Below are 57,494 nucleotides of genomic sequence, written 5' to 3' on the forward strand. Positions count from 1 at the left end.
TGCTGCTGCCGCAGGACGGCGTGGTGGACGGCACGGCCGCGGGCGACGCGATGGGCCCAGGCTACACCGACGCGCAGGGCGACCAGATCGACGACGCGGCCAGCCCGAACGACGTGATCGACGCGGGTGGCGGCAATGACACGGTCGATGCCGGCCAGGGCGACGACACGGTGACGGGCGGCGCGGGCGATGACGGGATCACGGGCAATGCCGGTGATGACAGTGTCGAAGGCGGTTCCGGCAATGACACCTTGTCAGGCGATACCGGCAATGACTTCCTGACGGGGAATATCGGCAACGATGTTCTGGATGGCGGGGCGGACAATGACACGCTGTTCGGCGGTCAGGACAACGACCGGTTGACGGGCGGCACGGGCGATGACTCGCTGCAGGGCAACCCGGGGGATGACACGCTGTCGGGCGGCGAGGGCAATGACACGCTGTCGGGCGGCGAGAACAACGACACCCTGAATGGCGAGGGCGGCAATGACAGCCTGCTGGGCGGGGATGGCCGCGATCTGGCCGATGGCGGGGAGGGTGATGATGTCATCAATACCCGCTCCACGCAGGCGACGCCCGATGTGGCCGGCGGGGCGTCTGACAGCGATCCGAACGACGACCGTGACACGATCTTTGGCGGGGGCGGGAATGACACCATCCTTGCCGGGGATGATGCGGACAGCATCTTTGGCGGGGATGGCAATGACTCGATCGACGGCGGGGTCGACAACGACACCATCGACGGCGGGGCGGATGACGATGTCATTCTGGGTGACGAGGGTCGGGATTCGATCCTTGGCGGGCTGGGCAACGACCTGCTGTTCGGCGGTGTTGCGGGGCCGACCGGAGAGATCGTCAATGCGGGCGGGGTTGATCCGCTGCCGTCGAACAATGCCGACACGCTGGACGGCGGGGCGGGCGATGACACGATCTTCGGCTATGACGACAATGACTCGCTTGTCGGCGGGGATGGGTCGGACGTGCTGGACGGCGGCATCGACGACGACACGCTGTCGGGCGGGGCTGACAATGACACGCTGTCGGGTGGTCAGGGCCGCGACTCGCTGATCGGCGGGGAAGGGGCGGATGTGCTGATCGGCGGGGCCGATGCGGACCGGTTCGTGGTCAGCGGTGCCGACACCATCACCGACTTCAACACGACCGAAGGCATCCAGGGCACGCCGGGGGCATCGAACCTCGACAACGACTTCGTCGATCTGTCGGGCTTCTATAACGATACGACACTGGCTGCCTGGAATGCGGTTGCCGGCAACCCGAAATACGACAACCCGCTGGAATGGATGAAGGCGGACCAGGCGGATGGCGAGCTGCAATCTGCCGGTGGCCTGCGGATCCAGAACGGCGGGGTGGCGGTGGCCGCCGACCAGTTCAGCATCGAGAATACGGGGATCATCTGCTTTGTCCGCGGCACGCGGGTCACCACGGCAGATGGCGAACGGGGGATCGAGGAGCTGGTGGCGGGCGATCTGGTCAAGACGCGGGACCATGGCTATCAGCCCATCCGCTGGATCGGGTCGACCGTGGTTCCGGCAACGGGCCGTCTGGCACCCATCGTCTTCGAGGTGGGGGCGATCGGCAATGCGCGGCGGCTGAAGGTCAGCCCGCAGCACCGCATGTTGCTGGGCGGCTGGCAGGCGGAACTGCTGTTCGACGAGCCGGAGGTTCTGGTGGCGGCGAAGATGATGGTCAACGACACGACCATCCGGCCCGAAGAGGGCGGCGAGGTGGAATATTTCCACATGCTCTTCGACGCGCACGAGATCGTCTATGCCGAGGGCGCGGCGTCGGAATCCTTCCATCCCGGACATCAGGGCTGGGGCGCGCTGGCCGAGGAGGCACGGGAGGAGATCCTGACGCTCTTCCCGATGCTGGAGGGGCAGCGGTTCGAAGCCTATGGCCCGAGCGCGCGGCGCAGCCTGACGGCGGCCGAGGCACGGGTGGTGATGGAGCTGATCCGGACCGATACCGGATCGGTGGAGGCCGCCGAATAACCGGCGCAACCGGTGACAGGGCAAAGCGGCGGCCGAAAGGTCGCCGCTTTTTGCTTGGGGTGGCGGGATTCGGGTTGGTACGGCCCGGTGATAACCAATGCGCGAGTGCCGTTTCCCGATGCAATCCAAGGTCGATTTCCGGCTGTCGCGGGCGTGAATGGCGGATGGGGCCCTGTGTGCCGCGAAAACGGTGGAGTCAGGCATACGTCAGTGCGAGTTCGCGTCCGGTGCCTGAGCCGCGTCGTGAAGTCGCGTTCGCGCCGTCAGGCCGGCATCGGCGAAAACGCCGGATGGGGAATGCGTCTTTTTGCATGGGCCGCCCATGCCTTTGCGACATCGCACCTGCGGGGGGCGTGAAATTGGATTAACCAATGGGCAGGCGTGTGGGTGCGGATCATATCCGGTCCTTCGCTCCGGTCGGCAAGGTGGCGGTTCCTGCGGGACTGTTGGCGGCGGGTCGGGGCAAGGAATGGCCCGATGCGCGGTGTGTATCTGTGTGAGTGACCTGTCCCATGTGGCCATCCCCGCGATGCCCCCATCCTGCGCTTTGCGGCAGCGGCCTGTCGGCCCTGTGTGGCGCGGCCTGCGTGGACAGTTTGTGCGGTGACGGTTCCGGCCTGTGCGGCCAGCAGGAGAGGCCGCTGCAGGGAGTGGGCCTTGTGAGTGGTACGAGTGAGAGGGCGCTTACGGCAGGGGGGCCCGGGATGAGTATGCACGGTGCGGCGCGGTCTTTCTGGCCAGACCGCGCCCGCCACGCCTGCCGTAGCATCCGAAATACAGTCCGGTCGGCCCGTTCCGGTGTCCGACCCATTCATTCCGCCCTGCGGGGGCGGCAACAACCGCAAGCGGCTTGGGGCTTCTTGCAGGCAACACCACGGGGAAGAGCAGAATGTCCAATATCCAGTTTCCGGCCGCATTTGACGGCATGGCGATCGTAGGCTCCGCACAGGCGGGCGGCGCCCTGATTTCCGTCCGGGCGGGGGTGTAAGACCATGGCGACGATCACCATCACCGGCAGCACCTCCGGCTCCGTCTACGTCCAGAACGGCGACATCGTCATCATCGATCCCAGCGCCTATGGCACCTACACGCTCTATGCGCCGGCGGGGTCCGTCTATGATGTCTTCATCAACCAGAACCTGCCGAACTCCATCACCTTCTTCACCGCGCTGAACACCACCGCCAATGCGCATTTCGCGCCGGGCGTGTCGGCCTACAACCTCGATTGGGGCGGGGTGTCGGGCTATGGCGGGACCGAGGTCGTCCAGACCGGGGACGGGTTCCGCATCACGAATGGCGGCGGCTATTCGATGGGCGCGCAGAGCGACACGCTGATCCTTGGCCAGAACAACTATGTCGACAACCAGATCTGGATGGGCGACGGGCAGGATACGCTGGTCATCGGGGCGAACAGCACCGTACGCGGGCAGATCAACACGCAGGGCGGCAATGGCGACGTGATCCGCATCGGGTCGGGAAGCACCGTCGACAGCATCAACCTTGGCGCGTCGGCGGATCTGGCGATCGGGTCGAATGTCACGGTCAACGGCTATATCTACACGGGCACCAGCGCGACCGCCGGCGACCGGGTCACGCTGGGCGACAACACGACTGTGCGGCATTACATCGACCTGAACGCGGGCAACGACACGCTGGATATCGGGGACGGATCGACCGTCGTCTATTCCATCACCGCCGACGAGGGCGAGGATGTGCTGACGATCGGCGACTCGGTCCGGATCACGGATTACATCGATCTGGGCGCGGGCAATGACGTGCTGACCATCGGGGATAACGTGACCGTCGATGACGGCCATTATGGCGAGATCTATGGCGGGGCCGGCAATGACAGCATCACCATCGGGGATGAGGCTGACCTTGGCGCCTATGCCTGGGTCTATGCCGGCACGGGCAATGATACGCTGAACCTCGGGGTCTACAATTTCGCCAATGCGGGCGAATTCAACGGCGAGGGCGGGACGGATACGCTGAACCTGACCGAAGGGTTCGGGGTGTCGGCGCAGGAAATCCGCGACATCCTGAGCGCGCGCGGATGGCGCGACGCGGATGGCGATGGTGTCTACGAGGTCGCGGGGAGCAGCTTCAGGATCGGGAACAGCTGGTTTCACAGCTGGGAGCGGGTGGCGGTCGCGGCCAGTCCCGACGGTGTCGTCAACGGCACGACGGGGGCGGATGTCATCGGGATCGGCTATGTGGACGCGCAGGGCGATCAGGTCGACGGGACCGATGGCCTTGACGATGTGATCATCGCCGGAGCGGGAAGCGATCTGGTCGATGGCGGTCTGGGCAATGACACGGTCTTTGGCGGATCGGGCAACGATACGGTGTCGGGCGGTGACGGCGATGATGTGATCCGCGGCGACGGGATGGAGCCGGGCGGACAGGTCCGCTTGCCGCTGGTCACGCTGACCAATACCGACAACCTGCAGGACAGCCACCAGACCGAGGCTTTCGCCAGCCGCGCGGTGGAGCTGGTCCGGCTGGCCGATGGCCGGTTGGTGATGGTCACGTCGGAAAACTGCACATCGACCGATGGAATCGCGCTTTACGAGATCGACGGGAACCCGGCATCGGCTACCTTTGGGCGGATCATCAATCCGGTCGGGTCGGGACTGACCAATCCCGATGGCGGCGCGGCGGCCGATCTGACGGGCAAGATCAGCCAGTTGCAGTTTTCGGCCGCCGGTGCGGGATTTGACAATATCCAGAGCATGGAAGCCGTCACCCTGCCGACGGGCGAGACCTATGTCTTCACGGCGGATGTTTCGACCGCGACCATCGGCATCGCGCGGATCTGGCCGAACGGGGCGCTGACCGAGGGGCCGTCGCTGACCGATACGGTGCGTCTGGATGCGGTGCAGAGCCTGTCGGTGGTCAATGTCGGCGGGCAGCCGATCCTGCTGGCCTATGCGGGCGGCTGTTCGGACGGGTTGCTGAGCTATGCGATCAACCCCGCGACCGGCGCGCTGACGCTGCTGGACCGCGAGGTGGATGGCAACGGGCTGGGCGAGAATTTCCTTGCGGGCGGTTCGGGCGAGGCACCGTCCTTCGTCGAAGGCTTCACCAACAGCGCGGGGCAGAGCTTCGTTCTGGTCGCTGGAAATGACGGGTGGCAGAACGGCATCTCGCTTTGGACGATCGACGCGGCGGGGCAGTTCACCTTCCAGAATGCGCGGGGGGATGATCAGAACGGGGCGGGCGAGACGGACCCGCAGGGCAACAGGCTGGGGCGCGATCTGGTCGATCCGGTCTGCTCGCAGACGGGTCTGGACGACACGGCGGCGGCGGTCTGGGCGGAAATCGGGGGCAGGACCTATGTCTTTGTCGGCGGGAATGATGACGATGTGTCGATCTTCCGCGTCGATCCGGATGCCCGCAACGATGGCACCTTCGATCTGACGCTGGTCGGCCATGTGGACAACGTGCTGTGCGACATCAGCGCGCTGATGTTCATCCCGTCGGGTGACAGCGGTACGCTGGTCATCGGGGGCGAGCAGAGCGAGCTGCGCTATTTCGCGGTTGCGGTGAACGCGGTGACGGGCGTGGTGACGCTGGATGTGGCGGGCAGCCGCATCGTGGATGACGCGCATGAACCGGGGGCGGAGCTTTGGGATTCCGAAGATCTGGCCTATCTGGACGGGGTTCTCGTCTCGGCCTCGGACAATGATCACGGGGTGGCGGTCCTGACGGCCAGCCCCGGCTTTGCGGCGGGCTCCGGCATGGTCGAGGGCGCGGCGGGGGATGATGCGCTGTCTGGCGGGGCGGGCAATGACCTGCTGATCGGCGGCGGGGGGCGTGACACGCTGACCGGTGGCGAGGGTGCCGATACGCTGGAAGGTGGCGCGGGGGATGACGACCTGCTGCTCGGGGCGGGGGATGTGGCGCTTGGCGGCGGCGGGGATGACGAATTCCGCTTTGACCGGTCGGTCGGCGGCACTGCGGGCATTACCGTCGTGGGCGGCGAGACGGCGGAAGAGGCCGTGGTCGACGCGACCAACAATCCGGCGGGCCGGATCGGTGATGTGCTGGACCTGCGCGATATCGGTCCGGTGACGGTCAGCTATACCAATGGCGATCCGGCGACCGAGTCGGGCGTTGCGACCTATGTGAACGATGCGGGCCAGACGGTGGTGATCACCTTCTCGGAGATCGAGACGGTGCTGACCAGCGGCGACGGTGTGGTCGATGGCACGGCGGGTGGCGACCTGATGGGGCCGGGCTTTGCCGATCTGCAGGGTGACCAGATTGACGGGACCGACGGCGATGATGATGTCATCGCATCGGGCGCTGGTGACGATACGGTCGATGCGGGTCTTGGTGACGACCTTGTGCGCGCTGGCGACGGCGACGATGCTGTCTTTGGCAATCCGGGCAATGACAGTCTGCTGGGCGAGGATGGCAGCGACAGTCTGGATGGCGGCGTGGGCGATGACAGTCTGGACGGCGGCGCGGGAGCGGACAGCCTGTCTGGCGGAGAGGGGGCCGATACCCTGTCCGGTGGCGATGCCGACGACTGGATGTCGGGCGGCGAGGGCAATGATCTGGCCTTTGGCGGCGAGGGCGCGGATGTCATCGACGGCGATGCAGGCGACGATGAAATGCGCGGCGACGGCGGCGATGACGTGATCCGGGGCGGCGCGGGGGACGACCTGCTGCTTGGCGGTGAGGGCGGCGACACGATGGAAGGCGGCGAGGGTTCCGACATCCTGTCCGGCGAGGAGGGATCGGATCAGCTGATCCTTGGCGAGGGCGACGATCTGGCTTTTGGCGGGGCGGGTGACGACTCGGCGCTGGCCGAGGCGGGCAATGACACCGTCTTTGGCGGCGAGGGGGCGGATTTCGTATCCGGCGGCGCGGGCGATGACGTGATCGACACGCGCAGCGCGACGGAAACGGCCGACACGTTCTCGGTCGACTTCGGCGGGCCGGATGCCGACCAGTTCGACGACGCCGATCTGGCCTTCGGGGATGATGGCGACGACCTGATCCTGACCGGCGATGACGCCGATCAGGTGTTCGGCGGTGCGGGGCAGGACACGATCTATTCCGGCTTCGACGGCGATCTCGTGCTGGGCGAAGGGGGGGACGACATCATCGTGGCAGGCGAGGGCGCGGACATCGTCGATGGCGGGGATGGGGCGGACCTGATCTATGGCGGGGTCGGCCCGGGCGAGGTGGAGTTCGGCGCGGATGACGCGGTCGACATCGCCCCCGGCAATGATGCCGACTTCCTTGCAGGCGGGGCGGGCAACGACACGATCTTCGGTGGTGACGATGCCGACTTCCTGTCCGGTGGCGAAGGCGACGACCTGCTGTTCGGCGGTCTGGATGCCGATACGATCGAGGGCGGAACGGGTGACGACATCGCCACCGGCGGGGCGGGCGCGGATGTGTTCATCTTTGTCGCGGGCGGGAATCTGACGGTCATCGACTTCGAGGACGGCGATATGCTCCAGCTGGGCGGGTTCTTCTCGGACCTTGCCGAACTGCTGGTGGATTTCGGTGATGACGGGGTCATCAACCAGTCGGTCGGCGACTTCTCGGACAATGTGGCGATGGACGGCAGCCTGACACTGATCGGCGCCACCGAAGCGATGCTGACGGTCGACACGACGGGCTTGTTCTGATCAGGCCATCGTGTAACCTTGCGCAAGTGCAGGTGGTTTTTGGTGTGCGAGTGAACGGAATGCGTGCGCTCCTGAGCAGCGAGCGTGGGGGGATCATGCCCCTCACCCTCTTTCTTGCGACGGCGATCATTCTGGCCGGAGCCTTTGCCATCAACAATGTCAGGGCAGAGCAGAAACGGTCTGTCATGCAGTCGGTGCTGGATATCTGCACGCTGAACGCGGCGTCGCAGCGGCAGAGCGTGGCACCCGATGTGGTGTTCTATGACTGTCTGGACAAGCACCGCTTCGAGGGGACGATCACCAGTTTCCGCGCCGTGACGGGACGCCGGAAAAGCGTGACGGCCACGGCTGAAGCGACGATGGATGCGTTCTTCCTGCAGGACCGCGAGACCTATACGCTTGTCGCGGCCTCGGAGGCGGCGGAAGAGCGGACGAACCTTGAAATCGTGCTTGCGCTGGACGTTTCGGCGTCGCTGCTGACCACCACCGCGAACGGTCTGCTGCCGATCAACGAATTGAAGGCCGCCGCCAACCAGTTCGTCGAGACGATGCTGGCCGAGGATACGGGTGCCAATATCAGGATCACGCTGGTGCCCTATAATTCCGCGGTCAATCTGGGGGCCGATCTGGCAGGGCGGTTCAACCTGAACGGCGGACCCGGAAACCTGATGAACGGGACCACGCGGATCGGGCCGGATGTGACGCAGATGCGCTGTCCGCTGTTGCCCGGATCGGTCTACAACAGGTTGGACCTGTCCCCGACAGAGCCGCTGGGAATGCACCCCTTTGTCGACATGCTGGGTGGTACGCGGCAGATCATCACGCATCTGGCCTATACGGACGCCAGTTTCGCGGCCGCGACATTGCAGGAGAATCTGTGCAGCTTCTTCCGCCTTGCCCCGTCGCCCGCCACGGACAATGTGGTGCGGCTGCCGGATCAGGTCTATCCCGACGGGGCGGGGGTGGTTCCCCCCGTGCCCACGACACCCCAGGAGCGCATCGCGCTTTTGCAGGGGCGGATTTCGGGACTGCGGACCACGGGCGAAACGTCGATCAATCAGGGGATGCGCTGGGCGCTGGCCTTTCTGGACCCTGCGATGCGTCCGGTTTTCGACGCCTATCGCAGCGCGAACCGGATGCCTGAAACGACGGCGGGTTTTCCGATGGATTACACCGATCCGTCCGCGATCAAGGTTGTCGTGCTGATGTCGGACGGCACCAACCGGAGCGAGTCGCGGATGCGCCCCGAATATCTGGCCGGACCGTCGCCCTTCTGGATGGGCAATGACGGCAACATCTCGTGGCACAATCCGGCGCGGGTGGGCAACCAGTACTGGGTGCCGCATCTGCCCGCGCCGACCGGATCGCCCGCAGGTACGGGAGCGGGGCAGTGGCGGGCCGTACCGTGGCAGAATGCCACCAATACCGGCACCCCTGCGCGGCGGATGGATTATACCGAGGTGTGGCGGCGGATGAAGCTGACCTATGTCGCGTGGCATTTCCACGCGCGGTCGCTGACGCAGGTTCCGACGACCAACACGGCGGCGAACACGACGCGGGTCAATGCCTATATTGCGGCGCTGGCCGAATACATGCCGCCGGAAATCGGTATCTCGGCGTCGACCAAGGATACCGAATTGCAGACCGCCTGCAATCTGGCGCGGGCCCGCGGTATCTATGTCTATACCATCCTGTTCAACACGGGGACGACGACATCCGAGACGCTGCGTACCTGTGCCAGATCGGAGAGTTTCGCCTATCCGGCAACGCCGGAAGATATCGCGGCGGCGTTTTCGCAGATCGCGCTGCATATCTCGACCTTGCAGCTGACCGAATGAGCCTGCGCCGCGTGATCAGACAGTTCTGCCTTGGCCGGCAGGGCGCGGCCTCGCTGGAATTCGTGGTGACGTTTCCCATCCTGTTCGTGATGTCGGTGCTGTCGATCAACCTGTCCTTCACGATGGTGCAGGCGACGCTGCTTGAGCGGGCGCTTGATCTGACGGTGCGGGATTTGCGGCTGGGCAATATCACCAATCCGGCCATGGCAGAGCTTGAGCAGGCGATCTGCGACCGGATGGTCATTCTGGGCAATTGCCGCGGGTCGCTGACGCTGGAATTCACGCTGGTCGATCCTGTGACCTTTTCGGTGCCGCCCCGGATGGGCCCCTGCTCGGTGCGCGACGCAGAGGCCGAACTGGCGCGCGCAGGCCAGAGCTATGCCACGGGGGGGCAGAACGAACTGATGCTGGTGCGGGCCTGTGTGGAAGTGGAGAACATCATCGTCCGGTCGGGCAACATGCAGCTTTACGCGCGATCCGCCTATGTCGTCGAACCGGAATGACATGATGCGGGACAGGGGATTGCGGGCGGCGGTCCGGCGGTTTTTGCGTGACAGCGGCGCCAGTGCGACGGCGGAGATGGTGATCGCGGTCGCGACGCTGAACATGATGATGGGGGCGTTCTTCCTGTTCTGGAAGGCCTTTGGCGCCCATGCTCTGGCGGACCGGACTGCCTTTACCGTCAACGATCTGGTGACGCGGCAGAGGGGAGTGGAATTGCAGCGCCCGCTGCTGGACGGGCTGGAGCGGATGGCGGAGTTCATGCTGGATGCGGATCAGGACATCTCGGTCCGGTTCACGCAGGTGACCTTTCGCAAGGAACGGCCGACCGACCCCTCTGCCAAGATCATGATCGACTGGAGTTATTCGCCCTGTGGCGAGTTGCCGGCCGCGGTTGCGGGGGACGGGTTCGACGTCGCCTCGCTGCCCGTCATGGCCGAGAACGCGACGATGATCATTACCGATATCGAGGTGCCGTTCTGGTCGCCCATGCCCATGATCCCGTCAATGACGTTCGAGCGGCGGGCGGTGTCGGTCTACCGGTTCGAGCCGCGGTTCAATCTGGCCGGAGCGGGCGGGAGCAGTTGTTCCGATTGAGACCACCCGTCGAGAGCGGTTTGCGGTGGTCCGGCAGAAGGTTTGGGGAAAGTGGCAGCCCGTAGGGGAGTCGAACCCCTCTTCCCAGGTTGAAAACCTGGTGTCCTAACCGATAGACGAACGGGCCGCGGTCAGTGCGGCGGTGTCTAATGGGGCCACGGGTGACTCGCAAGAGGGAAAATGCGCCTCAGGCGCGGGCGGCGTCCTCGAGGCGCAGTTGCACCTTGGTCTGGCCGTTCCAGTGGTTCAGTTCCAGCCGTCCTGCAAGGTGGAAGCGGGCGTGCCCGCCTTCGGACAAAGCGGGGCCGAGGGGGGTGTCGAAGGCGCCGAAGGCGACGGCTTCGAGCTTGGGGCCCAGCCCGTCGCCGAAGGTCAGGCGCAGGTGGGATTCGCCCATGCGGCGGGCGCTGACGGCCATGGCGGCAAAGGCGAAGCGGGGGGCGGGGGCCGAGGCGCCGAAGGGGCCGGCCTCTTCCAGCTTTTCCACCAGCGCGCGGTCGGCGGCGGCGGGCATCAGAAGGCCGTCCAGCTTCAGGTCGGCGGGGCCGGTCGTGCCCGCGCCCTGACGGGCGAGCAGGTCGGAGAGGCGGTCCATGGCGGCGGCGAGTTTGGCTTCCTCGACCGTCAGGCCCGCGGCCATGCGGTGGCCGCCGCCCTTGAGCAGCAGCCCTTCGGCGGCGAGGCGGTGGACGGAGGCGCCAAGGTCGACGCCCGAGACGGAGCGGCCCGATCCCTTGCCGATGCCGCCGTCGAGGCCGATCACCACGGCGGGGCGGTTGGTCGCTTCCTTGAGCCGCGAGGCGACGATGCCGACGACGCCGGGATGCCAGCCTTCCCCCGCCGCCCAGACGAGGGGGGCGTCCAGACCGCGCGATTCCGCCTGTGCAAGTGCCTGATCGCGCACGCGCATTTCGATGTCGCGGCGTTCTGTGTTCAGCTCGTCCAAACGGGCGGCGAGGGCCTTTGCCTCGGCCTCGTCCTCGCAGCACAGGAGGCGCGCGCCGAGGTCGGCGGCACCGATGCGGCCGCCTGCGTTGACGCGGGGGCCAAGGAGGAAGCCGAGGCTGTAGCAGGTGGGGGCGGTGTCCATGCGGGCGATGTCGGCAAGGGCGCGCAGGCCGATGCGTTCGCGGCGCGCCATGACCTTGAGCCCCTGCCGCACGAGGGCGCGGTTGACGCCTGTCAGGGGGGCGACATCGGCCACGGTGGCAAGCGCCACGAGGTCGAGAAGCGCCATGAGATCAGGGCCTTGCACCCCTTCGCCGCGGAGTTGGCGGTTGGCTTCGACCAGCAGCAGGAAGACGACCGAGGCGGCGCAGAGATGGCCGAGGGAGCCATCCTCGTCCTGCCGGTTGGGGTTCACCACGGCGAGGGCAGGGGGCAGCGTCTCGGCCCCGAGGTGGTGGTCGAGGACCACAACGTCGGTGCCTTTTTTTACAGCGGAATCAATGGGTTTGTGCGAGAGTGTGCCGCAGTCCACGCAGATGATGAGGTCGTTCTGTTCGGCCAGCGCCTGCATGGCGGGGACGTTTGGGCCGTAGCCTTCGTCGATGCGGTCGGGGATATAGAGGGTGGCGTCGCGGCCCATGGCGCGGAGCCAGACGATGAGGAGGGCGGCGGAGGAGCCGCCGTCGACGTCGTAATCGGCAAAGATTGCGATTTTCTGGCGGGCGCGGACGGCGTCGAGGAAGCGGGCGGCGGCGCGGCCCATGTCTTTCAGCGTGAGCGGGTCGGGCAGCAGGTCGCGCAGGGCGGGCGCGAGGTAAGCCATTGCATCGGCAGGGGAAACGCCGCGTTTGACCAGCGTCAGGCAGAGTGCGAGGGGCAGGCGGGTGGATTGGGCCATGGCTTCGGCCAGACGGTCCTCGTCCGCGGTCGGGCCGATCCAGCGGCGGCCTGTGAGCGAGGTTTCGACGGAGAGGAAGGCGCGGGTGGTCATGGGGATTGGAGTGCCGCAAAGCGGGGTGCGGCGCAAGGGGAGCCGTGCCGCAGGCTGTGCAGGCGGCTGTGCCGCAAAGTGTCAGCACGCAGCGCACGGTGGGGGTGGGGGTGCAGAGGACCGACGCGAAACTGTCCGGTGGACAGTTTCGCCGGTCCGATCGCGGCTGAGGCAACGAAGCCGCGAGGGGTTGTCCACCCGCTCTGCCGGTCTGGGCACGGGAAGCGCCCGCCCCGGTGGGGGCGCTTGTCGCCCCCACCGCCCGGGGGGCGGGGGCGGCCCGTGCGGGGGCGCACGGGCGGGACAGGTGGACGCTTGGTCGCGGCGCGTGCGGCGATGGCCGCACGCTTTGGAGACGGTGCAGCAGGCCGTCTCGCCCTTACTTCAGCGGGCTGCGATAGGTCATGCGGCGGACGGAGCCGGTCTTGGAGCGCATCAGGATCGTCTCGGTCGTCACGGCGGTCGGTTCGCGCTTGATCCCCGAGAGGAGCGAGCCGGTCGTCACGCCGGTGGCGGCGAAGATGACGTCGCTGCGGACCAGATCGTCGCGCGTATAGACGCGGTCGAAATTGGTGATGCCGGCCTTGCGGGCGCGGGCGCGTTCGTCATCGTTGCGGAACAGCAGCTTGCCGAAGAACTGCCCGCCCATGCATTTCAGCGCCGCCGCCGCCAGCACGCCTTCGGGCGCGCCGCCGGAGCCCATATACATGTCGATCCCCGTCACCTCGGGTTCGGCGCAATGCATGACGCCTGCCACGTCGCCATCGGTGATGAGCCGGATCGCCGCGCCGGTGGAACGGATTTCCTTGATCAGCTCTTCATGGCGGGGGCGTTCGAGGACGCAGACGGTGATGTTCTCGGTCGAGCAGCCCTTGGCGGCGGCCAGCGCCGAGACGCGTTCTGAGGGCGTCATGGTCATTGTCACTGTGCCCGGCTTGTAGCCCGGGCCGATGGCGAGTTTTTCCATGTAGACGTCGGGGGCATGCAGGAGCGTGCCGCGCGGGGCCATGGCGATGACGGTGAGCGCGTTGGGCATGTCCTTGGCCGTCAGGGTGGTGCCTTCGAGCGGGTCGAGCGCGATGTCCACCGCGGGGCCGTTGCCGGTGCCGACCTCCTCGCCGATGAAGAGCATCGGGGCCTCGTCCCGCTCGCCTTCACCGATCACCACGACGCCCGCGATGTCGAGGAGGTTCAGTTGGTCGCGCATCGCATTGACGGCGGCCTGATCTGCGGCCTTTTCGTCCCCGCGACCGATCAGCCGCGCAGAGGCCAGAGCCGCCGCCTCGGACACGCGGGCGAGACCCAGAGAGAGCAGACGGTCCTGGAATTCGTCCTTGTCGGCCATGCGGGGCACTCCTTCGGCTGGCGGTTCGGGCCTGCCTTAGCGAAGGGGGCAGGGCGGGGCAAGCGTGGTGGCGCTAACGGGGTGTCGGGGGTTTTCTGACGGGGGGGCGATTGACCATGCCGCGCAAGGTCGGGTTCCGGCCCGTGCCCGAAGCACGGGCCGCGCGCGCCCCGCCCCCCGGGGGCGCGCGCATCCGCGCACTCCCCGGCGGGACGCGCGCGGCCCTACCGGCGGAGGGTCGAAACGTGCCACTGGCACCTTTCGACCCTCCTTGCACTTTCGGATCATGCCACTGCCCGGGTTGAGAGGGAGGTCCCGGGTCAGGCCCGGGACGGGGCTTGCGTCAGACTTCCTCGATCCGGATCGCCACGGGATTGCCCACCACCACACCCGTCGCGGCGAAGGTGGAGAGCGCATGTGCGATGTCGGCGGGGGCGGCCTTGTGGGTGACGATAAGGACGATGGCCTTGTCATCCGCCTCGTCCGGCTGGTTGATCTGGCGCATCTGGTCGATGGAGATGCCCGCCTCGCCGATGCAGGTGGCGACCTTGGCCAAGGCACCCGGTTTGTCGAGCAGCGTCATCCGCAGGTAATAGGGCGCAGGCGTCGCGGATTTCGCGGCGACGGGTTCGACAAGGCTGGTGGCGGGGCGACCGAAGGTCGACAGGCGGAAACCGCGGGCGAGGTCGATCACGTCCGCCATCACCGCGCTGGCGGTCGGGCCTTCGCCCGCGCCGGGGCCGCGCAGGACGATCTGGCCCACGCTGTCGCCTTCGAGGACGACCATGTTGGTGCCGCCCTGCAATTGCCCAAGCGGGCTTTCGGCGGGGACGAGGCAGGGGGTCATGCGCTGTTCCAGCCCGCGGCCCGTCATCTGGGCCACGCCCAGAAGCTTGATGTGATAGCCCATGTCGTCGGCCATGCGGATGTCCTCGATGGACACGTTGCCGATGCCTTCGAGTTCCACCCTGTCAAAGCTGACCTTCGTGCCGAAGGCGATGGCGGCGAGGAGCGAGAGCTTGTGGCCCGCGTCGATGCCGCCCACGTCGAGGTTGGGGTCGGCCTCGAGATATCCCAGCTGGCGGGCCTCTTCGAACACGGTTTCATAGGGGAGGCCCGCGTTCTGCATCCGCGTGAGGATGTAGTTGCACGTGCCGTTCATGACGCCCATGACGCGGCGCATCTGGTTGGCGGCGAGCCCTTCGGTCAGGGCCTTGATGACGGGGATGCCGCCCGCGACGGCGGCCTCGAAGCGGATGACGCGGCCGGCGGCTTCGGCCGTTTCGGCGAGGATCTGGCCGTGATGGGCGAGAAGGGCCTTGTTCGCGGTGACGACGTCCTTGCCGGTGGCGAGGGCGGCTTCGGTGGCCAGTTTGGCGGGGCCTTCGTGGCCGCCCATGACTTCGACGAAGACATCCACGTCGTCGCGTTTGGCCAGTGCGACGGGGTCGGTTTCCCAGGCGTAGCCCGACAGGTCCGCGTCACGGTTTCTGGACCGGTCGCGGGCCGAGACGGCGGTGATGGTGACGGGGCGCCCGGCGCGGGCGGCGATCAGGTCGGCGTGTTTCTGGACGATCTTGACGACGCCGATGCCCACGGTTCCCAGACCGGCAAGACCGAGGCGGAGGGGGGCGGCGGGCATGGGAGACTCCATCATGGATCGAACCCCGCCCTGTTAGCCTGTCGCGGCGGGCTGTGCAACGCGCGGGGCAGGATTGGCGATGTCGCCCGTCTTACGGGGTGGTGGCGGCGCGGCTGCGGAGCGCGTCGCCGCGCGATTGCAGGGCGGCGGCGGCCTCGGCGTTCAGGGTGGGGCTGGTGGTGGCGAGGATCTCTTCCACCGGCAGGAGCGGGGGGGCGGGGGCGGTGGCATCGCTGTGGATGAAGCCGGGATCGGCGCATCCGGCGAGAAGGGGCAGGCAGAGAAGGGCGAGGATCAGGCGCATGCGGGCCTCTGGCGCGGTTTGGCCGATCCTAGCCGCGCCGGAGGGGGAAAGGAAAGGGGCGGCCCTTGCGGTACCGCCCCCTCTTTGTCCTGTGACCGGTGTGCCGCGCTTCAGTGGGCGGGGCGGATGAAGGTGCCGTTCCGGAGTTCGGTCATGGCCTGCCGGATCTCGGCATCGGTGTTCATCACGATGGGGCCGTGCCATGCGACGGGTTCCTGGATCGGCGCGCCGGAGATCAGGAGGAACCGGATGCCGTCGGGGCCTGCGGTCACCGTCACCTCGTCGCCCGTGCCGAACTGGACCAGCGTGCGGTCGCCGGACATGTCGCGGATGTTGACCTCTTGGCCGCGCACCTCTTTTTCCAGCAGCACGCCCTGGGGGGCGCTGGCGTCGCGGAAGGTGCCCTTGCCTTCGAAGACATAGGCGAAGGCGCGGCGGTAGGTGTCGATCCTGAAGGTCTTGCGGCGGTTCGGGGGGACGTAGATGTCGAGATACTGGGGATCGGCGGCGATGCCGTCGACGGGGCCGGTCTTGCCCCAGAAGCTGCCGACGATCACCTTCACGATGGTGCCGTCGTCATCCATGATCTCGGGGATGTCCTTGCCCTTGACGTCCTGATAGCGCGGCGCGGTCATCTTGAGGGACGACGGCAGGTTCGCCCAGAGCTGGAAGCCGTGCATCTGGCCCTTGGCGTTGCCGCGCGGCATTTCCTGATGGAGGATGCCGGAGCCTGCGGTCATCCATTGCACGTCGCCGCCCTTGAGCAGGCCATGATTGCCGAGGCTGTCGCCATGTTCGACGGCACCTGCGAGGACGTAGGTGATGGTTTCGATCCCGCGATGGGGATGCCAGGGGAAGCCGCGCATGTAGTCGCGCGGGTCTTCGTTGCGGAAATCGTCGAAGAGCAGGAAGGGGTCCATCCGTTCGGGATCGCCGAAGCCGAAGGCGCGGTGCAGGTGGACGCCCGCCCCTTCATAGGTGGGCTGGGCGCGGTTTTCGTGGATGACGGGACGGATGGACATGGGGACACTCCGGTGTTCGCGTTGACCGGAAGGTAGGGGCGCGGGGCGTGGCGGGCAATCCCGCCCGCTTGCAGGCCCTTCGTGCCGTGGCGCACAGAGGGCGGGTCAGCAGTTGGTGTTCAGGCAGAGCGTGGGCAGGAAGCGGGGACGCATCGCCACGGTTTCCTCCAGCCGCGTGACGGGCAGGATGTCGGTGAGCGGGGCATAGGGCACCGTCACCTCGACCAGCACGACATTCGAGCCCACCGCCATCATCGGCAGTTCCGCGACCACCGCCCCCAGCCCGTCGGGTGTGAGCGCGCCGACCGAATTGCCCGGGGAATAGGACCAGAGCACCTGAAGCCCCGTCGCACCGGTCGGCCCGTCCGAGATGCGGCGGATGCTGGAGAAGCGCAGGTCCGCGTCGGTGTCGGTGATATATTCGAGGATACGCTCCAGCCCGTCGAGGAAGGCGGGGGTGGCGGGGATCATCTCGCGCGAGAGCATGTCGGAGATGGCATAGCTGGCTTTCTGCACCTCGTTCTGGGTGCGGAAGGCATCCCAGAAGGTGAAGAAGCCCGTCATGCCCAGCACCATGACCGGCAGGATGATGATGGATTCCACCAGAAGCGTACCGGACCGGTCGCGGCGGAAGCGGCGCAGCAGGGCGCGGGGAAACCGGGGGCGGGGCATCAGCTCGGCTCGTTCACATAGACGGAGGAGACGGCCAGCGCGTAGCCGCCCATCGCGTCGAATTCGATGGGCAGGGCGTAGCCGGAGGTGGGGAACATCGCATCCACCGCGATGCAGACGCGGATCAGCATCAGATCGTTCTGCTGGCCGGGGACGATGTCCGTTACCGGCTGGATGATCGAGGTGTCGCGCGTCACGCAGGGCGTGCCGGGCGGGGGCAGGTCAAAGGTGGTGCGGTTGATCCGCAGGATGTCGACGGCGGTGTTGATGTAGCAGTTCTCGATCAGGAAGGTCCGGTCGCAGACGTCGCGGCGCAGCGTTTCGGCGGTGGGATTGGCATAGAGCCCCAGCCGCAGGTCGCGGATCACCATGTCGGTGGCGCGGTCGATGCTGACCCAGCGCACCATCATCAGGCCGCTTTCGAGGGCGGCGATGAAGACGGTGAAGAGCAGCGGCACGAGGATCGCGAATTCGACGGTTGCCGTGCCGTCGTCGCGGCGCAGGAAGCGCCGGAGGAGGTTCGGGAGCGGGGCCATCAGTTGATCAGCCTCAGTTGCGTGATGTTGGTGGCGATTGCCTGGAAGGCGGCGTTGAGCGCGGTGGTCGAGGTGCTTTCGAAGAAGTGCCCCGTGGAGGAGGCGCAGTTGCTGACCGTGTTGATGCCGCGCGTCGGGGCCGAGAAGGCCACGCCGTAGATCAGCACGCCCTGCGATTTGGTGGCCGTGCAGATCTGTTGCAGTTCGGCGTCCATGTCCGGCGTGCTGGTATTCGTGCCGCGACGGGTGCGGAAGGCGTTGATCTGGTTGGTGTAGATCGTCGCCTCGGACAGCGTGCCGGCAAGCGGGCGGGCGTAGAGATGCCAGGCCACCCAGCTGACGTTGAGGTTCTGCCAGACTTCCTGCCAGCTTAGCCGCGTGCCCTGTGTCGAGGTGGTGCCGCCCCACGAGGTGGATCGCCATTCGCCCTGCAGGCCGTTGCGGGACCGCCCGTCGGGGTCGCGGTGGGGAACCCAGAACTGGTTGCTGCCTGCGGCCGAGGGGCGGCCCGTGACGTGCTGGATGGAATAGTTGCCGTCCGTGCCGCGGAAGATGGGCGAGGGGCCGGTGCGGTAGTCGTCGTTCAGGCGGACATCGCCGAAATTCTCGCCGTCGGTCATCAGCACGATGATCTTGAGCGCGTCGCGGCGGGAATAGTCGAAGGGGCGGTCGCGGAAGGCTGCGGGGACGGTTCCGGCGGTGACGAAGTCGTTGACGATGCTGCGCGCCTCGGGGTCGAGGAGGGCGCCGCCCCATTTGAGGCCCGCGTTGATCGAGGTCGCGCCGATGGCGGTGAGGGCGTTGATGTAGCCGTGCAGCGCCGTGATGTTGTTGTCGGGCAGGCGGACCACGTTGACGGTGGAGGGCGGGCACCACACGCTGTCGGGGTCGGGCGTCATGCCGGTGGTGGAATGGGTCGAGGGGAAGCTTTCCAGCGTGTTGTAGGCATCGACCCAGCCTGTCGCGGGCAGGGCAAGGCTGCGGGGGATGCCCGCGTAGCCATAGACCGAAGTCGGCATGTCGACGCAGTTGACATCGGCGGTGGCGGTCAGGTTCGGCAGGTGGGTGACGTTGTATTTCGACCGCAGCGAGGCACCGAGATTGACCTGTCCGTTATAGGGCACGACGGCGATCGAGATGTTGTTGTTGTTATTGGCAAGAACCGTGCTGACGAAGTTGCGCGCCGCGGTCTTGAGGCCCGTCAGCTTGGTTCCGGCCATGGAGCCCGAGACGTCGAGGACGAGGACCACTTCGATATTCGTGGCGCGCTGTTCGGCCTTGGACCTTGCGTTGACGGCGATCTGGTCGACCCCCGATGCGCCCATGAAGAGCGTTTCGACCGACATCTCGGCCGTCGCCTCGACTGACCGCTGGCCCGTGCTGTTGGTGACGTTGACGTCCGTCAGGAAGGAGAGGAGCCCCGCACGGTCGACGCAGTCGCGCATCACGGTTTCGGGGTCGAGCGTCTGGCGCAGGGCGGCGGCGTTCAGGGCGCAGCGGTCGAGGGTCTGGGTCAGCGCGGTGCGGCGGTTCTCGGTCCGCATGAGGTCGACGGCCATCCCGCTCATCAGGAAGAAGGTGGCGAAGAGGAAGAGGCCGAAGACGAGGAGCGAGCCGTCCTGACGGGCGGCGAAGCGGCGGAGGGGGCGGGGCAGGGGGTTACGCATGGGGGACCGTGGGCGGAACGGGGAAAGGGCGTGCGGTGCGGGGGCTTGCGCTGTGGCGGGGCGGCGGGTGCGTTGCACGATTTTGTCGCAAAGCGGGCCTGTGGCGTCGGCGGGGTGCGGGGGGGCGTGTCGCGCGCGGCGCGCGCGATTCGGCGCGGGGCGGGGTTCGGGTTGACCCGGGTGCCGCGTTAATGATTATGACTTCCGTCATGGACTTGCATACCTTTGGATAATCACGCCGCGCCTGCGGGTCGGGCCGGTTCTGTTAACTAAAATTAACCATTTGCGGCGGCAGCATTGCGGCAGGATCGGGCGGAAGTCTGGCCATTTCCCTGCAATGCGCCGCATGGGCAGGGGCCGCTCAATCTGCCGGTAAGTATGCCGTTCTAGGATGCGGGCGGTCGCAGAGGCGGCAGCAACAGGGAGGACGACATGCAGCACTCAGGCGAGCCGAGTTTCCGGCAATCCGTCGATCTGATGTTCAACCGCGCGGTGCGGTTGATGGACCTGCCGCCGGGGCTGGAGGAGAAGATACGGGTCTGCAACTCGACCTATACGGTGCGGTTCGGCGTGCGGCTGCGCGGTAAGATCGAGACTTTCACCGGTTACCGGTCGGTCCATTCGGAACATATGGAACCCGTGAAGGGCGGCATCCGCTATGCGCTGTCGGTCAATCAGGACGAGGTGGAGGCGCTGGCCGCGCTGATGACCTATAAATGCGCGCTGGTGGAGACGCCCTTCGGCGGGTCGAAGGGGGGCCTGTGCATCGATCCGCGCCAATGGGACGACCACGAGCTGGAACAGATCACGCGCCGCTTTGCCTATGAGCTGATCAAGCGCGACCTGATCCATCCGGCGCAGAACGTGCCCGCGCCCGACATGGGCACGGGCGAGCGCGAGATGGCGTGGATCGCGGACCAGTATGCGCGGATGAACACGACCGACATCAATGCCAAGGCCTGCGTCACCGGCAAGCCGCCCCATGCGGGGGGCATCCAGGGGCGGGTGGAGGCGACGGGGCGGGGCGTGCAATTCGCCCTGCGCGAGTTCTTCCGCCATCCCGAGGATGTGGCGAAGGCAGGTCTGGCGGGCGGGCTGGAGGGCAAGCGCGCCGTGGTGCAGGGGTTGGGGAACGTGGGCTATCACGCGGCCAAGTTCCTGTCGGAAGAGGACGGGGTGAAGATCACCGCGATCATCGAACGCGACGGCGCGCTGGTGGATGACCGCGGCCTGCCGGTCGAGGCGGTGCGGGCGCATCTGGCGGCGACCGGCGGCCTTGCCGGTTTCGCGGGGGCGGAGTTCGTGGCGGATGGCGCGGCGGTTCTGGAAAAGCCCTGCGACATCCTTATCCCCGCCGCGATGGAGGGGGTGATCCACATGGGCAATGCCGCGCGGATTTCGGCGCCCCTGATCATCGAGGCGGCCAACGGCCCCGTCACCTTCGGCGCGGACGAGATCCTGCGCCAGAAGGGCACGGTCATCATCCCCGACATGTATGCCAATGCGGGCGGCGTGACGGTGAGTTACTTCGAATGGGTGAAGAACCTGTCCCATATCCGGTTCGGCCGGATGCAGCGGCGGGCCGAGGAGGCGCGGTCGCGGCTGATGGTGGAGGAGCTGGAGCGTCTGAGCGCGGACAAGGGGCTGGGCTGGACGCTGTCGCCGGATTTCAAGGAGAAGTTCCTGACCGGATCGGACGAGCTGGCGCTGGTGCGGTCGGGGCTGGATGACACGATGCGCACGGCCTATCAGGCGATGCGCGAGGTCTGGCACGGGCGCGAGGATGTGGGCGATCTGCGCGTGGCGGCCTATCTGGTGTCGATCGGGCGCGTGGCGCAGACCTACCGGTCCAAGGGGTTGTGACGGGGTCCGGCAGCATCGGGGGATGCCCGTCCCGGGCTTGACCCGGGACCTCCGCCGTGGCTTGCGGCGCGGCGCCTGAAGGAGGCCCCGGGTCAAGCCCGGGGCGCGCGCGGCTTGTCGTGGGCAAGCAGCGTCTGACACAAGGCCGCCGATCCGAAAAGCGACATGATCCTGTCGCGTCCGGCAATGGATTTGCGGCGGCGGGGTTGCATCCTCCGCCCCGTCGCGGTTCAGTGGACGCGGCAGGGCAGGGACGGGACGGATGCGCTATTCGGGTTTGCAGGTCATCAAGGAAGGGCTGTTCGGCAACAAGGGCTGGAAGCCCGCGTGGCGCGACCCCGCCCCCAAGGCCGAATATGACGCGATCATCATCGGGGGCGGCGGGCACGGGCTGTCGACCGCCTATTACCTTGCCAAGAACCACGGGATGACCAACATCGCCGTGCTGGAAAAGGGCTATCTGGGGTCCGGCAATATCGGGCGGAACACGACCATCGTGCGCGCCAATTACTTCCTGCCGGGGAATTCGGAGTTCTATTCCCATTCGCTGAAGCTGTGGGAAGGGCTGGAACTGGACCTGAATTACAACGTGATGCATTCGCAGCGCGGGCTGATCAACCTGTTCCATTCCGACGGCCAGCGCGACGCCTTCGCGCGGCGCGGCAACATGATGATCAATCAGGGTGACGACGCGATCCTGCTGGACCGCGAGGGCGTGCGCGAGATGCTGCCCTTCCTCGATTTCGAACAGACGCGGTTCCCGATCTATGGCGGGCTGTACCACCCGCGCGGGGGGACGGCGCGGCATGATGCGGTGGCCTGGGGCTATGCGCGGGGGGCGGACCGGCGGGGCGTGGACCTGATCCAGAACTGCGAGGTGACGGGGATCGACGTCGAGGGCGGTCGCGTCACGGGGGTGCAGACGACGCGCGGGGCGATCAAGGCCAAGAAGGTGGGGATCGTGGTGGCGGGGCGGTCAAGTCAGGTCGCGGCCATGGCGGGGATGCGCCTGCCGATTGAATCCCACATCCTGCAGGCCTTCGTGACCGAGGGGCTGAAGCCCGTGATCGACCATGTCATCAGCTTTGGCATGGGGCATTTCTACATCAGCCAGTCGGACAAGGGCGGTCTGGTCTTTGGCGGCGATCTGGATTTCTACGCAAGCTATGCCAGCCGCGGCAACCTGCCGATGGTGGAGCATGTGATGGAAGCGGGCATGACACTGATGCCGATGATCGGGCGGGCCAAGGTGCTGCGGTCATGGGGGGGGATCATGGACATGTCGCCCGACGGGTCGCCCATCATCGACCGCACGCCGGTCGACGGGCTGTTCATCGATTGCGGCTGGAATTACGGCGGGTTCAAGGCCGTGCCGGCCTCGGGCTGGTGCATGGCGCATCTGATGGCGACGGGGGAAAGCCACCCTGTCGCCGCCCGCTTCAAGCTGAACCGTTTTGCGACCGGCCACGTCATTGACGAAGAAGGCACGGGTTCGCAGCACAACCTCCACTGAAGGCACGGGAAAATGCGGATCAACTGCCCCCTTTGCGGCACGCGCGACCGTCGCGAGTTCTATTACTACGGCGCCGAGGACTATCTGGACCGTCCCGCGCCGGAGGCCCCCGCGCAGGCGTGGGATGATTACCTGCACAACCGCGACAACCCTGCGGGGGTGACGCGGGACCTGTGGTATCACGATCTGGGCTGTTCGAGCTGGCTTGTGGTCACGCGCAATACGGTGACGCACGAGATTCTGGCGGTGGAAGCCGTGGCGGACCGGAAAGGCGGTGCGGCATGAGGCTGGAGGGCAAGGGTCTGGTCGACCGCGGCGCGCCGGTCAGTTTCACCTTTGACGGGCGCAGCTATATGGGGTTTGCGGGGGATACGCTGGCATCCGCCCTGCTGGCGAATGACGTGCGGCTGGTGGGGCGGAGTTTCAAGTATCACCGCCCGCGCGGCATCCTGACCGCAGGGTCGGAAGAGCCCAACGCGCTGGTCGAGGTGGTGGAGGGCAATCAGCAGACGCCCAATGTGCGCGCGACCGTGCAGGAAGTGTTCGACGGGCTGGTGGCGCGGAGCCAGAACCGCTTTCCTTCGCTGTCCTTTGACGTAATGGGGGTGAACGACCTGCTGTCGCCGTTCTTCTCGGCCGGGTTCTATTACAAGACCTTCATGTGGCCGCGCCCGTTCTGGGAAAAGCTCTATGAACCGCTGATCCGCCGCGCGGCGGGACTGGGGCGGCTGTCGGGGCGGCATGACGAGGCGCAGTATGAAAAGGCATGGGCCTTTTGCGATGTGCTGGTGATCGGGTCGGGACCGGCGGGGTTGATGGCGGCGCTGACGGCGGCGCAGGCGGGGGCGGATGTCATTCTGGCGGAAGAGGACGCGCGCATGGGCGGGCGGCTTTTGTCCGAGAATTGCCGCGTGGACGGCCAGCCCGGGGCGGATTGGGCCGAGGCCGTGCTGGACGAGTTGCGGGGCATGCCCAATGTGCGGCTGATGGCGCGGACCACGGTGACGGGGGCCTATGACGACGGCACCTTTGGCGCGCTGGAGCGGGTGGGGCTGCACCGTGCGCCCGCGCCGCATCTGCCGCGCGAATGTTTCTGGCGGATCGTGGCGGGGCAGGCGGTGCTGGCGGCCGGTGCGCTGGAGCGGGCGGTGGGGTTCCCCGACAATGACAGGCCGGGGATCATGCTGGCCTCGGCCGTGCGGTCCTATCTGCACCGCTATGGCGTGGTGGCGGGCCAGCGGGTGGCGGTTCTGGCCAATAATGACGGGGCGCGGGCCACGGCGCGCGATCTGATGGCGGCGGGGGTGAAGGTGGTCGGTATCCTCGACACCCGCCCCGATGCGAGCGCGGTGGAGGATTGTCCGGTCTATCTGAACGCGCAGGTGACGGGGACGGCGGGGCGGACGGGCCTGCGGTCGGTGTCGTTCCGCCATGCGGGCGGGGCGGCGGTGCTGGAGGTCGATCTGCTGGCCGTGTCGGGGGGGTGGAACCCGACGGTGCATCTGACCTGCCATATGAACGGGCGGCCCCTGTGGCGCGAGGATATCGCGGCCTTTGTCCCGTCACCCGGGGCCGTGCCGCGCCTGACGGCGGCGGGGGCGTGCAACGGGGCCTTTTCCACCGCCGGATGCCTGCGCGAGGGGCGGGATGCGGCGCTGGTGGCGCTGGCAGCGCTGGGCAGGGCTGCGTCGGACGTAGCGTTGCCGGTGGCGGAGGATGCGCCCTATGCCATAACCCCCTTCTGGGAGACGCCGGGGGTCGAGGGGCGGCAGTGGCTGGACTTTGCCAATGACGTGACGACCAAGGATGTGAAGCTGTCGGCGCAGGAGAATTTCCGCAGCGTCGAGCATATGAAGCGCTATACCACGCAAGGGATGGCCCCCGATCAGGGCAAGAATTCCAATGTGGCCGCGCTGGCCGTGCTGGCCGATGCGACGGGGCGGGGCATTCCGCAGACGGGGACGACGACCTTTCGTCCGCCTTTCGTGCCCACATCGATCGCCGCGATGGGGGCGGGGGGGCGTGGGGCGGGGTTCGCGCCGCAACGCTTCCTGACCTCGGATCAGGCGAGCCGCGACAGGGGCGCGCCGATGATCGAGGCGGGGCTGTGGTATCGGCCGAGCTATTTCCCGAAACCGGGCGAGGCGACATGGCTGGAGTCCTGCAACCGCGAAGTGCTGATGGTGCGCGAGAGCGTGGGCGTGGCGGATGTGTCCACGCTGGGCAAGATCGACATTCAGGGGCGGGACGCGGCGCGGTTTCTGGATCTGGTCTATACCAACACCTTTTCCACGCTGCCCGTGGGGAGGGTGCGGTACGGGTTGATGTTGCGCGAGGACGGGCATGTGCTGGATGACGGCACGACGGCGCGGCTGGGCGAGCAGCATTATCTGATGACCACCACGACCGCCGCGGCGGGGCTGGTGATGCGGCATCTGGATTTCGTGCATCAGGCGTTCTGCGCGGATTGGGATGTGCGGTTCGTGTCGGTGACGGAGGGCTGGGCGCAGTTCGCCGTGGCGGGGCCGAAGGCGCGGGAGTTGTTGGCGACGCTGCTGGGCGAGGTGCCTGCGCTGCCTTTCATGGGGGTGGCGGATGTGGCGCTGGGGTCGGTGAAGGGGCGGCTGTTCCGGATCAGTTTCAGCGGCGAGGAAGGGTACGAGATCGCGGTGCCGACGCGCCATGGCGAGGCGTTGTTCCGCGACCTGCTGGCGCGGGCCGAGACGATGGGGGGCGGGCCATACGGGATGGAGGCGCTGAACGTCCTGCGGATCGAGAAGGGCTTTATCACCCATGCCGAGATCCACGGGCGGACCACCGCCTTTGACATCGGGATGGAGAAGATGGTCAGCGCCAAGAAGGACTGCATCGGCAAGGCGGCCGCTGCCCGTCCGGGGATGGTGGGGCCGGAGCGGGAGCAACTGGTGGGTCTGAAGGCCACGGGCGCCATGACGGCAGGGGCGCATCTGTTCGTGCCGGGCGAGCGGGTGCATCGCGAGACGGATCAGGGCTATGTCACATCCGTCTGCTGGTCGCCGGTGATGGGGGCGCATCTGGCGCTGGGATTCCTGAAGAATGGCCGCGCGCGGCATGGCGAGCGGGTGCGCGTGGTGGACCATCTGCGCAAGATCGACGTGGTGGCCGAGGTCTGTGACCCGGTGTTCCATGACAGGGAAGGGGTGAAGCTTCGTGCCTGAGCTGATTGCGAAAAGCGCCCTGCACGGGCAGGCGCCGAAGGTGGCGCTGGGGACGACCCTTTCGGAAGGGGTCGTGGAGAAGATGGTGTCGGTCGCGCCCTATCCGGGGCGCGGGGCGGCGGTGGATGCGGTGCTGGGGGCCTTGGGCCTGCGCTTTCCGGCGGCGGGCGAGGCGGTGGCGGCGGGCGACGTTCGGCTGATCTGGGTGGGGCGCGGGATGGCGTTCCTGCTGGGCGCCGATGCGCCCGCGGGGTTGGCAGAGCATGCGGCGCTGACGGATCAGGCGGATGGCTGGGCGGTCTTGCGGATTGCGGGGCCTGTGGCGGTGGATGCGTTGATGCGGCCCTTTCCGGTGGATTTGCGGGCGGCGGCCTTTCCGGTGGGGAAGGTTGCGCGGGTGCCGTTGAACCACATGCAGGCGGTGCTGTGCCGCACGGGCGAGGACGCGTTCGAGATCATGGTGTTCCGGTCGATGGCGCGGACGGCATGGCATGAGATCGCCGAGGCGATGGACGTGCTGGAGGCGCGGGCGCGGGCGTCGTGATTGAACCGCGCGCGGCTTGGCGCTAGGGTCGGGGTGTCCGCGCCGAGTCCTTCCCCCTTCTGTCGGCGGGCGGTTCCCGATCCACCGAAGGGGGTGGGCGATGGGGGGACATGTCATGCCTGAGACCGAAATCCTGATCCGTGGCGCGGCGGCTGTTGTCACGATGGACGGCGCGCGGCACGAGATCGCGGGGGGCGATGTGCTGATCCGCGGGGGCGTCGTGGCCGCCGTGGGGCAGGGGCTGTCCACGACCGGCGAGGTGGTCGAGGCGCGGGGTTGCGTCGTCACGCCGGGATTGGTGAATACGCATCATCATCTGTACCAGACACTGACGCGCGCGGTGCCGGGGGGGCAGGATGCGCTGCTGTTCGGGTGGCTAAAGACGCTCTATCCGATCTGGGGGCGGTTCGGGCCGGAGGAGATGTTCGTCTCGGCGCAGGTGGGGCTGGCGGAGCTGGCGCTGTCGGGCTGCACGCTGACGTCGGATCATTTGTATCTTTTCCCCAACGGGGCGCGGCTGGATGACACGATCGCGGCGGCGGGCGAGGTGGGGCTGCGGTTCCATCCGACGCGGGGCGCGATGAGCATCGGCGAGAGCGACGGGGGCCTGCCGCCGGATGCGCTGGTGGAGGAGGAGCGCGCCATTCTGGAGGATTGCATCCGCGTGGTGGATGCCTTTCACGACCCGCGCGAGGGGGCGATGGTGCGGGTGGGGCTGGCGCCCTGTTCGCCGTTTTCGGTGAGCCGCGATCTGATGCGGGATGCGGCGGTGCTGGCGCGGGACAAGGGGGTGATGCTGCACACCCATCTGGCCGAGAATGACGAGGATATCGCCTATTCGCTGGCGCAGTTCGGCTGCCGTCCGGGGCAGTATGCGGAAGAGTTGGGATGGACCGGCGACGATGTCTGGCACGCGCATTGCGTGAAGCTGGATGGTTCGGAAATTGAACTTTTCGCCCGGTCGGGGACGGGGGTGGCGCATTGTCCCTGTTCGAATTGTCGCCTCGGGTCCGGGATCGCGCCGGTGCGGGCGATGCGGGATCGCCGGGTGAAGGTGGGGTTGGGCGTCGACGGGTCGGCGTCGAACGATGCGGGCAATCTGGTGGCCGAGGCGCGGCAGGCGATGCTGTTGCAGCGGGTGGCGCGGGGGGGCGATGCGATGGGGGTGCGCGAGGCGCTGGAGATCGCGACGCTGGGCGGCGCGCGGGTGCTGGGGCGGGGCGATTGCGGGTCGCTGGAGGCGGGCAAGCGCGCGGATGTGGCGGTGTGGGACGTGTCGGGCGTGGAAAGCGCGGGAAGCTGGGATCCGGTGGGGGCGCTCTTGCTGTGCGGGCCAACGCGGGTGACGCATCTGTTCGTCGAGGGGAAACAGGTGGTCCGCGACGGGCAGATGGTGACGATCGACCTGCCCCGCGTGGTGGAGCGGCAGAACCGTCTGGCGGCGCGGCTGATGGGGTGATAGGCGGGGGCCATGTCGCACAATTACGAAGCCCAGAGACGCGAGACCTTTGCCACCTTCAAGGGGGCCAAGGGATTGCCCGCGCAATCGGTCGTGGAGTTCATCTTCTTCGTCGAGGAGACGGACGCGAATTGGGGTGCCTTTGAAAAGGCGCTGAAGGCGCGGGGGTTCAGGACGCGGCGGGTGGGCGATGACGAGACGGTCATCGCCAGTTTCGGCCCCATCCCCGTGACGCCCGAGGCGATCTGGGACAAGGAGCGGCTGGCGACAGAGATCGCGCTGGCCCATGATTTCTATCCCGACGGCTGGGAACTGGCGGAGTGACCGCCTGAGCGTTTCCGGGACGGGGCCGTCCGCTGTGCCGTAACCTGTGCCGCAGGGTGTACATACCGCAAGCCGCGAGGGGGGATGGATGCAGGGACCGACGGATGCCTACAGACCGGCCGAGATCGGCGCGCTGATCGAGACGGCGGGGGTGGCCAAGGCCGCGCTGCCCGCCGGGCGGATGCTGGTTCTGGCGATGCTGGCGGGGGTGTTCATCGGGTTCGGCGCGGCGGCGTGGTGCGCGGCGATGGCGGGGGCGGATACGGGCTTTGGCCCTGCGCGGGTGCTGGGGGGCGCGGTCTTTGCGCTGGGCCTGATCCTTGTGGTCGTGGGGGGCGCGGAGCTGTTCACGGGCAATGCGCTGATGGTGATGGCGGCTGTGGATCGCCGGATCACGGTGGCGGCCCTGCTGCGGAACTGGGGGATCGTCTGGATAGGCAACCTGATCGGGGCGGTGGCGCTGGCGGCGGGGTTCGGGCTGACGGGGCTGCTGGACGGGCCTGCGGGCGTGGTGGCGGCCAAGGCGGCTGTGGCCAAGGCGGGGCTGGGTCCGGTCGAGGCAGTGGCGCGGGGCGTCCTGTGCAATGCGCTGGTCTGTCTGGCGGTCTGGCTGTCCTTTGCGGCGCGGTCGGTGACGGACCGGGTGCTGGCTGTGCTGTGGCCGGTGATGGCCTTTGTCCTGCTGGGGCTGGAGCATTCGGTGGCCAACATGTTCCTGCTGCCTGCCGGATGGCTGGCGGGGGGCGAGGTGGGGCTGGCGGGGGCTGCGGGCAACCTGTTCTGGGTGACGCTGGGCAATGTGATCGGCGGCGCGGGGGGCGTGGCGCTGGCCTATCGCTTTGCCTATCCGGCGATGGCGGGAAAGTAGCAGCGGTCAGGCGGGCGGTTGCATTGCCGACTGGGCCGCGATCATGCGGTCGATCAGTGGTCGGTTGCGGCGGCGCCAGACCTGACGGGCGAGCGTGGCGAGGCGCCAATCCTCGGCCGCACGTTGCAGGGGGCCAAGGACCGGATCGGCAAGCAGACGGTCGCGTTCTTTCCGCAGGGCGGGCAGGTGACGCTGGATGCTGCGGTCCTCTTCGTGGTTGAAATCGCGGCTTTGCAGGTAGGAGAGCGGGTCGGGCGGCGCATTGCCCGCCGCGAAGCCGCGCAGATATTTCAGGATGATCATGTCCAGCGACTGGACCGAGTAATGGTTGATCTGGGCATGGGTGAAACTGGCGGCAGCCTCGATCCTGCCCCAGGCGCGGCTGGCGGGGGTGCCGTCGGCGTAGGCATGGCGGGCAGGGGGCAGGTCGGGGGGCAGGTCGGGGCGTTGTCGCGGGCGGTGGATGCCCGGTTTCAGAAAGGCAGCGGTGCGGAACAGCGCCTTGGGGGCAAAGCTGCCCCGCACCGCGCGATGCGACAGGGCGATGGCGCGGGTGAACTGTTCGGTCAGCAGGCCCGGTTCGAACCTGTGCCGTCCGGAGGTGCCGAACAGGCGCCAGTGGATCAGGAAGCAGTCCGCCTCGGGGGCGGCGGCGAAAAGGTCGGCAAGCTGGCCTGTGCCATGGTGGATATTCAGAAACTCGTCCGCGTCGATGAACAGCACCCAGGGCGCGGCCTGATAGACCGGATCAGTGGCGAGCTGATCGATGGCGATGGCCTGTGCGCGGGTGTTGCGGCCCTTGGGTGACGCGTTGCGGCGATGGGTGAGCAGGCCGAGGTCCTGCAGGCGGTCGAGCATGGCATCGGTGCCATCCTCGCAGTCGTTGCTGTAGATCAGGAAATGGTCGATGCCGATGGCCCGATGGTAGGCGATCCATTCCAGCAGGCCCGGCCCTTCGTTCTTCATGCAGCTGAACAGAAGGACGGGCGGACTGGGGGACATGGGGAACTCGCAACGCACACACGGCGCGAGAGTACCATGCGGGCGGGGTGCCGCAACCCGTCAGCGCAGGGGTTTGCCGCCGATCCAGACGGTTCTGACCGCGCGGTCGTCACCCATCATGATGGTGGGGAAGAGCGCCTCCCAGATCGTTTGCGCGCGGCGGGTGGCCTGTTCGATGGCGGGGGTGGAGGCGAGGTCGAGGATGGTCAGGTCCGCCTCCATCCCCGGGGCGATGTTGCCGATGCGGGTTTCGGCATGGAGCGCGCGGGCAGAGCCGACGGTGGCGAGCCAGATCAGCTGCGAGGGGTGCAGCGCGTGGCCGCGGAGTTGCGCGATTTCATAGGCGGCGGCCATGGTGTGCAGCATGGAGAAGGACGACCCGCCGCCGGTGTCGGTGGCAAGGCCCACGCGCAGGTGGCGGGCAAGGCCCATGTCGAAGAGGCCCGAGCCGATGAAGGTGTTGGAGGTCGGGCAGTGGACGAGGCTGGCGCCTGCCTCGATCAGGCGGGACTTTTCACGCTCGGTCAGGTGGATGGCGTGGCCGTAGAGCGCGCCTTCGCGCAGGAGGCCCTGGGATTCGTAGGTGTCGAGATAGTCGCGCGACTGGGGGAAGAGGTCGCGGACCCATGCGATTTCGTCCACCTGTTCGGAGAGGTGCGTCTGCATCAGGCAGTCGGGGTATTCGCGCCAGAGCGCGCCCATGGCGGCAAGCTGTTCGGGGGTGGAGGTGGGCGAGAAGCGGGGGGTGATGACATAGGAGAGCCGGTCCTGCCCGTGCCATTTTTCCAGGAGCCGCTTGGACTCGTCATAGGCCGATTGCGCGGTGTCGCGCAGCCCTTCGGGGGCGTTGCGGTCCATGCAGGTCTTGCCGGCGTAGATCCGCATCCCGCGCGATTGCGCGGCGGTGAAGATGGCGTCGACGCTGGCAGGGTGGATGGTGGTGTAGGTGCAGACGGTGGTGGTGCCATGGGCGGTGGCGAGGTCGAGGTAGCGGTCGGCGATTTCGGCCGCATAGGCGGGGTCGGCGAAGCGCATCTCTTCGGGGAAGGTATAGGTGTTGAGCCAGTCGATCAGCCGCTTGCCCCATGAGGCGATCATGGCGGTCTGGGGATAGTGGACATGGGCGTCGATGAAGCCCGCGGTGATGAGGCAGCGGCCATAGTCGTGGATGCGCGCCTGCGGGTGGCGGGCGCGCAGGGTCTCGGCGGGGCCGGTGGCGGTGATGCGGCCGCCTTCGACCAGAACCGCGCCATGGGATTCGTGATGTGCGGCGGTTTCGCCGGCCTCGAACGGGTCGGCGGTGAAGGACAGGACCTGTCCCAGAAGGAGATCGGGCATCGCTGCTCCTCTTGTGCCGCGTCCGGCATGTCATGCGTCTCTTGCAAACCTATGCAGTTTGGGCGCATGGGTAAATTTCCCCGTGGCCCCTGTTTCGCAGAAACAGCTTTCGTTAGGCTGGGGGTAATCGGGCAAGGTGCGGCATGGCGGAAAACGAGGCAGCGGTCGAAGAGGTCGAGCTGGACGATGCGCGCGTGGAGGCGATCCGCGCGGCCGTGGGTTTTGGCGACCGTGACCGCGTGCTGGCACTGGTGGAGCCGTTGCATGCCGCAGATATCGCGGACTTTCTGGAGCAGATCGAGCCCGAGGAGCGGCGGGGGTTCCTGCTGCTCTATTCCGGCGAGATCGACGGGGACCTGCTGTCCGAGATCGACGAGACGATCCGCGAGGAGGTGATCGAGAGCCTGCCCGCCGAGGTGGTGGCCGAGGCGGTGCGCGATCTGGATACCGACGACGTGGTGGACATCCTCGAGGATCTGGAGGCATCGGCGCAGGGGCGCATCCTTGACGCGCTGGATATGGCCGACCGCGTGGCGGTGGAACAGGCGATGGCCTTTCCCGAGGGGTCGGCGGGGCGTCTGATGCAGCGCGAGGTGGTGGTCGCGCCCGAACACTGGACCGTGGGCGAGGCGATCGACCATCTGCGCGGGGCGGAGGCGCTGCCCGACCAGTTTTACCATGTCATCCTGATCGATCCGCGGATGAAGCCGCAGGGCTATGTCACGCTGGGGCGCATCCTGTCGGCGCGGCGCGATGCGGCCCTGCGCGATCTGGCCGAGGACAGTTTCCGCACGGTGGAGGCGACCGAGGAGGAATCCGAAGTGGCCTATATGTTCAACCAGTACCACCTGATTTCCTGCCCCGTGGTGGATGCGGGCGGGCGGCTGGTGGGGGTCATCACCATTGACGACGCGATGAACGTGCTGGACGAGGAGCACGAGGAGGACATGCTGCGCCTTGCCGGCGTGGGCGAGGAGGCGAGCGTGCTGGACGGGCCATGGGCAACGGTGCGGCAGCGCCTGCCGTGGCTGGTGGTGAACCTGTTCACCGCGTCGATCTCGGCCTTTGTCATCTCGCGTTTCGAGGCGACGATCACGGCTATCGTGGCGCTGGCCGCGCTGATGCCCATCGTGGCCTCGACCGGGGGGATCGCGGGGACGCAGTCACTGGCGGTGGCGGTGCGGGCGCTGGCGACGCGCGACCTGACGAGCGCGAACGCGCGGCGGGTGGTGATGCGGGAACTGGCGGCGGGGGCGATCAACGGGGCGGCGCTGGCGGCGATCATCGGGGTGGCGGGGGGGCTGATCTTTGCCGATCCGTGGATCGGGGGGGTGCTGGCCATGGCGATGGTGGTCAACCAGATCGTCGCCGCGCTGGGGGGCGTGATGGTGCCCCTGACGCTGGAGCGGATGGGGCTGGACCCTGCGCTGGCCTCGGGCACATTCGTCACGACGCTGACGGATGTGATGGGATTTCTGGCCTTTCTGGGTCTTGCGACACTGGTGCTGCTATGACGATGATCGACGACGCCAAGGCCGCGGCGCGAAAGGCGGCCTTTGCCGCGCGGAAGGAGGCCTTCGCGCGCGGGCAGGGGCAGGCGGCGGAGCTGCTGGCCGATGTTCTGGCGCCCCATCGTGGCAAGGCGCTGGCCGGATACATGGCGATGCGGACCGAGATCGACCCGACGGCGGCGATGGCCGCGCATCAGGGGCCGGTGGGCGTGCCGGTGATCCTTGGCGCGGGGCAGGCGCTGAAATTCCGCGAATGGTCGCCCGGCTGTGCGATGGTGGCGGGCGAGTTCGGCGCCTTCATCCCCGCCGAGGGGGCGTGGGTGGAGCCGGAGGTGGTGATCGTCCCCCTTGTCGGGTTTGACGCGCGGGGGTTCCGGCTGGGCTATGGCGGGGGGTTCTATGACCGCACGCTGGCGGGGCTGCGCGCGCGGCATCCGGTGCTGGCGGTGGGCTTTGCCTTCGATGCGCAGGAATTGCCCGAAGTGCCGATCGACCAGTATGACCAGCGGCTGGATGTGATCGTCACCGAAAGCGGCATCCGCCGTTTCGTCTGACCCGCTTCATCCCGGCCCAAATACCCCGGGGGTCCGGGGGCTGGCCCCCGGTCCGGCGGGTGGCAGAGGTGCGGTGGCGGGATTACTTGGCGATCTTTTCGTCCCGCACGAACATGTTGGCCCAGGCGCGGTCGATCAGGGCGGGGGTCATCTGGTAGGGGATGCCCTCGAATTCGCAGATGGCGATCATCTGGTCGATCAGGAAGACCGGCTGGTAGTTGGCGAAGTTGTTGTTGATCGTGGGATATTTCACTTTGAGCAGGTGGATCAGCGCCTTTTCGTCCAGCGGCATCTTCTTCTTGCGGGCCACGAGGGCGAAGATCTTGAGGAAGTTCTCCTGATCGGGGCCGTCGATCTTGATCTTGAAGAAGATACGCCGCAGGGCCGCGCCGTCGAAGATCTCGTTCGGGTGGAAGTTGGTGGAGAAGATCACCAGCGTGTCGAAGGGCACCGTGAATTTCTCGCCCGATTGCAGGGCGAGGATGTCGCGGCTTTCTTCCAGCGGGACGATCCAGCGGTTGACGATCTTTTGCGGGGGTTCGGACTGGCGGCCCAAATCGTCGATGATGAAGATGCCGCCCGTGGCCTTGAGTTGCAGCGAGGCGGTGTAGGTCCGCGCGGTGGGGTTGTATTTCAGGTCGAGCATGTCGAGCGTCAGTTCGCCGCCCGTGATGACGGTGGGGCGTTCGCAGCGGACATAGCGCGCGTCGAAGCGGTTGCCGGTGCGGCGCAGGGAATTGGGGTCGTCGGTCTGTTCCTCGGCCGCGGAATGGACGATGGGGTCGTAGACCGTGATGATCTGGCCGGAATATTCGATGGCGCGGGGGACATAGATCTTGTCCCCCAGCGCGTCACGGATGCCGTTCGAGATCGAGGATTTCCCGTTGCCGGGGGGGCCGTACATCAGGATCGACCGGCCCGACGAGACGGCAGGGCCGAGGTTGTCGATCAGGTCGGGCGGCAGGATCAGGTGGCCCATGCCGCGCATCAGGTCGGCGCGGGTGAGGGTGAGGTTGCGGATCGACTGCCGCTTGACCTGTTCCTTGTACATCTCCAGCGGGACGGGGGCGGCGCCGTAATATTCGGACTGCGCCAGCGCGTCGAGCGCGCGGGCCTTGCCGGCATCGGTGAGCTGGTAGCCCATCTCGTTGCCGGAGGTGGCGTGCAGGGTGCCCGTCGCCTCGATGAATTTCTGGCCGCGGGCGGCGTCGATCATGTCCTGGATCAGGGTGACGGGCAGGCAGATGACGCGCGAGAGGTCCGAGATGTATTCGAGGTTCATCCGGAACATGGTCTTGAGCAGCAGGTCGCGCAGCAGGACCGGCGACAGGCCCGTTTCCGCGATGCTGCGCGGCAGCGGCGGCGGGGTGACGCCGGACGGGGCAAGGGTCGCGGGCGACAGGGCGGCGGGGGCGTTCATCGGCGGGAGACTCCGGTCGGAAGCTGTGCGTCCCGACCGGATTAGCCGCGCTTCATGGAGAAATTCGGGCAGAGATGAGGAGAGCGATCACAAAATAGAAGATGATCGTGCCCGAAAGCGCGAGGCCCATGGGGAATTTGACATGGGTCCAGCTTTCCCAGTCGGGGGTGGCGCGGCGGAAGGCGGGCAGGGCGCGCAGGAGGCGGTGGGCGAGGAAGGCCGCGATGAGGCAGCCCGCGAAGAGGGTGGAGACGAGCGAGAGGCTGGAGCCTGCGAAATAGGGGGCCATGGCGGCGGCGAATTTCGCGTCGCCCGCCCCGACAAGGCGCAGGGTGGCGACGAGGAAGCCCGCGACCAGCGTGATTGCCCCGAGCGCCAGCCCCCAGAGGTAGAGGTCGAAGGGCAGGGCGGGAAGGCCCAGCACGACATAGGCCCCCGCCAGCGCCAGAACGGCGGTGTTCGGGATCTTCATGAATTTCATGTCGGACCAAGCGACCCAGATGCCGATGGCCAGAGCGGGGGGAAGCAACCAGAGCGCCGTCTGTGCGGACGGGAAATCGGAAACGACAAGCATGGGATCAGGCCTCGAGCGCGGCGAGGCTGCGGACGGCGGCCTCGAAATGCTGGGGATGGGTGGAGATGGCGTCTTGCAGGAGCGCCTTGCCCACGGCGGTGTCGCCCTTCTTGAGGGCGGTCAGCGCAAGGGTGTAGAGCAGTTCGGCCTTTTCCGTCTGGGTCATCGGCACGACGGGCAGGTCGTATTTGCGCTGGGCGCCGCGCGCCATGACGAGGTTGTTCTTGGCCGTGAAGAGCGTGTCGTCATAGGTCAGGGCGCGCACGAAGAGGAGTTCCGCCCCCGCGTAATCCTGCCGCGAGAGTTTCGAGAAGCCCCAGTTGTTGTAGACACCCGAAGGCTGGGTCGTCATGCCGGCGGCGATTTCGTAAAAGCTGTCGGCCTTTTTCCAGTCCTTGCGGCTGTCGGCCACCATCGCCTCGAGCCGGTAGCGTTCGAAGGTCTCGTGCGTGGGGGGGATGCGGTTCAGTTCGGCTTCGGCCTTTTTCCAGTCATTGGTTCGGATATAGGCATCGGCCAGCGTGACGCGGTCATCCATCGTGCCTTCGGGCGAGGCGACGACGGCCTGCCAGACGGTCGCGGCCTCGGCCGGGCGCTGGGCGCGGATGAGCGATTTGGCGAGCCCCCGTTTCAGGTCGATGCGGTCGGGGTTTTCGCTGCTGGCCTTGGTGAAATAGGCGACCGCCTCTTTCGGGTCGCCCACGGTGAGCATGATGTCGTTGAGGTTCGTCTCGTCGATGACGTTCACGCTCTGGATGGCGCGCTGCACCTCGGCGTCGGAGGTGCGGTTGCAGGCGGAAAGGCCCGCCGTGCCGGCAAGGCACAGGGCCGCGATGACGGTGTGGCGCATACTGCTCTGCGTCCTCTGCTGAATGGACGTCTTGCCCTAGAACTGCGAGAGGAGGACGAAGCGCCCCTGACCGCGCCGAACGAGGGTGAAGTCCGGTTTTTCTTTGGGTGCAGTGTATACCGCACTTTCGCTTTCCGCGATAGCGAGGCGCAGATTTTCGCGTATGGAGTCCGTTTCGCCACTGTCCAGCGCGAAGGCCTGCTGGAAGATACGCCGCGCCTCGCCCGCCTTGCCCTGTTCCATCAGCACGACGCCAAGGTTGTTGAGGGCGGGAACGAAGGTCGGGTCGCGCTTGATGGCCTGCCGGAGCAGGTCTTCGGCCTGTCCGAGGCGGCCGAGATGGAGGTTGGCGGAGCCGAGGGCGGAGAGGACATCGGCGTTCAGCCCCTGCTGGGCGGCGGCGCGCATATAGGCCTTGAGCGCGAGTTCGTATTCGCCCGCATCCATCAGGCGGTGGCCGACGATCAGCCCGTCCTCGCCATCGGCGCGGCTGTCGATGCCGGGGGGCGTGCGACCGTCGGATGCGACAAGACCGCCTGTCGGCTGACAGGCGGCCAGAAGGATCAGACCTGCGGCAAGGGCAGGCGGGTATTGCAATCGCACCGTGGGCTCAGCCTCCGAACGCCTTCATGACGCCGTGGATGGAAGGTCCGATCAGGATGATCATCAACGGCGGCACCGTGAAGAGCATTGTGCCGAGCGTCAGCTTGGTCGGCAAGGTGTTTGCCGTCTCTTCGGCCCGCATCACGCGCTTGTCCCGCATTTCGGAGGAGTAGACGCGCAGCGCCTCGGCGATCGAGGTGCCGAAGGTGGCGGACTGGATCATGGTGGTGACGAAAGAGGTGATGTCGGGCAGGCCCACGCGTTCGGACATGTCGCGCAGCACCGTCACGCGTTCCTTGCCGGCGCGGACCTCCTGGCTCACGATGTCGAATTCCTCGGCCAGGTCGGGATAGGCCGAGCCGATCTCGCGCGCCACGCGGGCGATGGACTGGTCGAGCGACTGGCCCGCCTCGACGCAGACGAGCATCATGTCGAGCGCGTCGGGGAAGCCTTCGGTGATGGCCTGCTGGCGCACGGCAAGGCGGCGCTGCACCCAGTAGGTGGGCAGGTAATAGCCCGCGCCGGCGGGCAAGAGCACCGAGAGCGCCATGGCCTGCATGTCGAGCGACTGCACGCGGCTGACGAGGAAGGCATAGACGACGCCCGCGAGCATGAACCCGATGGCCAGCAGGAACTGCATGGCGTGGAACATGCGGACCGCGTTCTTGGAGCGGTAGCCCGCGCGCAGCATCCGGAGCCGCGCGGCGGACATCTGTTCCTTGTCCTGCGGTTCGAGGAAATGCGCGAACTTGTTGAGCTTGTCGTTGCGGTCCGAGGCGCGGCGCAGGTCGCCTTCGGGGACGGGGCGGTCCTTGGCGCGGTCGGCGGTCTGGCGGGGCTGCTTGATCTTGTCGAAGGGTTCCGGCTCTTTTTTCAGCAGGATCGGCAGGGTGACGACGATCAGGACCAGACCCAGCGCCCCTGTCAGCAGGAGCGGCCCGTGTTCGCCCAGACGGGCGACGATCATGGCGTTGAGTGTGTCGAGCATGGGTCAGACCTTGATGTTGACCATCATCTTCATGAAGATGATGTTGACCACGAGGAAGGTGCATACGAAGAGTGCCGCAGGCACGAAATACTGGGTGTCCTTCACGCCGTCGTAATAGTCGGGCTTGAGCATCTGGATCAGCACGAGTGCCACGACGGGGAAGGCCGACAGGAACATGCCGGACCATTTCGCCTCGGCCGTGATGGCCTTGACGCGGCGGAAGAGCTTGAACCGCGAGCGGATCACCTTGGCCAGACCGTCGAGGATTTCGGCAAGGTTGCCGCCCGACTGCTGCTGGATCGACACGGCGACGGCGAGGAAGTGGAGGTCCTGGTTGTCCATGCGGGTGGCGAAGGCGCGCAGGCTTTCGGCCACGTCGCGGCCATAGGTCGCCTCGTCCGCGATCAGGCCGAATTCGGTGCCGAGCGGGTCGGGAACCTCTTTCGAGACGATGGCGATGGCGTTGGAAAAGGGATGGCCCACGCGCAGCGAGCGCACCATGAGTTCGACGGCATCGGGAAGCTGCTCTTCCAGCATCGACATGCGCTTCTTGGCCTTGCGGGCGACCCAGACATAGACGCCGCCCACGCCCATCGCCACGGCAAGCGCGATGCGGACGGGTGTTTCGGCCGAGGTGCCGAGCGTGAGGCCGACATAGGCCACCACGCCCAGACCGGCCATGATCATCACGAGCTGGCGCGGGGTGAAGGCGATGTTGGCCTTTTGCGCCTTGGAGGCGAGGATCTTGTAGAGCGGGATGCCGCGGGCGTTCATGTGCTGCGACATCTCCTTGCGGAGCTGTTCGAGCACCTGTTCGCGGTTCTGGTTCTTTTCCAGAAGGGCGAGGCGGCGGCTGACCTTGGAGTCGAGGCTGATCGATTTGCCGAAGACGGTGAGATAGAGCCCCTCGACCATCACGACGACGGCGACGAAGATCACGATGTAGATGAGCGGGGCGGCGCTGAATTCCATTGGGACGGGCCTCAGATGATGGGTTCGTAGATGGAGGCGGGCAGGTCGTAGCCCCATTGGCGGAAGCGGTCGGAGTAGTGCGAGCGCACGCCGGTCGCGTTGAAGCGCCCGATGATCTTGCCCGAGGGTTCGACGCCGAGCCGTTCGTAGCGGAAGATTTCCTGCATCGAGATCACCTCGCCCTCCATCCCTGTGATCTCGGTGATCGACACCATGCGGCGCGAGCCGTCCTGAAGGCGGCTTGCCTGCACGATCAGGTTGACGGCCGAGGCGATCTGCGAGCGGACGGCCTTGAGCGGCATGTCTATGCCCGCCATGGCAACCATGTTTTCCAGACGCGAGATGCCGTCGCGGGCGTTGTTGGCGTGGATCGTGGTCATCGATCCGTCATGGCCGGTGTTCATGGCCTGAAGCATGTCGATGACTTCCTCGCCGCGGGTTTCGCCGACGATGATGCGGTCGGGGCGCATCCGCAGCGCGTTCCTGAGACAGTCGCGCTGGGTCACGGCGCCCTTGCCTTCGACGTTGGCGGGGCGGCTTTCCATGCGGCCGACATGGACCTGCTGGAGCTGGAGTTCGGCCGTATCCTCGATCGTCAGGACGCGTTCGGTGTTGTCGATGAAGGAGGAGAGCGCGTTGAGCGTGGTGGTCTTGCCCGAGCCCGTGCCGCCCGAGACGATGATGTTCAGGCGGGTGGAGACGGCAGCCTGCAGATAGGCGGCCATCTCTTCGGTGAAGGCACCGAAGCGGACGAGGTCGGCGATGCCCAGCTTTTCCTTCTTGAATTTGCGGATCGAGACGAGCGATCCGTCCACCGCGACGGGGGGAACCATGCAGTTGAAGCGCGAGCCGTCGGCAAGGCGGGCGTCGCAATAGGGGTTGGATTCATCGACGCGGCGGCCCACGGCGGAGACGATCTTGTCGATGATCCGCAGGAGGTGGCGTTCGTCCTTGAAGGTGACGTCGGTCAGGGTCAGCTTGCCGCCGCGTTCGACGAAGATGCGGTTGGGACCGTTCACGAGGATGTCGGACACGCTGTCATCCTTGAGCAGCGGTTCCAGCGGGCCGAGGCCCATGACTTCGTCGTAGAGTTCCTGATTGAGCGTCGCGCGGTCGTCCTTGTTCAGGGCAACCGACATCTCGGACAGGGCCTCGGAGGTGATTTCCGCGATCTCGGCCTTGAGGTTGGCTTCGGTGGCGTGTTCCAGCGCGGCGAGGTTGAGGCTTTCGAGGAGCTTCTTGTGAAGCTCTACCTTCAGCTCCATCAGTCGTTCCTTGCGCTTTTTCTCCTTGTCCGCGGCGGCGGCCTCGGGCGTGGCGGGCACGATGGCGGGACGGGCGGCGAGCATGGATTTCGGCGCGGCGGGTGCGGCGGCCTGTGCAGGGGTCGCGGTGGCGACCGGCACCACGGGGCGCAGTTCGGGACGGGTGTCGACGGCGTCGGATTTCTTGAAACGGGAAAACATGGCGATGGCCCCCCCCAGGCCCGGGACAGACGGTCGGTCAGGCGGTTACTTGCGGCCGGTTTCCACGGCGCGGTTCAGGTCGTGCAGCGACTTGGCCAGCTTTTGCAGCTCGCGCCGGACCGGATTCTTGGCTGCGGTCAGGGCCAGCGGGTTGCCGTGGTCATTGGCCTGCGTCACCTGCGGGCCGCCGTCGGGGATCTGCACCTCGAAGGAGATGTCGAGCGATTCCGACATGCGTTTCACGCGGCTCTTGGCAGAGAGGTCGGTGAATTTGGGCGCGCGGTTCAGCACGAAGCGGAGTTTCTCGTGCGGCAGCGTCTCGGCCTTGAGCGCGCGGACGAGGCGCAGCACGTTCTGGGCCGAGCGCAGGTCGAGGTCGAGCGTGGAGAAATACACATGGGCGCGGGTCAGGACGGTTTCGGTCCAGGCCACGATGGTTTTGGGCATGTCGATGATGACGAAGTCGAAATTCGCCTCGGCCATGTCGATGATGCGGGCGATGTCCTCGGGCGCGACGATGTCGAGCGGCAGCATGTCGGCGGGCGCGGTCAGGACGTGCAGCTTCTCGCCATAGGTGACCATCGCCTCGAGGAAGGCGTCGCTGTCGGCGGCGCCGGTGTCGGAGAGGAGTTCGAAGACCGCCTCCTTGCGGGGCAGGTCGAGATAGGTCGCGACCGAGCCATACTGGAAGTCGAAGTCCAGAAGGCAGACGCGGGGCGCGTTGGTCTTGTCGATGGTGGCCAGTTCCCACGCGAGATTGGCCGCGAAGGTCGAGGCACCCGATCCGCCCGAGAGGCCGTGCACGGGCAGGACGACGCCGTTGCGGTCGCCCTTGGCCTTGAAGCTGGGCGATTGCGGGGCGGGGTCGGGGACGGCGTGCAGATGCGTCACCGTGGCGGGCTGCGGCGCGGCCACGGGGGCGGCGGGGCGGCGGATGCGTTCGATCGCGTCCTTCAGCGCGCCGTCGGGCAGCGGGTAGGGAACGAAATCGTCGGCCCCCATCCGCAGGAGCTGGTGCAGGCCTGCGGGGCTGATGCGGTCGGCGATCAGGATGATCTTGATGTGGCGTTCGGCGGCGGATCTGATGATGCCGGTGATGCGGGAAAGATCCCCCTCATCCTCGCCGTTCACGGCGATGGCGACGAATTCGAGGCTTTCGGCATCGGGCTGCGACAGGAATTCATGTGCCTCGTCGAAGGACAGGTCGCCCCAGCTTTCGCCGAGTTCGAGTTCCATGTCGTCGATCAGCAGATCGAAATTCTGGATATCCCGCGAGATGGTGCAGGCCAGAATCGGTGCCGGTTCCGGCATCTTGTTCGCAGCAGTGCTCATCGCCTTCGTCCTCGTTTCCCGGGGCCTGCGTCGGGGGTGAGGACCGGTCCTTGCGGACAGGCGCACCACCGGCGACCCCGCACGGCAAAACGCCGTGAGATTGTTCCCAGTCGAGGGAAAGCTGGGGGGCAATGGTGGCGATTCTTGGGCTAGAAAAGCGTGATTGTTTGAAAAATGGGGACTTTCGGCGGGCAGGGGAAGCGCTGTTCGCGCAAAGCCGCAGCGCCGCGCGCGCAATCGGGGCGCGCGGCGGAAACATTCGGGCAAGCAGGCCCGCGGGCCGCTCAGGGTGCGGGGGCAGCGGCCGCGTCGCCTGCAGCGGCAACGGATTTGGGGCGCGGAATGGCCGAGTCGATATATTCGCGATAGATGATCGCGGCGTATTTGCCATCCAGCACGGTCGGGTGCCGTTTCAGGAAACCCGACACCTCGGTCACGGTGCGGCGGTTCTGCTGTTCCGGGCCGGGGGTGGCGATGACGGGGCGCGTCTCGCCATAGGAGACCAGAGCCTCGAGCCGGTTGCGCGAGATGCCGCGCGACGAGAAGAAGGCGACGACGGCTTCGGCGCGGCGCTGGCCCAGACGGCGGTTGTAGGCGTCGGAGCCGACGAGATCGGTATGGCCGTAGACGCGGAAGCGCACCTCGGGGAACTGGCGGATCCAGTCGGCCTGACGGGCGAGGGTGGATTGCGCCTCGGGCGAGAGCTGGGCGCTGTTGAAGGCGAAGGTGATGGTGGAGGGCACCTCGCGCGCGAAGCGTTCGCCCAGTGCCTGCACGGGGTCGATCTGGCCGGTCTGGACCAGCGTGTTGTTCATCGTGGAATTGCCGAAGCCCGCGCGGTTCATCTCGTGCCCGACCTCGCCCTGCAGGCAGCCGGAGAGAAGGGTGGCGGAGGCAAGGGCGGTTGCGGCGCGCAGCATCATCTGGCCCTCACTCCATCACATAGCCGTAGGAGCCGGTGAAGTCCTGACGGGCGACTTCGCCGGCGGCGCCCTTGCCCGCGCTCTTCTCGACATTGCCGAAGAGGAAGAGGTCCTTTTCGGAGGGCAGGCGGACGCGGTCGGTGGGCAGGGCCAGCGCCTCGCCCCGGGTGGGGGTGACGAGATGCGGGGTCACGATGATCACGAGTTCCGACTGCGAGCGCTGGTATTCGGCCGAGCGGAAGAGCGCGCCGAGCACGGGGATGTCGCCCAGCCAAGGCACCTGACCGTTCAGGTCGCGGAAGTCGTCCTGCAGGAGGCCCGCGATGGCGAAGGATTCCCCGTCGCGCATCTCCACCGTGGTGGAGGTTTCGCGGCGCTTGAAGGCGGTGAGGGTGATGTTATCCACCTCGGCCGTGACGGTGCCGTCGACCGAGGAGACGGCGGCCTTGATCTGCAGGTTGATCAGGTCACCGTCCACCACGGTGGGGGTGAAGGTCATCTCGACGCCGAAGGGTTTGTAATCGACCTTGATCGCGCCGTTGTCCGAGATCGGGACAGGATATTCGCCGCCCGCGAGGAAGGAGGCTTCCTGACCGGAGAGGGCGGTGAGGTTCGGTTCGGCAAGGGTGCGGACGACGCCTTTGGATTCAAGCGCTTCGAGCAGGATGCCGACCTGGAGGGAGCCTGCGGTGAAGCCGAGGAGCGCCGCGCCCTGCGCGTCGGGATTGAGCGCGACGTTCTGGTTGCCGAGTGTCTTGGGCACGGTAACGGGCAGGAAGGCGCCGGACTGCACGGCGCTGCGGTTCGAGCCGGTGCTGGCGGCGAGCGAGGCGGACAGGTTCTTGGCCACCTGACGCTGCATTTCGGCGAAGCGGACCTTGAGCATCACCTGCTGCGTGCCGCCGACGGTCATCAGGTTCGAGACGCGGTCGGGGGCGTAGCGCTGGGCAAGGTCGAGCGCGCGCGAGAGTTTCGCAGCCGAGGAGACGGTACCCGACAGGACGATGCCGTCATTGGCGGTGCGGACCTCGATCTTCTCGCCCGGCAGGATCTGGTTCAGGCGTTCCTTGAATTCGGCAATGTCGGTGACGACCTGCACCTCGACATTGGTGATCAGATCGCCTTCGGAGGAGAGGAGCGTCAGGGTGGTGCGTCCGGGCGTCTTGCCCAGCACGTAGATGGAGCGGTCCGACAGGGTGGAGATGTCCGCGATGCCGGGATTGGCGATGGAGAGTTCCGCGAAGGGAACGTCGCTTTCCAGCACGACGGCGCGGTTCATCGGCACCTCGAGCGACTGCGACGCCGTGCCCTCGACCACGCGGAGCACTTCGGCCATGGCCGTGGCGGTCAGGCCGGAGGCAAGGCCGAGGCCGAGCGCGCCCGCCATGAACAGTTGTCGCATTCGCATCGGTGACCTGCCCTTTCGATCACGCCTCAAACGCGGGTCTTTTCCGCCCGCTCCGTGCCGCAAGATGCCCGAAGTGGAGATTTATTGCAAGAATCACCAACTTAAGGCTGGAACCTGATGTGGATAAGTCGCACAGGGGATTGTCCGTCCCAAAAGATCGTAGTCCAAAAGAAACGACCCACCATATCCGGTGGGTCATTTCCGCCATACTTCCGGCCTGCGGGTCAGTTGGTGCAGGGGATCGGGATGTCGACCACCTCGCCGCCCTTGCGGGTGCGGACGGTGCAGACGCGTTCGGCCTCGACCCGCACGACCTTTTCGCGTTCGATGCCCAGAAGGCTGTCGCTGTTGACCTCGACCCGGCCGTCGATCGTGGAGGCGGTGTTGCCGACGAGCGAGAGGGCAAGGCGGCCGGTGGCCTGTGCCTGTGCCAGACGCGCCACCTGTTCGGGCGTGACCTGCACCGTGACGGTCTGGGCCACCAGCGCGCCGCCGGTCGCGGCGCCGTCGGCGGTCTGGTCCACGGCGATGACGTTGACGCTGGATTCGATCAGCTTGGTGATGTCGCGGTTGCCGACGCTGCCGGTCCAGTAGACGTCGACGAAATTGCCCGGATAGACGAAGCCCGACACGCCCGAGACGGTGTCGACCTTGATCGCGAAGGCGCGCATCCCGTCCGACAGGGTGCCGGTCAGACCTGCGGGCTGGCCCGGCTTGGTGACCTTGACCGCGAGGATCGGCTCGTACGCCTCCATCGGGCGGATGACGAAGCGGGGCTTGTCGGTGGTTTCGGGGAACAGGTCCGTTTCCTTGGAAAACGCGCCTTTGGGCAGGAAGGATTTCTGCCAGTAGATTTTCTGCACGTCCTCGGGTTTGAGGACGTCGCCGTATTTGACGGGTTTATTGACCACATAGACCTCGACCAGATCACCGACCGCCTGACGGAAGGCGCGTTCCTGTGTCAGGGCGGTTTCGGTCTGGCTGATATAGCCCTGGGCCATCTTGACCGCGAAACCCGCAAGGGCCACGCCGAGGATGAGGACCAGTCCGAAGATCATTCTCATGGTGTCTGCCTTTTGTATGCGGCCCTTCTGGACGGGCCTTCACGGGCGTTCGACCCGATGGAGCGGCTCCACCGGGTAGAGGGTCTGTCAGTCGACCGCGTCGGTCATGGCGGTTCCGACCGCCTCGGAGCCGCCTGTGATGGCGGTTCCCATCGTCTGGCCTGCCAGCACGGCGAGGCCCACGATGAGGCCGGTCAGCACGACCCAGTCCACCGTGACTGCGCCGTCCTCGTCCGCAAGGAAGGGCGGGGCGACGTCGTCCGTTGCGCGCTGTGCCATGTTCGGCTCCGTCTCTGGGTGCGGGACGGGGCCGGAGGGGCCGCGACCGCTTCACATGTAAAGACGCGGCTGGGCTGGCCGCCCAGCCGCGTTGGCTGTCACGCGTGGTGCGGATTATTCTGCAGGGGCATCGCCACCGGCATCGCCACCGGCAGCCGCGCCGCCCACGTTGTTCACCATCGTCGTGCCGACGGTGTTGGCGGCGTTGGTGATCGAGGTGCCCATCGTCTGCGAGATCAGGAGGCCCAGACCCACGACGGCGCCGGTCAGCACCACCCAGTCAACGGTCACGGCGCCCGACTCGTCGTTCTTGAAGGACTTGAAGATGTTCAGCAGGTTCATTTCGGTTTTCCCTAGCACAGTCTTGTTACAACCGATCCCGGCGTCTGGTGCGGTCCGTATTCGGTGCCGCTTGCCGTTCGGTATGGGTGTATATGGCCCCTGAATCGTGGCGGCAGTTTGGACGCCATCGGGCATTTTCTGTCAGTTCGATATTTTTGCGGAAATTCGGTTAACCATCTGAAAAAGAAAGAAACTATTTTGGCCAAACCATACCTTGGAATGGGTAACACAACCTTTTGGTAATGATTTGGGCGGTTTTGCCATGTTTGCGGGGCTTGGCGATGGCCAAACGGACGGTTTTCGGTGATACTGCGGGACGAGGCAGTTTCAGGCAGAAGCAGGAAAGGCATCCGCAGAGATGCGAGTCCGTTCGGGATTCGGGGTGGCGCTGGCCTTGGTGCTGGTGCCGGTCGTGGCGGTGGCAGAGGGCCTGCCGCCCGAGCGCGATTTTTCCTTCAGGCGTGTGAAGGTGGGCGAGGCCCTGCCGGGGCGGCGGATCACGGTGCAGATCGATCCGGCCGAACAGGCGCGGATGCTGGCGGCGCTGCCCAAGGCGGGGCCGGCGAGCGTGCCTGTCGCGCTGCCGCCGGTCGGGCCGGTGGAGGACCGCCCGCAGGGACCGGTCCCGAGCGCGCCGGCCACCTATGGCTGGTTCTGGGAGGCGGTGGCGCCGGGGATCGCGGAGATCTCGGGCCGGTTTCCCGCGGCGATGGCGGCGCTGTCGCAGGGGCCCGAAGGCGCGCAGGTCGTGGCGCCGCGGTTGCAGGACATGCAGCGGCTGGCGGATCGCTGGGGGACCGAGTTGCTGAAGGCCACGGTGGGGACGGAAGTGTCGCCCGCGCTGGCGCTGGCGGTGATGGCGACCGAAAGCGCGGGGCGCGAGGATGCGGAAAGTTCGGCGGGGGCGCAGGGGTTGATGCAGCTGATCCCCGCGACGGCCGAGCGGTTCGGGGTGGCCGATGCGATGGACCCCGTGCAGAACATCCGCGGCGGGGTGGCCTATCTGGACTGGCTGATGAAGCATTTCGACCGCGACCCGATCATGGTGATCGCCGCCTATAATGCGGGCGAGGGGGCGGTGCGGGCCAATCGTGGCGTGCCGCCCTATGCCGAGACGCGGGATTACGTGCCCAAGGTTCTGGCGGCGTGGCAGGTGGCGCAGGGGCTGTGCCTGACCCCGCCCGAGGTGGTGAGCGATCCTTGCGTGTTCCGCGTGATTTCGGCGAGCAATTGAGGGGGGCGGGGTGAACCCCGCCCTACGGTCGCGGCATCAGACGGCGAAGGCGTCGGCCCATTCGGGGTGCTTCTTTCTTTGCGCGTTGACGAAGGGGCAGAGCGGCATGATGCGGACGCCTTCCGTGCGGGCATCCTCGACCATCCGCGTGACGAGGGCCGCGCCCGCGCCGGTGCCGCGAAAGGCGTCGGGGACGCCGGTGTGGTCGGCGATGATCAGGGTGGGGGAGGTGACGGAGTAGGTGAGTTCCGCCTCGTGTCCGTCCAGACGGATGACGTAGCGGCCCTTGGTGGCCCCGTGTTCGCGGGTGACGGTGTGGGTCATCGCGGGCTCCGGCTTGGGCGTCGGATGGGCAGGATTGTCCATCCCGCGGGGGGGATGGCGGATGGGCAGGATTGCCCATCCTGCGGGTCAATTCACCAGCGTCGCCTCGGTTGCGGCGCGGAGGTCGGCGTCCGTCACGCCATCGGCGAGTTCGACGATCCTCAGCCCGCCGGGGACGACGTCGAGCACGCCGAGATTGGTGATGATGCGGTTGACCACGCCCTGACCGGTGAGGGGGAGGGTGCATTGCTTGAGCACCTTGGATTCACCGTGTTTCGAGGTGTGGTCCATCACCACGACCACGCGGCCCACGCCGGCCACAAGGTCCATCGCGCCGCCCATGCCCTTGACCAGCTTGCCGGGGATCATCCAGTTCGCCAGATCGCCATTCTCGGCCACTTCCATCGCGCCGAGGATCGCCATGGCGATCTTGCCGCCGCGGATCATGGCGAAGGAGGTGGCGCTGTCGAAGAAGGCGGTCTGCGGCAGTTCGGTGATGGTCTGCTTGCCTGCGTTGATCAGGTCGGGGTCTTCCTCGCCCTCATAGGGGAAGGGTCCCATGCCGAGCATGCCGTTTTCGGATTGCAGCGTGACCGAGACGCCTTCGGGGATGTAGTTCGCCACGAGCGTCGGGATGCCGATGCCGAGGTTGACATACCAGCCGTCCTGAAGTTCCTGCGCGGCCCGCGCCGCCATCTGGTTACGATCCCACGGCATCAGACGGACTCCTTCTTCCGAACGGTGCGCTGTTCGATGCGCTTTTCATGTTCGCCTTGCACGATGCGGTGGACATAGATGCCGGGCAGGTGGATCGCGTCGGGGTCCAATGACCCAAGGGGGACGATCTCTTCGACCTCCACCACGCAGAGCTTGCCGCAGGTGGCGGCGGGCGGGTTGAAGTTGCGGGCGGTCTTGCGGAAGACGAGGTTGCCCGAGGGGTCGGCCTTCCATGCCTTGACGATGGACAGGTCGGCGACGATGGCGCGTTCGAGGATGTAGGTCTTGCCGTCGAAGTCCTTGTGCTCCTTGCCCTCGGCGATGACGGTGCCGACACCGGTGCGGGTGTAGAAGCCGGGAATGCCCGCCCCGCCCGCGCGCATGCGTTCGGCGAGGGTGCCTTGGGGGTTGAATTCGAGTTCAAGCTCGCCCGACAGGTATTGCCGCATGAATTCGGCGTTCTCGCCCACATAGGAGGAGATCATCTTCTTCACCTGGCGGCTTTCCAGCAGGACGCCCAGACCGAAGCCGTCGACGCCCGCATTGTTCGAGGCGACGGTGAGGTCTTTGGTCCCCGCCTTGCGGATGGCCGCGATCAGGAGTTCGGGAATCCCGCAAAGGCCGAAGCCCCCCGAGGCGATGGTCATGCCGTCGAACAGCACGCCCTCCAGCGCGGCTTCGGCGCTGGGATAGACTTTCTTCATGGGTTCGATCTCCCCCCGCAAACTCTCGGGCGACATATGGAACCGGGGCGCGCGGGCTGTCAATCGCCGCACCGCGGCGAAATGGTCAGCGGGTGGCGGTGAGGAGGGGCGTGCCCTCGGCCGATTGCAGGACCAGCGCGCCGTTGGGGGTGATGTCGAAGCGGGCGGTGGCGGCGAAGGCGGCGAAGACAGCCTGTTCGGTTTCCATCAGCGGGGCGGGGCAGGCCATGCGGGTGGCGCCGGTATCGCCGATCGACAGCCCCTCGCCCGTCAGGCTGTAGCTGCCGATATAGCTGTTGCAGCCGGATTTGCCGATCAGGCGACCGTCGAGGAAGGACAGGGTGACGGTGGCCCCTTCGGGCAGGGGGGCGCCGTTCAGGGCGGTGGCGGTCCAGTCACCGGCAAGGACGGCGTCGCTGTCGCCCGCGCAGCCCGCAAGGTTGGTCGAGGCGCGGGCGAGGGTGGCGGTGTGGGGGTAGAGCATCCCCGACATGTCATCGCGGCAGAGCGCGGGGTCGATGCGGAGGGTGAAGTCGGTGGTGGTCAGGATCAGGCTGCCGCCGTCGGTTGCCTGCGTGAAGGGAAGCGCCTGCAGGGTGCCCTTGCCTTCGGGTTCCGAGAGGCGGAGGCCGTCTGCCGTGGCCTCGACCGACCAGAAGGGTTCGTTGCCGCGGGCGGTGAGGGGAAGGGTGATGTCCTGCGCCACGGCGGGGGCGGCGGTGGCGAGAAGAAGGGCAAGGGAAATGGATCGGGTCATGGCGGAAACCTCCGTTAAATCGCGGGCAGGATAGGGCGGATGGCAGGTTTCGCCCAGTGTTTTGCAGGGCACCCCGACCGGAGCCCCGACCGGGCCCCGACCGGAGCCTTGCCACGGGGCCTGCGCGGCAGCGGGCATTGCGGACCGCCTGCCGCACCGGAAAAGGCGCGCACCCCGTCCTTTGATCTGACCGACAGGTATGAAAACCTTACCGAAAGGTGCAAAAACCCCACCTGCCCGCGCCGTGCTGACCATTGGTCAGGTTCAATCCGCGGCGGTTCGGACATCTATATGGCACCGCTGCAAGCGGTTGCAGTCAAGGCAGCGGGGAGCGCACGGTTGGACGGGCGGACGGGGCGGCAGGACGGGCACAGGCGGCGCGGCGCGCGGTTCGCGCGGTCGGGCTGCATGGGCAGGTGCGGGCGATGATGACGGGTGTGCATCAGGCGCGGGGCGAGATCCTGCTGGAAGGACGTCCCGTGCAGCCCATCTATTTCACGCAGGAAGTGTCGGACCTGAGTTCCAGCCATGTGATGGCCGTCGAGACGCTGTTGCGCTTTCTGGATGCCGATGGGATTGTGCACCATTTCACCCGCATCACCGACACGCCCGAGGCGCTGGAGCTGGACCCTGTGCTGCGTCCCCTGTTCAGTGCGGCAAAGATGGCGGCGGCGCGGGCGCTGTTCCGGCATGGCTATAAATACGTGGGTTTCAACATCTCGCTCGCCCATCTGGCGGACCTTGACTGGGTCCGCGATGCCGAGGCGATGTGCGCGCAGGTGCAGCGCGAGTTTCCGGGCCATGGCGTGGTGTTCGAGATCCTCGAGCACGAGCAGCCGGACGGGGCGGCGCAGGAGGCGCTGGATCTGGCCTTTGACCAGTTGCGGGCGCTGGGGGCGACGTTCGCGATTGACGATTTCGGAAAGCTTGGGTCTTCGGTGCTGCGCCTGTGCCGGTTGCAGCCGGAATATGTGAAGTTCGACCGGTCGCTGGTCGAGGTCATTGCGCAGTCAGATTTCTCGCATTCCATGGTGAAGGCGATCGTGGCGCAATGCCAGCAGCACGGCATTTCGGTCATCGCCGAAGGGGTGGAGACGGCGGCGATGTCGCGGCTGTGGGAAGGGCTGAACGTGACCTTGCAGCAGGGCTATCATTTCGACCGGCCGCGCCGTCGCCCCTGATGGCCGGCATGGCGTGCTTTCCTTGCCGCTGCGGGTAGGCTAGGAACGGCGCGCCCGCCTTGCCCGCGTGGTGGAATGGTAGACACAGGGGACTTAAAATCCCTAGGCCGGAAGGCCGTGCCGGTTCGAGTCCGGCCGCGGGCACCAGATCGCCCTGCCGGAAGGGCCGGTTAATCTACTTTAACATTTTTTGCGTCCCTGTTCCTTCGGGAACGGGGTGTGGAGGTCCGTTCGGGCATCCTTCGCCATGGCCCGTCGCAGGATGCGGCAGGGCGGGGCGCGGGGGTGTGAAGATGGGGCAGGGCGGGGCGGGGCGGAGGTCCGGCGACGGACATGTGGCGCGGCGGGTTTCGGGGCTGGTGCTTGTGATGCTGGCGGCGGCGCTCTGGGCTACGGTGGGGGTGGCGAGCGAGCTTTTTCCCAAGGGGCGGGCGATTCCCGACGAGGTTTACGGCTTTGTCCGCACCGCCATCGCGGGGCCTGCGCTGCTTTTGTGCGCGCTGGTGGCAGGCGGGGCGGGGCAGATACGCCCGAGGGCGGGCAGTGTGCGGGGGTTCCTTGTCTTTGGCCTGTGCTGTGCGTTGTTCCAGATCGGCCTGTTCCGCAGCTTTACCTATCTGGGTGTGACGGTGACGGTGTTTCTGACCGTGTGCCTGCCGCCGGTGATCGCGGTGGGATGGTCGCTGCTGCGCCGGACCGAGCGGCCGTCGCGCGACCTTTTGGCCGCGATGGGGCTGGCGGTTGTCGGGTTGGCGGCCTTTGTCCTGCCGGTCGATACGGGCGGGGCCGGTGGCGGGATGGCGAGCGGGGTTGGGCCGGGTCTGGCGTTTTCGGTCATGGCCTCGGTCGCCTTTGTGGCCATGTCGCATGCCGGTCGGGCGCTGTGCGCGGAGCATAGGCCACTGTTGGTCGCGGGGCTGGGGCTTAGTCTGACGGCGGTCGTTCTGGCCCCTGTCGCGGTGGTCATGTGGCCCGCGGCTTGGGGCTGGGCGGGCGTGGCGCGGGTCGATTGGCGCGATGCGGGGATGCTGGTCTACCTTGGTCTGGTGCCGACGGCTTTGGCCTATCTGTGCTATTGCAGCGGGATGGCGCGGTGCCGGTCGGCCGTGGCGGGGCTGGTCGCGTCGATGATCGAGCCCGCGGTGGCGGCGGGACTGGCTTTCCTGTTCCTGCGCGAGGTGCTGGGTCTGTGGGAAGTGGCGGGCTGTGTCCTGCTGTTCTTCGCCATGCTGGTGCTGTGGCTGTATGATGTGCCCGCATCGCAACGGCGTACGGTGGCGTGAGGCCCCGCCGTCGCGGGACGGATCGGGGCGGGCGGTTAGAAGCTTTCCTTCACCGCCTCCATCGCGACATAGGTGGAGGTGGAGGCGACATGGGGCAGGGCGCTGATGCGTTCGGCAAGGACGCGGCGGTAGTCCTGGATGTCTGCCGTGCGGACCTTGAGCAGGTAGTCGAAGCGCGAGGCGATCATATGGCACTGTTCCACCTCGGGCACGGCGAGGATGGCCTTGTTGAAGGCCTGAAGCGCGGCCTCGCGCGTGTCGGAGAGCCGCACCTCGACGAAGGCGACATGGGCCTGACCCATGCGGATGGGGTCCAGAAGTGCGCGGTAACCGGTGATGACGCCGGTTTCTTCCAGCCGTTTGAGCCGCGCCTGCGTGGGCGATTTCGACAGGCCGATGCGGCGGGCGAGTTCGGTCGCGCTGATGCGGCCTTCGGTCGAGAGGGTGCGCAGGATCGCTTCGTCGAAGCGGTCGAGGGGGACGCGGTCGTTTGGCATGGCAAATCACCGGAATGCGGGCGGAATGGGCGGTCTTTGGTCGATCTTCGGGAGGATTGACCGGCTGATCTGCGGTATCATGGGACAAATAGGAGATAAAGCCATGCCGCGTGATACTGCCATTGATCCTTGGGCCATCATCGAGCGCGAAAGCCTGCGGGATGAGGCGGCGCTGGTGCGCGCGCTGATCGCTGAGGCGGGGCTGGACGGGGCCGCGCGGGCGCGGGTGACGGCGGCGGGGGCGGGGCTGGTGCGGCGCATCCGCGAGAGCGTGAAGCCGGGGTTGATGGAGGTCTTTCTGGCCGAATACGGGCTGTCGACCGAGGAGGGCATCGCGCTGATGTGTCTGGCCGAGGCGCTGCTGCGCGTGCCGGATGCCGAGACGATGGATGCGCTGATCGAGGACAAGATCGCGCCCAGCGATTGGGGGCGGCATCTGGGGAAATCGGCGTCGTCGCTGGTGAACGCTTCTACATGGGCGCTGATGCTGACGGGGAAGGTGCTGGAGGATCGTGAGCCGGGGGTGGTGGGGCATCTGCGGGCGGCGGTGAAGCGGCTGGGGGAACCCGTGATCCGGCGCGCGGTGGCGCAGGCGATGAAGGAGATGGGGCGGCAGTTCGTTCTGGGCGAGACAATCGGGGCCGCGATGAAGCGGGCGGAGGAACTGGAGGGGAAGGGGTATACCTACAGCTATGACATGCTGGGCGAGGCGGCGCGGACGGAAGCCGATGCGCGGCGGTATCATCTGGCCTATTCGAAGGCGATCACGGCCATTGCGGCGGCGGCGAAGGGGTCGGACATCCGCGCCAATCCGGGGATTTCGGTGAAGCTGTCGGCGCTGCATCCGCGATACGAGGTCGCCAAGCGCGCGCGGGTGATGGCGGAACTGGTGCCGCGGGTCCGCGCCTTGGCGGGGTTGGCCAAGGCGGCGGGGCTGGGGTTCAACATCGATGCCGAGGAGGCGGATCGGCTGGCCTTGTCGCTGGAGGTGATCGAGGCGGTGCTGTCAGATGCGTCACTGGCCGGATGGGACGGGTTCGGGGTGGTGGTGCAGGCCTATGGGCGGCGCGCGGGGGCGGTGATTGACTGGCTTTATGCGCTGGCGGCGCGGCTGGACCGCAAGATCATGGTGCGGCTGGTGAAGGGGGCCTATTGGGACGCCGAGGTGAAGCGGGCGCAAGTGCTGGGGCTGGAGTCCTTTCCGGTGTTCACGCGCAAGCAGGCGACGGATGTGTCCTATATTGCCAATGCGCGGAAACTGTTGGGGATGACCGACCGCATCTATCCGCAATTCGCCACGCATAACGCACATACGGTGGCCGCGATCCTTGAGATGGCGGTGGACAAGCGGGCCTTCGAGTTCCAGCGGCTGCACGGGATGGGCGAGCGGCTGCATGATCTTGTACTGACCGACGAGGGGACGCGGTGCCGGATCTACGCTCCGGTCGGGGCGCATCGGGATTTGCTGGCCTATCTGGTGCGGCGGCTGTTGGAGAACGGGGCGAATTCGTCCTTCGTCAACCAGATCGTGAATGACGAGGTCGCGCCCGAGGTGGTGGCGGCCTGTCCGCTGACGGCGATGGAGGGGATGGCGGCGGCGGCCAATCCGGCGCTGAAGACGGGGCCTGCGCTGTTTGGCGGGCGGGTGAATTCGCGCGGGTTCGATCTGACGGATGCGGGGCATCTGGCGGCGATCGAGGCGGCGCGCGCGCCTTGGGCCACGCACCGGTTCGAGGCGGGACCGATGATCGCGGGGCGGCCTGTCGGGGGGCTGCGGGTCGAGGTGAGGAACCCCGCGACCGGTGATCTGGTGGGGCATGTGGTGCAGGCGGGCGGGCCGGATGTGGACAGCGCGCTGCGGCTGGCGGAGCCTTGGGTTGCGGCGGCGCCCGAGCGGGCTGCGGTGCTGCGGCGGGTGGCGGATCTTTATGAGGCGGAGTTCGGGCCGATCTTTGCCCTGCTGGCGCGGGAGGCGGGCAAGACGCTGGCCGATGCGGTGGCGGAGTTGCGCGAGGCGGTGGATTTCCTGCGCTATTATGCCGATGGGGCGGCGGGTCTGGCGGCACCGGCGCGGGGGGTGTTCACCTGCATCAGCCCTTGGAACTTCCCTTTGGCGATCTTTACGGGGCAGATTGCGGCGGCGCTGGCGGCGGGGAATGCGGTGCTGGCGAAACCGGCGGAGCAGACGCCGTTGATCGCGGGTTTTGCCGTGGGGTTGATGCATCGGGCAGGGGTTCCGGTGACGGCGCTGCAACTGTTGCCGGGGGATGGGCCGGTGGTGGGCCGCGCGCTGACATCGGATGCGCGGGTGGGGGGTGTGTGTTTCACGGGGTCGACCGAGACGGCGCTGATGATCCGCCGCGCGATGGCCGCGCATATGGACCCGACCGCGCCGCTGATTGCCGAGACGGGCGGGTTGAATGCGATGCTGGTCGATTCGACCGCGCTGCCCGAGCAGGCGGTGCGGGACATTCTGGCCTCGTCCTTCCAGTCGGCGGGGCAGCGGTGTTCGGCGCTGCGCTGTCTTTACGTGCAGGAGGACGTGGCCGAGGCGGTGATGGAGATGCTGTCGGGCGCGATGGACGAGCTGGCGCTGGGCGATCCGTGGGATCTGGCGACGGATGTGGGGCCGGTGATCGATGCGGAAGCGGCGGGGGTGATCCGCGACCATGTGGAGGCGGCGCGGGCGCAGGGGCGGCTGGTGAAGGAGATGGCGGCCCCGTCCACGGGAACGTTCGTCGGGCCTGCGGTGATCCGCGTGGACGGGATCGCGGGCATGGGGCGCGAGATTTTCGGGCCGGTGCTGCATGTCGCGACCTTCCGTTCGGACGAGATCGACCGCGTGGTCGAGGATGTGAATGCCACGGGCTATGGCCTGACCTTCGGTCTGCACACGCGGATCGACGACCGCGTGCAGCGGATCGTGGAGCGGGTGCGGGTGGGCAACACCTACGTCAACCGCAACCAGATCGGCGCGGTGGTGGGCAGCCAGCCCTTTGGCGGCGAGGGGCTGTCGGGCACGGGGCCGAAGGCGGGCGGGCCGGATTACCTGACGCGCTTCACGCGGGCAGATGTGGCAGAGGTCGCGGGTGCGGACCGCGTGGCGGTGGAGGCCGAGGTGGCCGCCGCGCTGCGGGGGGCGGGGCCGGTGCCTGCGGGGGAAAGCCATGATCTGCCGGGGCCGACGGGGGAATCGAACCGTCTGACGACCGTGGCGCGGGGGCCTGTGCTGTGTCTGGGGCCGACGGCCAAGGCGGCGGCGGAGCAGGCGGCGGCGCTGCGCGCGCTGGGCGGGGTGGCGGTGGAGGCACCGTCGCTGGAACCTGCGGCGCTGGGCCGGCTGGCGGGCTTTGCCGGTGCGGTCTGGTGGGGGGACGCGGCGCGGGGGCGGGCCTATGCGGCGGCCTTGGCGGGGCGGGCGGGGCCGATCCTGCCGCTGGTGGGCGGCGCGCCGGACCTCGGCCATGCGCGGCTGGAGCGGCATGTCTGCATCGATACCACCGCGTCAGGCGGCAATGCGCAACTGCTGGTGGAGGCGAACTGACGGGGGATCAGCGGGTCCAGAGGCCCGTGCGCTTGATCGCGTTGCGGATGGCCTGTTCCTTGCGGGGCAGGTTGGCGCGGTCAAACAGCGCGCGCACCTCTTGCCCCAGCCCGCGGTAGAGCATCTTGCGGAAGGGCTGGTAGTCCGACAGCACCGCCTTGACGCGCGGATCGGCGGCGACCTGTTCCATGACGGCGACCGCATGGTCGCTTTCGCGCGCGAAGAAGAGCGGCAGGATGCGCCAGTGGCAGGTGAGCGCGCCGTCCAGCCCCGCAAGGTCGGGGGTCGGGCGACCGCCGCCCAAGGCGTGGATCACCAGGGGCAGGGCGATCTGGTCCAGCCACGGGTCGAGCGACTGGCAGGCGAGTTCGGGGCCGGGAGTGCGGGCGATTTCCGTGGCGTATTTCAGGAAGAGCGCGCCGAAGCGGCGGGGGCTTTCGTGCAGGAACCAGCCTGCGTTGAAATAGAGGTAGCGCTGCCAGTAGTCGTCGGGCTGGGTCAGGTCGAGGGAGGAGGCGAAGTCCAGCCCGAAGCGGCGGTAGAGCGCGCCCCAGATGGCGTTGTAATCGGGGCCGTAGAGTTCGATCTGCGGCCATGTCCCCTCGCGCTTCATGCTGGCGGTGGGGCGGGTGAAGTCGGGCGAGAGGCGCGCGATGTCGCCGGTGATGATCGTGTCAGTGTCGAGGAAGAGGAAGGGTTCGTCGGGGATATGGGCGAGCGCCTCGATCTTGTTGCCGTGGGGATAGGCGGCGCCAAAGGCGCGGCTGTCGAAGGGGATGATTTCCGCCCCGAGGTCGGCCAGAAGGTCAAGCGTGGCCGCGTCGGTGATCTGCGGGTTCTCCTTGCCCCAGAGCGGGCCGGGGCGGGGGGTAGCGATCAGCAGCCGGCCTGCGAAAGCGGGGGATTGCGCGCGCAGGCTGGCGGCAAGGAGGACGGCTTCGTATTGGAGCCTGCCCGATTGGCCGATGCAGAGGATGTTGAACGCGGACACTGGTAACGCCTTGGCCTGTCAGGAGGGGGTGAAGCGGAGCGACAGGCAGGACATCCCGCCGTCGAGTTTGGCGCATTCGGAATTGCCGATTTCCGTGACGGCATAGCCTGCGGCGGTCAGCCGGTCGCGGGTGGCGGGGAAGCCT

The 57,494-nt window shown here is 66.9% G+C and carries 49 protein-coding genes and 2 tRNA genes (1 of these 51 running past the window's edge); 20 read left to right on the plus strand and 31 right to left on the minus strand.

Features of this window, described 5'->3' with window-relative positions; translation table 11 throughout:
- The 5 genes from GU927_RS15255 to GU927_RS15275 all read left to right on the plus strand — a co-directional run.
- Positions 1-2,012, plus strand: a 2,012-nt coding sequence (locus GU927_RS15255; RefSeq protein ID WP_217765698.1) for a Hint domain-containing protein, incomplete at its 5' end; no start/stop codon positions are given.
- Positions 2,013-3,004: 992 nt separating this feature from the next.
- On the plus strand, positions 3,005-7,660 hold the full coding sequence (locus GU927_RS15260; RefSeq protein ID WP_161763334.1) for a calcium-binding protein: 4,656 nt from the start codon (positions 3,005-3,007) through the stop codon (positions 7,658-7,660).
- A gap of 95 nt (positions 7,661-7,755) precedes the next feature.
- Entirely contained in the window at positions 7,756-9,498 is a 1,743-nt protein-coding gene (locus tag GU927_RS15265) for a hypothetical protein (protein ID WP_161763335.1), read from the plus strand.
- A complete protein-coding gene (locus GU927_RS15270; protein WP_161763336.1) occupies positions 9,495-10,001 on the plus strand; it encodes a TadE/TadG family type IV pilus assembly protein in 507 nt (168 codons plus the stop codon). The genes GU927_RS15265 and GU927_RS15270 overlap by 4 nt, the downstream gene beginning before the upstream one ends.
- 1 nt (position 10,002) lies before the next feature.
- Entirely contained in the window at positions 10,003-10,596 is a 594-nt protein-coding gene (locus GU927_RS15275) for a hypothetical protein (protein WP_217765699.1), read from the plus strand.
- Positions 10,597-10,648: 52 nt separating this feature from the next.
- Here GU927_RS15275 and GU927_RS15280 read toward each other — a convergent pair.
- The 9 genes from GU927_RS15280 to GU927_RS15320 form a co-directional block, all read right to left on the minus strand.
- Positions 10,649-10,723 (minus strand) — tRNA-Glu (locus GU927_RS15280).
- Positions 10,724-10,783: 60 nt separating this feature from the next.
- Entirely contained in the window at positions 10,784-12,535 is a 1,752-nt protein-coding gene (recJ, locus tag GU927_RS15285) for a single-stranded-DNA-specific exonuclease RecJ (protein WP_161763338.1), read from the minus strand.
- A 379-nt stretch (positions 12,536-12,914) separates the two neighbouring features.
- A complete protein-coding gene (gene glpX / locus GU927_RS15290; RefSeq protein WP_161763339.1) occupies positions 12,915-13,880 on the minus strand; it encodes a class II fructose-bisphosphatase in 966 nt (321 codons plus the stop codon).
- A 343-nt stretch (positions 13,881-14,223) separates the two neighbouring features.
- Positions 14,224-15,522: a homoserine dehydrogenase gene (locus GU927_RS15295; RefSeq protein WP_161763340.1), complete on the minus strand. Its 1,299-nt coding sequence runs from the start codon at positions 15,520-15,522 to the stop codon at positions 14,224-14,226.
- A 91-nt stretch (positions 15,523-15,613) separates the two neighbouring features.
- The gene (locus GU927_RS15300) at positions 15,614-15,826 is read right to left on the minus strand and encodes a hypothetical protein (RefSeq protein ID WP_161763341.1); all 213 of its coding nucleotides are present in this window, start codon (positions 15,824-15,826) and stop codon (positions 15,614-15,616) included.
- Between the two features lie 110 nt (positions 15,827-15,936).
- A complete protein-coding gene (locus GU927_RS15305) occupies positions 15,937-16,848 on the minus strand; it encodes a pirin family protein (protein WP_161763342.1) in 912 nt (303 codons plus the stop codon).
- Between the two features lie 105 nt (positions 16,849-16,953).
- Entirely contained in the window at positions 16,954-17,520 is a 567-nt protein-coding gene (locus GU927_RS15310) for a TadE/TadG family type IV pilus assembly protein (RefSeq protein WP_161763343.1), read from the minus strand.
- Positions 17,520-18,056 (minus strand): TadE/TadG family type IV pilus assembly protein, encoded by a 537-nt coding sequence (locus GU927_RS15315; RefSeq protein WP_161763344.1) that lies wholly within the window; start codon positions 18,054-18,056, stop codon positions 17,520-17,522. The genes GU927_RS15310 and GU927_RS15315 overlap by 1 nt, the downstream gene beginning before the upstream one ends.
- Entirely contained in the window at positions 18,056-19,723 is a 1,668-nt protein-coding gene (locus tag GU927_RS15320) for a VWA domain-containing protein (RefSeq protein WP_161763345.1), read from the minus strand. The genes GU927_RS15315 and GU927_RS15320 overlap by 1 nt, the downstream gene beginning before the upstream one ends.
- Before the next feature lie 432 nt (positions 19,724-20,155).
- On the opposite strand from GU927_RS15320, the gene GU927_RS15325 reads away from it, so the two are divergent.
- The 8 genes from GU927_RS15325 (at position 20,156) to GU927_RS15360 (ending at position 29,491) form a co-directional block, all read left to right on the plus strand.
- Positions 20,156-21,586, plus strand: coding sequence for a Glu/Leu/Phe/Val family dehydrogenase (locus tag GU927_RS15325; protein WP_161763346.1), 1,431 nt, complete (start codon positions 20,156-20,158; stop codon positions 21,584-21,586).
- Positions 21,587-21,848: 262 nt separating this feature from the next.
- Positions 21,849-23,099, plus strand: coding sequence for a sarcosine oxidase subunit beta family protein (locus tag GU927_RS15330; RefSeq protein ID WP_161763347.1), 1,251 nt, complete (start codon positions 21,849-21,851; stop codon positions 23,097-23,099).
- Between the two features lie 12 nt (positions 23,100-23,111).
- On the plus strand, positions 23,112-23,384 hold the full coding sequence (locus GU927_RS15335; RefSeq protein ID WP_161763348.1) for a sarcosine oxidase subunit delta: 273 nt from the start codon (positions 23,112-23,114) through the stop codon (positions 23,382-23,384).
- Positions 23,381-26,296 carry a sarcosine oxidase subunit alpha family protein gene (locus GU927_RS15340; protein ID WP_161763349.1) on the plus strand — a complete coding sequence of 972 codons (2,916 nt, stop codon included), beginning with the start codon at positions 23,381-23,383 and terminating at the stop codon, positions 26,294-26,296. The genes GU927_RS15335 and GU927_RS15340 overlap by 4 nt, the downstream gene beginning before the upstream one ends.
- Positions 26,289-26,840, plus strand: coding sequence for a sarcosine oxidase subunit gamma (locus tag GU927_RS15345; RefSeq protein WP_161763350.1), 552 nt, complete (start codon positions 26,289-26,291; stop codon positions 26,838-26,840). The genes GU927_RS15340 and GU927_RS15345 overlap by 8 nt, the downstream gene beginning before the upstream one ends.
- A gap of 115 nt (positions 26,841-26,955) precedes the next feature.
- Positions 26,956-28,299 (plus strand): 8-oxoguanine deaminase, encoded by a 1,344-nt coding sequence (locus GU927_RS15350; protein ID WP_161763351.1) that lies wholly within the window; start codon positions 26,956-26,958, stop codon positions 28,297-28,299.
- Positions 28,300-28,311: 12 nt separating this feature from the next.
- On the plus strand, positions 28,312-28,623 hold the full coding sequence (locus GU927_RS15355) for a hypothetical protein (protein ID WP_161763352.1): 312 nt from the start codon (positions 28,312-28,314) through the stop codon (positions 28,621-28,623).
- A gap of 88 nt (positions 28,624-28,711) precedes the next feature.
- Positions 28,712-29,491 carry a formate/nitrite transporter family protein gene (locus GU927_RS15360; RefSeq protein WP_161763353.1) on the plus strand — a complete coding sequence of 260 codons (780 nt, stop codon included), beginning with the start codon at positions 28,712-28,714 and terminating at the stop codon, positions 29,489-29,491.
- 6 nt (positions 29,492-29,497) lie between these two features.
- On the opposite strand, the gene GU927_RS15365 is transcribed toward GU927_RS15360, so the two are convergent.
- Together GU927_RS15365 and guaD are read right to left on the minus strand one after the other, a co-directional pair.
- Complete coding sequence (locus tag GU927_RS15365) at positions 29,498-30,457, minus strand: glycosyltransferase family 2 protein (RefSeq protein ID WP_217765700.1); 960 nt, start codon at positions 30,455-30,457, stop codon at positions 29,498-29,500.
- A gap of 96 nt (positions 30,458-30,553) precedes the next feature.
- Entirely contained in the window at positions 30,554-31,831 is a 1,278-nt protein-coding gene (gene guaD, locus GU927_RS15370) for a guanine deaminase (RefSeq protein WP_161763355.1), read from the minus strand.
- Positions 31,832-31,974: 143 nt separating this feature from the next.
- Here guaD and mgtE point away from each other — a divergent pair, with 143 nt between their 5' ends.
- Both mgtE and GU927_RS15380 read left to right on the plus strand, forming a co-directional pair.
- Positions 31,975-33,345, plus strand: coding sequence for a magnesium transporter (gene mgtE, locus GU927_RS15375; protein WP_161763356.1), 1,371 nt, complete (start codon positions 31,975-31,977; stop codon positions 33,343-33,345).
- The gene (locus GU927_RS15380; protein ID WP_161763357.1) at positions 33,342-33,896 is read left to right on the plus strand and encodes a 5-formyltetrahydrofolate cyclo-ligase; all 555 of its coding nucleotides are present in this window, start codon (positions 33,342-33,344) and stop codon (positions 33,894-33,896) included. The genes mgtE and GU927_RS15380 overlap by 4 nt, the downstream gene beginning before the upstream one ends.
- 82 nt (positions 33,897-33,978) lie before the next feature.
- Here the strand turns inward: GU927_RS15380 and GU927_RS15385 are convergent, their stop codons facing one another.
- The 13 genes from GU927_RS15385 to GU927_RS15445 form a co-directional block, all read right to left on the minus strand.
- Positions 33,979-35,316, minus strand: a complete 1,338-nt coding sequence (locus tag GU927_RS15385) for an ATPase (protein ID WP_161763358.1) — start codon at positions 35,314-35,316, stop codon at positions 33,979-33,981.
- 52 nt (positions 35,317-35,368) lie between these two features.
- A complete protein-coding gene (locus tag GU927_RS15390) occupies positions 35,369-35,890 on the minus strand; it encodes a prepilin peptidase (RefSeq protein WP_161763359.1) in 522 nt (173 codons plus the stop codon).
- A gap of 4 nt (positions 35,891-35,894) precedes the next feature.
- Positions 35,895-36,740 carry a tetratricopeptide repeat protein gene (locus GU927_RS15395; protein ID WP_161763360.1) on the minus strand — a complete coding sequence of 282 codons (846 nt, stop codon included), beginning with the start codon at positions 36,738-36,740 and terminating at the stop codon, positions 35,895-35,897.
- 36 nt (positions 36,741-36,776) lie between these two features.
- On the minus strand, positions 36,777-37,337 hold the full coding sequence (locus tag GU927_RS15400) for a tetratricopeptide repeat protein (RefSeq protein ID WP_232843830.1): 561 nt from the start codon (positions 37,335-37,337) through the stop codon (positions 36,777-36,779).
- 13 nt (positions 37,338-37,350) lie between these two features.
- A complete protein-coding gene (locus GU927_RS15405; RefSeq protein ID WP_161763361.1) occupies positions 37,351-38,331 on the minus strand; it encodes a type II secretion system F family protein in 981 nt (326 codons plus the stop codon).
- A 3-nt stretch (positions 38,332-38,334) separates the two neighbouring features.
- The gene (locus tag GU927_RS15410; RefSeq protein ID WP_161763362.1) at positions 38,335-39,303 is read right to left on the minus strand and encodes a type II secretion system F family protein; all 969 of its coding nucleotides are present in this window, start codon (positions 39,301-39,303) and stop codon (positions 38,335-38,337) included.
- An 11-nt stretch (positions 39,304-39,314) separates the two neighbouring features.
- A complete protein-coding gene (locus tag GU927_RS15415) occupies positions 39,315-40,769 on the minus strand; it encodes a CpaF family protein (protein WP_161763363.1) in 1,455 nt (484 codons plus the stop codon).
- 45 nt (positions 40,770-40,814) lie between these two features.
- On the minus strand, positions 40,815-42,101 hold the full coding sequence (locus GU927_RS15420) for an AAA family ATPase (RefSeq protein WP_161763364.1): 1,287 nt from the start codon (positions 42,099-42,101) through the stop codon (positions 40,815-40,817).
- A gap of 284 nt (positions 42,102-42,385) precedes the next feature.
- Positions 42,386-43,024: an OmpA family protein gene (locus GU927_RS15425; RefSeq protein ID WP_161763365.1), complete on the minus strand. Its 639-nt coding sequence runs from the start codon at positions 43,022-43,024 to the stop codon at positions 42,386-42,388.
- A 7-nt stretch (positions 43,025-43,031) separates the two neighbouring features.
- Positions 43,032-44,432 (minus strand): type II and III secretion system protein family protein, encoded by a 1,401-nt coding sequence (locus GU927_RS15430; protein WP_161763366.1) that lies wholly within the window; start codon positions 44,430-44,432, stop codon positions 43,032-43,034.
- A 224-nt stretch (positions 44,433-44,656) separates the two neighbouring features.
- On the minus strand, positions 44,657-45,496 hold the full coding sequence (gene cpaB, locus GU927_RS15435; protein WP_161763367.1) for a Flp pilus assembly protein CpaB: 840 nt from the start codon (positions 45,494-45,496) through the stop codon (positions 44,657-44,659).
- Between the two features lie 87 nt (positions 45,497-45,583).
- Entirely contained in the window at positions 45,584-45,775 is a 192-nt protein-coding gene (locus GU927_RS15440; RefSeq protein WP_161763368.1) for a Flp family type IVb pilin, read from the minus strand.
- Between the two features lie 114 nt (positions 45,776-45,889).
- Positions 45,890-46,117, minus strand: coding sequence for a Flp family type IVb pilin (locus GU927_RS15445; protein ID WP_232489233.1), 228 nt, complete (start codon positions 46,115-46,117; stop codon positions 45,890-45,892).
- Between the two features lie 358 nt (positions 46,118-46,475).
- On the opposite strand from GU927_RS15445, the gene GU927_RS15450 reads away from it, so the two are divergent.
- Positions 46,476-47,351, plus strand: a complete 876-nt coding sequence (locus GU927_RS15450; protein ID WP_161763369.1) for a lytic transglycosylase domain-containing protein — start codon at positions 46,476-46,478, stop codon at positions 47,349-47,351.
- Between the two features lie 36 nt (positions 47,352-47,387).
- Here GU927_RS15450 and GU927_RS15455 read toward each other — a convergent pair whose 3' ends face one another.
- From GU927_RS15455 to GU927_RS15470, 4 genes are all read right to left on the minus strand, one after another.
- Complete coding sequence (locus tag GU927_RS15455) at positions 47,388-47,675, minus strand: GNAT family N-acetyltransferase (RefSeq protein ID WP_161763370.1); 288 nt, start codon at positions 47,673-47,675, stop codon at positions 47,388-47,390.
- A gap of 87 nt (positions 47,676-47,762) precedes the next feature.
- Positions 47,763-48,392 (minus strand): CoA transferase subunit B, encoded by a 630-nt coding sequence (locus tag GU927_RS15460; RefSeq protein WP_161763371.1) that lies wholly within the window; start codon positions 48,390-48,392, stop codon positions 47,763-47,765.
- On the minus strand, positions 48,392-49,096 hold the full coding sequence (locus tag GU927_RS15465; protein WP_161763372.1) for a CoA transferase subunit A: 705 nt from the start codon (positions 49,094-49,096) through the stop codon (positions 48,392-48,394). The genes GU927_RS15460 and GU927_RS15465 overlap by 1 nt, the downstream gene beginning before the upstream one ends.
- Before the next feature lie 85 nt (positions 49,097-49,181).
- Complete coding sequence (locus tag GU927_RS15470; protein ID WP_161763373.1) at positions 49,182-49,853, minus strand: META domain-containing protein; 672 nt, start codon at positions 49,851-49,853, stop codon at positions 49,182-49,184.
- A 425-nt stretch (positions 49,854-50,278) separates the two neighbouring features.
- Between GU927_RS15470 and GU927_RS15475 the strand changes: the two genes are divergently transcribed.
- The 3 genes from GU927_RS15475 (at position 50,279) to GU927_RS15485 (ending at position 52,317) form a co-directional block, all read left to right on the plus strand.
- Complete coding sequence (locus GU927_RS15475) at positions 50,279-51,034, plus strand: EAL domain-containing protein (RefSeq protein ID WP_161763374.1); 756 nt, start codon at positions 50,279-50,281, stop codon at positions 51,032-51,034.
- A 61-nt stretch (positions 51,035-51,095) separates the two neighbouring features.
- Positions 51,096-51,181 (plus strand) — tRNA-Leu (locus GU927_RS15480).
- Positions 51,182-51,327: 146 nt separating this feature from the next.
- Positions 51,328-52,317, plus strand: a complete 990-nt coding sequence (locus tag GU927_RS15485; RefSeq protein ID WP_161763375.1) for a DMT family transporter — start codon at positions 51,328-51,330, stop codon at positions 52,315-52,317.
- A 35-nt stretch (positions 52,318-52,352) separates the two neighbouring features.
- On the opposite strand, the gene GU927_RS15490 is transcribed toward GU927_RS15485, so the two are convergent.
- Positions 52,353-52,814, minus strand: a complete 462-nt coding sequence (locus GU927_RS15490; protein ID WP_161763376.1) for an Lrp/AsnC family transcriptional regulator — start codon at positions 52,812-52,814, stop codon at positions 52,353-52,355.
- Positions 52,815-52,917: 103 nt separating this feature from the next.
- On the opposite strand from GU927_RS15490, the gene putA reads away from it, so the two are divergent.
- Positions 52,918-56,358, plus strand: coding sequence for a bifunctional proline dehydrogenase/L-glutamate gamma-semialdehyde dehydrogenase PutA (gene putA / locus GU927_RS15495; protein ID WP_161763377.1), 3,441 nt, complete (start codon positions 52,918-52,920; stop codon positions 56,356-56,358).
- A gap of 7 nt (positions 56,359-56,365) precedes the next feature.
- Here putA and GU927_RS15500 read toward each other — a convergent pair whose 3' ends face one another.
- Together GU927_RS15500 and GU927_RS15505 are read right to left on the minus strand one after the other, a co-directional pair.
- Positions 56,366-57,349, minus strand: a complete 984-nt coding sequence (locus GU927_RS15500; protein WP_161763378.1) for a hypothetical protein — start codon at positions 57,347-57,349, stop codon at positions 56,366-56,368.
- Between the two features lie 18 nt (positions 57,350-57,367).
- Positions 57,368-57,494, minus strand: the final stretch of a protein-coding gene (locus GU927_RS15505; protein WP_161763379.1) for a dimethylarginine dimethylaminohydrolase family protein. The gene runs 665 nt beyond the window's last position; 127 of the gene's 792 nt are visible here — the last part of the coding sequence; its start codon lies beyond the right edge, outside the window; it ends in the stop codon at positions 57,368-57,370.

Origin of the sequence: Paragemmobacter amnigenus, assembly GCF_009908265.2 — a bacterium.
Classification (GTDB): Bacteria; Pseudomonadota; Alphaproteobacteria; order Rhodobacterales; family Rhodobacteraceae; genus Paragemmobacter; species Paragemmobacter amnigenus.

Bases quoted from the DNA above. Each gene is read 5' to 3' on its own strand.
- GU927_RS15350 (WP_161763351.1), top strand. From the start codon at position 26,956: ATGCCTGAGACCGAAATCCTGATCCGTGGCGCGGCGGCTGTTGTCACG.
- GU927_RS15335 (WP_161763348.1), top strand. From the start codon at position 23,112: ATGCGGATCAACTGCCCCCTTTGCGGCACGCGCGACCGTCGCGAGTTC.
- cpaB (WP_161763367.1), bottom strand. From the start codon at position 45,496: ATGAGAATGATCTTCGGACTGGTCCTCATCCTCGGCGTGGCCCTTGCG.
- GU927_RS15405 (WP_161763361.1), bottom strand. From the start codon at position 38,331: ATGCTCGACACACTCAACGCCATGATCGTCGCCCGTCTGGGCGAACAC.
- GU927_RS15330 (WP_161763347.1), top strand. From the start codon at position 21,849: ATGCGCTATTCGGGTTTGCAGGTCATCAAGGAAGGGCTGTTCGGCAAC.
- GU927_RS15365 (WP_217765700.1), bottom strand. From the start codon at position 30,457: ATGAAGAACGAAGGGCCGGGCCTGCTGGAATGGATCGCCTACCATCGG.
- GU927_RS15300 (WP_161763341.1), bottom strand. From the start codon at position 15,826: ATGCGCCTGATCCTCGCCCTTCTCTGCCTGCCCCTTCTCGCCGGATGC.
- GU927_RS15325 (WP_161763346.1), top strand. From the start codon at position 20,156: ATGCAGCACTCAGGCGAGCCGAGTTTCCGGCAATCCGTCGATCTGATG.
- GU927_RS15355 (WP_161763352.1), top strand. From the start codon at position 28,312: ATGTCGCACAATTACGAAGCCCAGAGACGCGAGACCTTTGCCACCTTC.
- GU927_RS15380 (WP_161763357.1), top strand. From the start codon at position 33,342: ATGACGATGATCGACGACGCCAAGGCCGCGGCGCGAAAGGCGGCCTTT.
- mgtE (WP_161763356.1), top strand. From the start codon at position 31,975: ATGGCGGAAAACGAGGCAGCGGTCGAAGAGGTCGAGCTGGACGATGCG.
- GU927_RS15270 (WP_161763336.1), top strand. From the start codon at position 9,495: ATGAGCCTGCGCCGCGTGATCAGACAGTTCTGCCTTGGCCGGCAGGGC.
- putA (WP_161763377.1), top strand. From the start codon at position 52,918: ATGCCGCGTGATACTGCCATTGATCCTTGGGCCATCATCGAGCGCGAA.
- GU927_RS15465 (WP_161763372.1), bottom strand. From the start codon at position 49,096: ATGAAGAAAGTCTATCCCAGCGCCGAAGCCGCGCTGGAGGGCGTGCTG.
- GU927_RS15305 (WP_161763342.1), bottom strand. From the start codon at position 16,848: ATGTCCATCCGTCCCGTCATCCACGAAAACCGCGCCCAGCCCACCTAT.
- GU927_RS15265 (WP_161763335.1), top strand. From the start codon at position 7,756: ATGCCCCTCACCCTCTTTCTTGCGACGGCGATCATTCTGGCCGGAGCC.
- GU927_RS15395 (WP_161763360.1), bottom strand. From the start codon at position 36,740: ATGCGCCACACCGTCATCGCGGCCCTGTGCCTTGCCGGCACGGCGGGC.
- GU927_RS15360 (WP_161763353.1), top strand. From the start codon at position 28,712: ATGCAGGGACCGACGGATGCCTACAGACCGGCCGAGATCGGCGCGCTG.
- GU927_RS15490 (WP_161763376.1), bottom strand. From the start codon at position 52,814: ATGCCAAACGACCGCGTCCCCCTCGACCGCTTCGACGAAGCGATCCTG.
- GU927_RS15420 (WP_161763364.1), bottom strand. From the start codon at position 42,101: ATGAGCACTGCTGCGAACAAGATGCCGGAACCGGCACCGATTCTGGCC.
- glpX (WP_161763339.1), bottom strand. From the start codon at position 13,880: ATGGCCGACAAGGACGAATTCCAGGACCGTCTGCTCTCTCTGGGTCTC.
- GU927_RS15425 (WP_161763365.1), bottom strand. From the start codon at position 43,024: ATGATGCTGCGCGCCGCAACCGCCCTTGCCTCCGCCACCCTTCTCTCC.
- GU927_RS15385 (WP_161763358.1), bottom strand. From the start codon at position 35,316: ATGAACGCCCCCGCCGCCCTGTCGCCCGCGACCCTTGCCCCGTCCGGC.
- GU927_RS15260 (WP_161763334.1), top strand. From the start codon at position 3,005: ATGGCGACGATCACCATCACCGGCAGCACCTCCGGCTCCGTCTACGTC.
- recJ (WP_161763338.1), bottom strand. From the start codon at position 12,535: ATGACCACCCGCGCCTTCCTCTCCGTCGAAACCTCGCTCACAGGCCGC.
- GU927_RS15410 (WP_161763362.1), bottom strand. From the start codon at position 39,303: ATGGAATTCAGCGCCGCCCCGCTCATCTACATCGTGATCTTCGTCGCC.
- GU927_RS15455 (WP_161763370.1), bottom strand. From the start codon at position 47,675: ATGACCCACACCGTCACCCGCGAACACGGGGCCACCAAGGGCCGCTAC.
- GU927_RS15415 (WP_161763363.1), bottom strand. From the start codon at position 40,769: ATGTTTTCCCGTTTCAAGAAATCCGACGCCGTCGACACCCGTCCCGAA.
- GU927_RS15310 (WP_161763343.1), bottom strand. From the start codon at position 17,520: ATGCCCCGCCCCCGGTTTCCCCGCGCCCTGCTGCGCCGCTTCCGCCGC.
- GU927_RS15390 (WP_161763359.1), bottom strand. From the start codon at position 35,890: ATGCTTGTCGTTTCCGATTTCCCGTCCGCACAGACGGCGCTCTGGTTG.
- GU927_RS15275 (WP_217765699.1), top strand. From the start codon at position 10,003: ATGATGCGGGACAGGGGATTGCGGGCGGCGGTCCGGCGGTTTTTGCGT.
- GU927_RS15340 (WP_161763349.1), top strand. From the start codon at position 23,381: ATGAGGCTGGAGGGCAAGGGTCTGGTCGACCGCGGCGCGCCGGTCAGT.
- GU927_RS15295 (WP_161763340.1), bottom strand. From the start codon at position 15,522: ATGCCCGCCGCCCCCCTCCGCCTCGGTCTTGCCGGTCTGGGAACCGTG.
- GU927_RS15475 (WP_161763374.1), top strand. From the start codon at position 50,279: ATGATGACGGGTGTGCATCAGGCGCGGGGCGAGATCCTGCTGGAAGGA.
- GU927_RS15460 (WP_161763371.1), bottom strand. From the start codon at position 48,392: ATGCCGTGGGATCGTAACCAGATGGCGGCGCGGGCCGCGCAGGAACTT.
- guaD (WP_161763355.1), bottom strand. From the start codon at position 31,831: ATGCCCGATCTCCTTCTGGGACAGGTCCTGTCCTTCACCGCCGACCCG.
- GU927_RS15440 (WP_161763368.1), bottom strand. From the start codon at position 45,775: ATGGCACAGCGCGCAACGGACGACGTCGCCCCGCCCTTCCTTGCGGAC.
- GU927_RS15315 (WP_161763344.1), bottom strand. From the start codon at position 18,056: ATGGCCCCGCTCCCGAACCTCCTCCGGCGCTTCCTGCGCCGCGACGAC.
- GU927_RS15450 (WP_161763369.1), top strand. From the start codon at position 46,476: ATGCGAGTCCGTTCGGGATTCGGGGTGGCGCTGGCCTTGGTGCTGGTG.
- GU927_RS15320 (WP_161763345.1), bottom strand. From the start codon at position 19,723: ATGCGTAACCCCCTGCCCCGCCCCCTCCGCCGCTTCGCCGCCCGTCAG.
- GU927_RS15445 (WP_232489233.1), bottom strand. From the start codon at position 46,117: ATGAACCTGCTGAACATCTTCAAGTCCTTCAAGAACGACGAGTCGGGC.
- GU927_RS15430 (WP_161763366.1), bottom strand. From the start codon at position 44,432: ATGCGAATGCGACAACTGTTCATGGCGGGCGCGCTCGGCCTCGGCCTT.
- GU927_RS15485 (WP_161763375.1), top strand. From the start codon at position 51,328: ATGGGGCAGGGCGGGGCGGGGCGGAGGTCCGGCGACGGACATGTGGCG.
- GU927_RS15470 (WP_161763373.1), bottom strand. From the start codon at position 49,853: ATGACCCGATCCATTTCCCTTGCCCTTCTTCTCGCCACCGCCGCCCCC.